Source organism: Micromonospora saelicesensis (assembly GCF_900091575.1).
GTDB classification, from domain to species: domain Bacteria; phylum Actinomycetota; class Actinomycetes; order Mycobacteriales; family Micromonosporaceae; genus Micromonospora; species Micromonospora saelicesensis.
Genome location: NZ_FMCR01000005.1, coordinates 170354 through 226903 on the forward strand (window position 1 = coordinate 170354; position 56550 = coordinate 226903).

Genomic DNA, 56550 nt, shown 5'->3' on the forward strand with positions numbered 1-56550 from the left:
ACGGTACGGCCTGGGACTACTTCCCGCATGACCACGCGCGGTCCAGAGCCTACCGGTGGAATGAAGACGGGATGGCCGGCGTCTGCGACGAACGACAGACCTTCGCGTTCGCCCTGGCCCTCTGGAACGGCAAGGACCCGATCCTCAAGGAGCGGATGTTCGGCCTCGGCGGCGACGGCGGCAACCACGGCGAGGACGTCAAGGAGTACTGGTGGTACGAGGACTCCACACCCACCCACTCCTGGATGCGCTGGCGCTACCACTACCCGCAGGCCGCCTTCCCGTACGACGAACTCGTCGCGGTGAACGCGTTGCGCGGCCGCGACGACACCGAGTACGAGCTGGTGGACACCGGGATCTTCGACGACGACCGGTACTGGGCGGTGACCGTCGACTACGCCAAGGCGTCCCCGACCGACCTCTGCATGGTGGTGACCGTCGCCAACCGGGGCGACCAGGCGGCCACCCTGCACGTCCTGCCCACCCTGTGGTTCCGTAACACCTGGTCCTGGGGCCTGCCCGGCGGCGACCGGATCCCCCGGCTGACCGGCCAGGGCACCCGGCTCGTCGGCGAGCACCGGGTGCTCGGCCAACTGCTGCTGGAGGGCGACGGCGGCCCGGTGCCGCTGCTCTGCGACAACGACACCAACGCCGAACGGCTCTGGGGCCTGCCCGGCCGCTCCCCGTACCCGAAGGACGGCATCAACGACCACGTCGTCAACGGCGCGGCCACCGTCAACCCGGCCCGGGAGGGCACCAAGGGCGCGCTGCACTACGTGCTCGACGTGCCGGCCGGCGGGCAGCGCCAGATCCGGCTGCGGCTGACCCGCACCGCGTCGCCGCCGGCCGCCGCGCCGCCGCCCCCGGCCGACCTCAGCGACGGCTTCGAGGCCGTGGTGTGGGCGCGGCGGGCCGAGGCGAACCGGTTCTTCGCCGGAGTGATCCCGCCGGCCGCCACACCCGACGAGGCGCTGGTCGCCCGGCAGGCCATCGCCGGACTGATGTGGGGCAAGCAGTTCTACCACTTCGACGTCAAACGCTGGCTCGAAGGCGACCCGGGTTCGACCCCGCCGCCGGCCGGACGTCGACACGGGCGCAACAGCGCCTGGTGGCACATGACCAGCTTCGACGTCATCTCCATGCCTGACCCGTGGGAATACCCCTGGTACGCGGCCTGGGACCTGGCCTTCCACTGCGTGAGCATCGCCCGGGTCGACCCGGGCTTCGCCAAGGAGCAGATCCTGCTCCTGCTCCGCGAGTGGTACCTGCACCCCAACGGGCAGATCCCGGCGTACGAGTGGGCGTTCGGCGACGTGAACCCGCCGGTGCACGCGTGGGCGGCGCTGAAGGTGTTCGAGATCGACGGCGGCCGGGACTACGAGTTCCTGGCCCGGGTGATGCACAAGCTGCTGCTCAACTTCACCTGGTGGGTCAACCGCAAGGACACCGGCGGCAACAACGTCTTCGAGGGCGGCTTCCTCGGGCTGGACAACGTCGGGCCGTTCGACCGCTCGGCGGCGCTGCCGGTCGCCGGGGTGCTGGAGCAGTCCGATGGCACCGGCTGGATGGGCATGTACGCGCTCAACCTGCTGGACATGGCGATCGTGCTCGCCGAACACGACCGGACCTGGGTGGACACCGCCACCAAGTTCTTCGAGCACTTCGCCTACATCGCCGCCGCCGCGTACGAGCAGGGGTTGTGGGACGAGGAGGACGCCTTCTTCTACGACGTGCTGCGCCTCGCCGACGGCACGAAGGTGCCGCTGAAGGTCCGCTCCGTCGTCGGGCTGCTGCCGTTGGCCGCCACCACCCGGCTCACCGCCCGGACCCTGCACCACCTACCGGAGTTGGGCGCCCGGCTGCGCTGGTTCCTCACCAACCGCCCGGAGTACGCCCAGGTGATCGGCACCCGCCGACTGGGCCCCGACGGCCGGCAGCAGCGACTGCTGTCCATGGTCGGCCCGGAGCAGGTGGTCCGCCTGCTCGCCCGGATGCTCGACCCGGACGAGTTCCTCTCCGACTTCGGCCTCCGTACGCTGTCCCGCGCGCACCTGGACAAGCCGTTCTCGGTCACCCTCGGCGGGCAGGAGTTCTCCGTCGGCTACGAACCGGCCGAATCGACCAGTGGACTGTTCGGGGGCAACTCGAACTGGCGCGGTCCGATCTGGATGCCGACGAACTTCCTGCTGATCAGCGCGCTGCGCGACTATGCGGCGTTCTTCGGCGACGACCTCCAGGTGGAGTACCCGACCCGCTCCGGGGTGAAGCACACCCTGGACGAGATCGCCGACGACCTCTCCGCCCGGCTGATCTCGCTGTTCACCCAGGACGACTGGGGTCGGCGGCCGATCTACGGTGCCGCTCAGATGTTCCAGACCCACCCGGACTGGCGCGACCTGATCGCCTTCCCCGAGTACTTCCACGGCGACAACGGGGCCGGCCTTGGCGCCTGGCACCAGACCGGCTGGACGGCCCTGGTAGCCGACCTGATCCTCACCCTGCGCCGCTGACCCCGCCCGCCCTCGCCCCGCCCTTGCGGGCGGGCCCGAGTCCGCCCGCCTCTGCGCCTCGTCGGCATGATCGCGCTCGATCCAGGTTGTAGTGGCATCGCCGGCGTCGGGAGGCCACTCGATCCTGGATCGAGCACGATCATGTCGGTCGACGGAGGCAGCACCACCCTCGGTGCTCGCCGACAACTAGCTAGCGCCCTGCGAGACACTTCCTCGGTTGAACCGACAGAGCGGACCAAGCGCCCCATGGATACCTCGACAGCATTACAGCTGCTCGAACTATTCGGTGAGCACCTTCACGGTGTCTGCTAGTCCGTCGTTCCGGTTGATGCCGACGAAGAATTCGCTCCCCACGTGGGTGACATCTTCGATCTCATCGACCAAGTTGTTGCCCGGAATTCCGATGTCACTCTCCACATCGCCTCCAGACCAGTTGTACTGGTACACCCAATTCCACCCGGTAGCGGGCGTTGAGGTGTTGATCGACTTGGTGTTCCAGATATAGTTCTCTGAGCAGTCAATGCCTTGGTCGGAACGATTATCGTGACTCGTCAGATTGCTCTTCACCAGCGTCCATCCGCTCGTAAGCGCGCCGGCGCCGGGATGGGTCCACAGGCTACCCAACCGTCGGGCAGCATATTTGCCGGCTCCGCCGGCGGCCGTAGCGCTGTAGCAGAGACCGCTGATGTTGCCTATCGGTAGACGCACTTCCCCGGCTGTGCCAATAGATCCGTCGGCGTTCAGGCGCACGATTGTCACCTTGTCGCTCAGAAACGCGGATTGGCTCCCCTGGGTAGCAATCAGGGCCGGGCCCTGGCCCAGATAGTTCGCGTTGTAGGCGAGGTCGTTACCGTGGCCGAGTGTGGGTATGGGCGTTGGTGCCCCGGCGCAGACCCAGCTGGTGCCGTCCCAGGTTGAGCCGTCGCGCAACCACCTGGACAGGACGGGTTCCGCGCCGGCCGCCTTGGTGAAAATGATGTAAAGCTGGCCGCCTGGCCCTGCCACCATGCCTTGCATGACCGTGCGACCGTCCTTGCACGCACTGCTGTTCGGGATGTTCAGCCGTTCCGCCCCGCTCCTGTCCGTAGCAGCGTAGGCAGATGCCGCTGGGGCGATAGCGATTCCAGCTGAGAGTGCGAGCACGGTCGCGACGCTCGATAGTTTCTTCAATTCGGTGTCTCTCCTCTACGGGTAAGGCGAGGGGAGAGTATCAGTTGATGTCGACGTGTCTATGCCACCTGTGTCGTGGTGGCGAACCGGGCCTCGCCTGCTGCTTGGCCTCGATGATTCGCGCTGGGGGTGGGCCCCTTCGCCCGGCAGCCGCTGTGGTGTGTTGCCGCCGCACGTGCCCGCTACCGGCGTACCGGTAGCTGCGGCGTCGAGCCTTGGTGCGATCCTCCGTAACCAGCCCGAGCACGCTGCTGATGTGCCGGTGGTGCTGGCCCGACGTACCCGGCGGCGCTGAAGGTCGCCGCAGCGCACGGGTATCGAACGATCGTGTTTGGCACGCATGGTCGCGCTCGATCAATGTTGTAGCGGTCAGGTGGTGACCACGCCGAGCTTGATCAGGCTGACGCGGGGCACCATTCAGCGGTTCGCCCGTTCGATACCTCGTCGGACGAGGCCGCTGATGCCGGGCACTGTGATCGCCCGGATGGTCAGATCGCTCATCCAGACGTGGAATCGGCTGGGTGGCGCGTACTGGGCCATTCCCCGGCGGGCGAGTGCCTGTCGTTTGCCGACCTCCGGGCGTAGTCCGGCCTCCCACTCGGCGAGTGCTGCCGGGAGGTCGTCGGCGTGCCGCCGTAGGGCGGCGCCGAGGTGGTCGGCGCCGGCCAGGGCGAGAGCCGCGCCGTGTCCGGCGAAGAGCGTCACGCACCACGCCGCGTCTCCGAGCAGGACGACGCGACCGGTGCTCCAGCGTGGCATGACCACCTGGCTGACGGCGTCGAAGTAGGCGCTGGCCGGGTCCTTCGCAAGGTGGTCGATCGCGTCGGGCACGCCACCCGACAGATCTCCGAACGCGGCCCGCAACGCGTCGACCGGCCCGCGCCTCAGGTCGGCGGCGGGCTCCGGGCTGCGATAGGTGAAGAACGCCGACGACCGTTCCGGGCCCAGGTTGACCATCGCCGCGGTGCGCCCGGGGCCGATGTACGTGGTGGCGGACGACTCGGGCACGCCAGGCACCGGGTGGGTCAGGGGGAAGGCGGCCACGAGGTACGGGAGGTCCACCCGGAAGTCGGGGCCGAACACGGTGGTGCGGGTGGCCGAGTGCACCCCGTCGGCACCGACCAGCAGGTCGGCCTGCTCGATGGTGCCGTCGCTCAACTCCACGCGTACGTGATCGGTGTGCTGGTCGACGGAGTTCACGGTGGTGCCGAAGCGGATGTCGACACGGTCTCGCACCGCTTCGAAGAGGCTGGATTCCAGGTCGCCGCGGAACACCGAGAGGGCCCGCTTGCCGAGTGCGGCCTCGGCGATGACGGACGGCACTGTGAACTTGGGCCGTCCGTCGGCGTGGACCAGCACGGTGGTGAACAGCCCCAGGTCGGCGGCGGACAGCGCGGGCAGCAGGCCGAGGCGTTCGGCGGCGTCGTACCCCGGCCCGAGCAGGTTCACCATGTAGCCGCTGCTGCGCCGGGCTGGGGCCCGTTCGGCCACGAGGACCTGCCACCCGTCCTGGTGGAGTCGCAGGGCTGTGGCCAGCCCGGCTATGCCCGCACCCACGATCACCGCACGTTTCATCCAGCACCTCGCCACCTAGAATGAGCATTTGCTCAAACTAGTATGAGCGACTGTTCATACCGTCGCAAACGGCGGCGTCGCAACCGCCTAGACTTCAGCCATGCCGCGCGGAGTCGCCATCCCAGCGCTCAGACAGCAGCTCTTCGCTGCCGTCGAGCGGTTGATCGTGGAAGAGGGGCCGAGTCGGCTCACCGGCCGGGCCGTCACGCGCGAGGCCGGCGTCGCGACCGGCCTGCTCTACGCGCACTTCGCGAACTTCGACGACTTCCTGACCGGGTTCGCGGTCGACCGCGTCTTCCAGATCTCCGGCGAGGTGGCCGGCCTGCCGGAGCGCGCCGGGTCCGGCACGGTTGCCGACAATCTGCGTCAGGCCGTCCTGGCCACCCCGTTGGGCACGCTGACGGCGTTGGCCCGGCTGACCGCGTTCCGTCCGGAGTTGTCGGCGAACGTCGAGGCGGTCCTGGGTAGCGGTATGTCGGGGCTACGCGGGATCGAACGCGCGGTCGCCGACTACCTGGCCGCCGAGCAGAGCCGCGGGCGCGTGCCGGCCGGCGTCGACACCGACGCACTGGCCCTGGCGGTGGTCAGCGTGCTGCACCACGTCGCGTTGACCGGCCCCATCGACCCGACGGCGAACCATCGGATCCAGCGGGTGATCGGCGTGCTCACCGATGGTTTCCCCGCCGCCGCACCCTCCTGAGCGCCGCGCCGCGCCGGGTGGGCCGAGTCGCCACTCTGCGGCGCTACCCAGGCCCGGAAGGGCTCACTGATAACCGACGTGGACGATCAACTCGCCATCCTTGGGGCGGGCCCCCACGTAGACAGTCGCCGGGTCGAGCAGCGTCGGCGGCAGGCGCAGGCCCTCGGAGAGACCCATCTCGTGTGCCAGGTCCTCCGGAGACTGCCCCGCCGCCGGCACCAGTGTGATCGTCCGCCAGCATCCACCGGAGGCGCACTCCATGCTCTCGTCGGCGACCGTCGCGCCGGACGGTACCCGCGGTGTCCGTGACTCCGGTGGCAACGCGCCCTCGGTCTTGGACATCTGCAACCACAGGAACGACAGGCCCCACAGGCACGACAGCAGGCCCAGCGTGACGGACGCGGCCACGAGGATGCGCTTGGTGCGCCTCCGCAGCGCGGTCCGCGACGTCATCGCGCGAGGATAGCGGGCGCCATCGGCCAGCCGGGGCGGGAGTGGTTCAGGTCAGCCGGTGAAGGGCTCGGGTCCGAGGCGGCCCCAGGCCACGAACGCGGCCATCGCGAGGTAGGCCAGATTCAGCACGATGAACCGTGCCTCGCCGTAGCGCAGGTGGGTGATCATCGCGCCGACCATCAGCAGGATCCAGCAGACGGCGGTCACCGGCACCAGCACCGGTGCGATGTCGAGCACGCCGGGCAGGATCAGGCCGACCGCGGCCAGGAGTTCGAGGACCCCGAGGGTCTTGACGAAGCCCACGCTGGCGTCGCCGGTCCACCCGCCGCCGTTGGCAGCGGACAACTTCTGCTTGGGTACGAACATCTTGGTGATGCCGCCGGCCAGGGCAATTGCGGCCAACAGACCGGCCACGATCCACAGTGCCAGGTTCATGAGTTTCCCTCCGTATCGGGTCGCACAGGAGACACCGCCGACCGGTGCGCTGTGACAGCTCGTGAAGTGACGCGGAGCACGGACGCCCGGTGTCACAGAAGTCGAGAGGCCGGTGTCTGGTGGGCGACGCGGTCGAGTTCGGCGAGACTGGAGGACGCATGGATGCGGGAGGCGGAATCATGAGTGCGGACGGCCGGGGGGACCGCGCCGTCGACGCGTTCGTCGGTCACCGGAACCTGCTCTTCACAGTGGCCTACGAGATGCTCGGCTCGGCCGCCGACGCGGAGGACGTACTCCAGGAGACCTGGCTGCGGTGGGCGGACGCGGACCTCGCGACGGTGCGGGACCAGCGCGCCTACCTGGTCCGGATCACCACCCGGCTGTCGCTCAACCGGCTGCGTGCCGTCGGTCGGCGTAGGGAGTCCTACGTCGGCTCCTGGTTGCCCGAGCCGCTGTTGACGGCACCCGACGTCGCCGACGACGTCGAACTCGCCGAGAGCGTCTCGATGGCGATGCTGCTGGTGCTGGAGACGCTGGCGCCGACCGAGCGGGCGGTGTTCGTCCTCCGAGAGGTATTTGACCTGGCGTACGACGAGATCGCCGAGGCGGTCGACAAGAGTTCGGCCGCGGTCCGTCAGATCGCCCACCGTGCGCGGGCGCATGTCGCCGCGCGCCGGCCGCGCGGGATGGTCTCCTCGGCGGACACCCGGCGGGCGTTGGACGCGTTCCGGCGGGCCGTCGAGACCGGCGACGTGCAGGGCCTGCTCGACGTCCTCGCGCCGGATGTCGTGCTCCTCGGCGACGGCGGCGGGATCAAGCAGGCCGTGCTGCGGCCTGTCGCCGGGGCCGACAAGGTGGCCCGTCTGCTGTGCAGCACACACGCCAGGACCGAGACAATGTCGCTGCACCTCGCCCAGGTCAACGGTCACCCGGCGCTGGTTCTGCGGCTCGACGGCGCGGTCGACACGGTCCTCGCGCTGCGTATCGACGACGGTCTTATCAGCGGGGTCTACGCCGTGCGAAACCCCGAGAAGCTGTCGCACATGCGGAGCGAAACGGCCCTACGCCGCTGATCGACCGCCTGGGTCTGCGCCTCCTCGCCGACTTTAGTCTGCAACGACCGACCATGGACGCCGTCGACAGACGCAACCCTCGGCAAGGGCTTCGACACAGCGCTAGTACGGGGGCGTTGGCGTCTCCGGCGACCGGTGGCGGGATCGTCGCGCGTCCGCTCCGGCGACGCCGAGCAGCACCACGGCGGCGACCGCCCCGGCGGTGAGCGGCTGGAGGTGCAGTGCTGCCGGGGTCAGCAGGCCGAAGGCCAGCAGGCTGGCCAGCCGGGACCGGGAGACCCGACCGAAGACCTGGTATTCGAGCGCCGATCGTCCGGCGAGGAAGAGCACCGGGCCGCCGAAGATGGCGATGAGCCAGGTCGCCGGGAGGTGCCCGAGGGGCTCGGCGATGAACAGCTCGAAGCCGACGCCGGTGAGCACGATCCCCGCGATCATGACCATGTGGGCGAACGCCATGTCAGTCGCGAGCCGGGCCGGGTTACGGGAACGGTCGACGGCCGTGCCCAGCATTCCTCCCGCCACGTGGAAGTAGATCCGCCAGAGCAGGACGGTGCTCGCCAGCGCCAGGACGAACCCACCCGTCTGGTCGGTGTGGAACTCGCTGCCGCTGAAGGCGAGGCCGATGACGAAGATCGCCTCGCCGAGAGCGATGAGGAGGAACTGTTGGTACCGCTCGGCCAGGTGCTCGGCCGCGATCATCTGGACGCCGAGCCGTTGCGCGCCGAGTCGGGGGGTCGGCCAGCCGAGGAACAGCCCGGTGTAGTCGACCAGCACGGCGAGGGTCCAGAGTGCCCCGCGGACCGTGCCGTCGTTGACCAGCCCGCCGACGACCCAGAGCGGTGCGCTCAGGCCGAACCAGAACAGGATCCGGATCGACTGTCGGGGGTCAGGCCGGCCGTGCCCGGCAACGTGGAAGAACACCACTCGGCCGATCTGGAGGGTCACCAGGGTGATGGCGAAGAGGGAGGCCCGCGCGCCGAACCCGTGCGGCACGGCGACGGCCATCGTCATGGCACCGACCAACGTCATGATGATGACGGTCTGGACGATCGGGGCGTCCGGGTCCAGCCAACTTGTCGACCAGACCGTCACCGACCAGACCGCCCACAGCGCCAGGAACAGCAGCAGAGCCTGGCCGAGACCCGCGTACACGCCGCGCTGGCCGTCGGTGAAGTCGGCGATCAGCCGCGCGGAGATCCGGGTGAGGGCGAAGACGAAGACCAAGTCGAGGAAGAGCTCCAGAAAGGTGGCCCGCTGGCGGGTGGCTTCGCTGCGCAACAGTCTGTCGGGGGTGTTCCTCATCGGCTCGCCACGCGCCGGTGTCGCCGAACGACCACGTGCCCTCCCGTCGCGGTGATCTCCTCGCCTAACGAGTCAGGGGCGGCTGTGGCACGTGGAGCGAAGGGCCCGGCCCACCACAACAGTCACCAATCCGTCACCCGACCGCTACGGCAGGTGTACGCCTCTACGCTCGTGGGCGTGCCCGGACCTGCCGAGAAGGCCACCGAACAGGACCGGCGTGACCTCATCGTCACTGTCGCGCGGGAGTTGGCTGAGACGGAGGGCTGGGCGGGTGTGACCACCCGACGGCTCGCCGAACGAACCGAGATCGACATGGGCGACATCTATCGGCACTTCGCCGATCTGGAGGCGCTGATCGCCGCCGTCGCGGTGTGTGCCTTCGCCGATCTGGCCGCCGACCTCGCCGAGGCGCACGCGGAAACCGCCGGGAGCCCCGAGGGGGTCTGGCCGGCGGTCGCGACCGCGTACCTCGACTTCGCGTACACGAATCCCGAGGTCTATGACGCGATGCTCGCGCTGACCCCCGACCTGGCCCTCGGCGTGGATGGCGTGCCAGCCGCGCCACGGGCGGTCTTCGCCGAGCTGCGGGCGGCCCTGACCCCGCTGGCCGAGGGGCGGGACCCGGACACCCTGGCCGAGGTGGGTTGGAGCCTGCTGCACGGCGTGGTGATGCTCACCCGCGGTGGCCGGCTGCGACCCGAGGGGCAGGAGGACCGCGAAGCGTTGATCGCGCAACGGTTGCTGCGGTGGCCCTGACCAGGCCGCCACCGACGCCCCCTGATCGTGGTCAGGTCAGCGACCGGTTCACGAAAATCCGGAAGATCTCAAATGGATCTCCCGCCTATCCTGTCTCTCGGCCTTCGGGGCGGTGGCACGGGAAGGGGATGGCATGACGGTCGGCTTGGCGGCGCGACGGCAGGCACAGGTGTTGATCTTTGATGCGGACGACACGTTGTGGGAGAACAACGTCGTCTTCGAGCGGGTGATCGACGACTTCCTGGGCTGGCTGGACCACCCCACCCTGGACCGGGCCGAGCTGCGGGCCGTGCTCGACGACATCGAGCGGGCCAACGCGGTGGCCCACGGGTACGGCAGCAAGGTCTTCCTGCGCAGCCTGGCGGACTGCCTGGAGCGGCTGCGCGAGCGGCCGGCCACCGACTCCGAACGTCAGGAGATCGACCGGCTGGCGTTGGCCCTCGTCGAGCACCAGGTGGAGCTGATGCCCGGGGTGGCCGACGCGCTCGACGAGCTGGCCGGCCGGCACGAGTTGCTGCTGCTCACCAAGGGCGATCGGGAGGAGCAGCAGCGCAAGCTGGACGCCTGCGGTCTGCTGCACCACTTCGGCGCCGCGCACATCGTCGCCGAGAAGAACGTCGACACGTACCGGTGGCTCACTCGGGAGCACGGCTTCGCGCCGGACGGCGCGTGGATGATCGGCAACTCCCCGAAGTCCGACATCCTGCCGGCGCGGGCCGCCGGATTGAACGCCGTGTTCATTCCGAACGCGAACACCTGGGTGCTGGAGGACGACGAGCTGGACCCGACCGACGGCGGGGTGCTGCGGCTCGCCGCGTTCCGGGATCTGCTGCGCCACTTCTGACCGTACCGAAGCCGAACAGCGTCGGCGATCATGGTCGTGTTACGCCAACCTGCCCGATTTTCATCATGGGACAAGTCCAGCCGCCGGTCGTCCGACGCGGCTTGTCCGGTCGGTCGGAGCGCGCCTAGCCTGGTCCGGCGCTCACGGCCCTTCGGGGTGTGTCGGGGGCGCGTCGGCGTTTGGCGGGTGAGCACCGTGGAGCTGAGTGCGAAGTGGCCGGCTCACCCCGTTCTGGCGCGTGGCGTCGTGCCACGCCCGCGCGGCGGGGTGCCGGAGCTGTCCGCTTCCCTGCCGAACGGCCGAGGGTCAGGGCCGGGTAGTTGCGGACCCGGTCCTGACCCGACCAGCGAATCGTTCGACCGTTACGGGCGGGACAGACCGCGCGCCGGTCCGACTGTCAGGATGGCGGCATGAAGCGAAGATCTCTCCTACTCGGCGCGGCGGCGGGTCTGGCCGCTCCGGCCGTGCTCACCCCGGCCGCGCCCGCACTCGCGACGGACCGGCCGCTGCGGCCGGGCTGGGGCACGGCCCCGGCGCAGCGGCCCTGGCCGGGGATGCAGCTACCGACCCGGGCCAGCACATTGACCACGCTGCCGGTGGAGACGAAGCAGGTGATCATCGTCGGCGCCAGCAGTTACACCACCACGTACGCCACGCTGGAGGCGTACGTGCGGGTCCGGAACGGCTGGCAGCCGGCCTCGCCGTCGTTGCCCGCTCGGATCGGCTCGAAGGGCTTCAGCGACAACCACGTGGAGGGTGTGGCGACCACGCCGACCGGCGTCTACTCGATCGGCCCCACCATGTACGGCATCGCCGCCAACCCGGGCGTGCGATTCCCCTACCACCGGCTGGTCAGTGGCGACTGGTGGAACGAGAACCCGTCGTCCGCGCGCTACAACACCTTCCAGCAGAGTGCGACCAACCCGGGCGGGGCCAGCGAGGCACTGTGGACGGAGGTGCCCGCGTACACGCACTTCGCGGTGATCACCTACAACATGCCGCCGAACGTGCCGAAGCCGGTGCCGAACGCGGGCAGCGGGATCTTCCTGCACCAGTTCAGCACCAGCGCCGGCAACGCCACCGCCGGTTGCGTCTCCCTCGCCCACGATCACCTGGTCGACGTGCTCAACTGGCTGGACCCGGCGCTGTCGCCACGCATCGTGCTCAGCCCGTACGCCCAGCTCAGCCGATACTGAGAGTTGCTGCGGCTCAGCCGGCCTCGCGCCGGACGATCGCCACCGCCACCCGACAGAACTCGTCCATGTCCGGGTTGAACCCGGCAGCGATGTCGGGATGCAACCCGGAGCGGGTCTCCTCCAACAGTCGCTGGCAGACCTGCTCGACAGGTTCGCCGGCGTAGTCGGCGCGGATCCGCTCGGTGGCCGCCTGAAGCGCCGAGGTCAGCTGCTCCTCCAGCGGGCCGCGCAGCTTCTGCTGCACAGGATCGAGCCCGCGGGGGTCGAGCGTGACATGTGGCTCCGACATCGGTGCTCCCTTCGTCGGCGTCCGCGATACCCCACCGCGAACGTCGGTCAAACCCCGGCCGGTACGGCGGCGACCCGCACCTGGTACGAGAACTCCTCCGCCGGCTCCTCGTGGTACGACAGCCGGCGGATCTGCCGGTCGTCGTCGTACAGGGCGACGTCCACCAGCACGCCGAGGTGGGCGAGGCCGATGCTCGACACCCGCTTCTTGTCCTGCAACACCGCGCAGACGCCACCGAGAAGGGTGCTGGCGTCGGACGTACGGTGCCCGGGCGGGCAGCGCAACACCAGGTCCACCTCGATCGGCCCGGGCAACGGCGTCCAGCCGGTGCGCTGGGCCGCGGCGAGGGCGGCCTGGAGCAGGGTGCGGACCCTCGTCGCCTGCCGGTGCCCGGCGGCGAAGATGGACAACGCTTCGGTCTTGACCGGTGGCAGGCCGCTCACCTCGAACGTCAGGGCGAGAGCGCGGGTGTCCTGCACGACGGCACCTCCTCGTTGGGACGATCCTGCCGAACCGGGGGAGCGGCGGTGGGGGGTTCCCGCGATTACCAACCGATCGGGCAGGCATGGGTCGGCCGGAGGCGTGTCGACGGCGGCGGCGAACGCGCCGGCTACGGCGCTAGGAAAACGCTAGCCGACGACGCCCGCTCTCGGTAGTCGGTCGTTCACCCGGTGGGGCGTGGTGCGAAGGCGCAGAACTCGTTGCCCTCCGGGTCGGCCAGCACCCACCACCAGTGCGCCTCGTCGAGCGGCTCCCGCAGCAGGGTCGCGCCCGCCGCGATCAGCGCCATCGGCTCCGGGTCGACCAGGTCGACGTCCCAGTGCAGCCGGTTCTTGACCGTCTTGGGCTCGGGCACTGCGACGAACACCCAGTACTCCCACGGGAACCCGGCCGCGCCGGCCACCGACGAGGTGCTCGGCTCGTGCTCGACGGTGCCGCCGACCACCCCGGCCCACCAGGTAGCCTGCGCCGCCGGGTCGGTCGAGTCCACCACCAGTTCGAACGGGCCCGGTCGGGTGCCGTCGCGGGCCGGGAACGCGCAGAACTCGTTGCCCTCCGGGTCGTCGAGCACCCACCAGGTCGCCTCGCCTCCCGGTTCGCGGACCAGCCGGGCGCCGTCCGCGAGCAACGCCGCCGGGTCCGCGTCGGCCAACCGCAGATCCAGGTGTACGCGGGTCTTGCCGACCCGAGGCTCCGGCACCTTGTTCACCCAGATCGACTCGGCGTTCGAGCGCGCCGAGCGGGGGTCCACCCGGGTGTCGTCGTCACCGGCATCGGCCACGTCACCGTCGAGCATCCGGGCCCAGAAGGCACCCAGTGCGAGCGGGTCGGCGGCGTCCAGACAGAGGTCCTTGAAGCGCGCGATCATCGTTCCAGCATGCCTGGTCCGGTCCGGGCGAACATGTCCGGGCAGAAGGTTCGGGGCTGGAGCGATTCTGAATAGAATCCTTGCCGTTATATAACGCCCCGCGTACTATGCGCTCATGCATGAATCTACCTTCCTGATCCTCACCGCTCTGGCCGCGCAGCCGTTGCATGGCTATGGGGTCGTACAGGCGGTGGAGGAGTTGTCGGCGGGTGACGTCAAGCTGCGGCCTGGCACCCTCTACGGCGCACTCGACCGCCTGGTCGAGCAAGACCTGATCGAGGTTGACCGGGAGGAGGCCGTCGACGGGAGGCTGCGTCGCTACTACCGGCTCAACGAGGCGGGAGCGGCCGCCCTGCAAACCCAGGCCGAGCGGTTGCGTCGGCATGCCACGGCGGCCGACACCCAGCTGAGCAAGCGCCTCGGTGGCGCCCCGGGCGTCGGGACGGTGATCGCATGACCGCCGCCACCGGGTCGACCGACGACCACAGTCTCGAACGCCACTACCGGAAGCTGCTGCTGGCCTACCCAGGCCGGTACCGGCAGCGGTACGCCACCGAGATGATCACGACGCTTCTTGAGATGGCGGCCCCCGGGCAGCGCCGCCCCCGGCCCGGGGAGGCACTGCACCTGCTCGCCAGCGGTGTGCGCCACCGGCTCCGGCTCCCCGCACGCCGGCCGCTCGCGGTGATCGCGGCGGTCCTCCTCGCCCTGACAATGGGCGCGTTCGGTGGGGCCGCCGGGTCGTGGGCAGGTTCTCAGACGTTCGCGGACCTGCCCGACGACGCCACGATCGCCAGCCTGGCCCAGCGGGCCAGCGGTGCCGCCAGCGATTCCATCCAGCTGCGTGTCGCGTCACCGTGGCTGGAGGAGTCGATCTCGACGGCTACCGAGGTCGATGGCGCCTGGGACGCTGAGAAGGCCCGGCAGCGGTTCGCAGCTGACGGCTGGTCGGTCTCCGACATCACGCCGCTCGGCGGCAAAGCGGTCGCTTTCAACAGTGACAGCAGATCCTTCGTCGACCTTCCGATGCGCAACTCCACGTTCAGCGCCAAGTCGAACGGGCTGACACTCCAGGTGCGGGGCTACCTCACCGCCGACCACGGCTCTGTCCACCTCGACGGCTGGGCGCAGAGCAGGCCCATGTTCCTACCCCTGATCGTGACGGGCATCCTGATCGGACTTGTCGTCGGGTGGCTGTTCGCAGCGGCTCTCGCCTACCGGATCGTGGAGGCGTCGGCCGAACGGCGACGCGCCTCCGCCGGGCTCTGGGCCGTCGCGCTGGTCGCGCTCGCTCTGCCGGCAGTAGCCCTGTACGGCAACGTGCTGCGGGCATTTCGAGATCACGGCGACGTCGGTCCGGTTTTCACCGTGCACAGCGCATTCACACCCGGCTCCTATTACCCGTTGGGGCCGGCCTGGCAGATTCTCGCCCTGACCATCGCCGGTGCCGTGCTCGCGGGTGCCGCGATCTGGCTTGCCCGTCCGGACAGCCAGCCGGAGACGCAGGAAGCGGCGATAGCTAGCTGACTGCTGTCCGATGGCCGGGACGGTAGGTCGTCATCGAACTGACTGACGGCGGTCGGAGACCTTTCAGGGTAGATCGTGGACAGTTTCCGTTCTGGCAGAACGGAAACTGTCCACGATCTCCAGATCCGCCGGAGCGTGCCTCAGGCAGGAGGGATCTCTTCCGAGTTCACGTTCAGTGCTGCTTGGCGTACGCGACGAATGCCTTCCAGGCCGTCGGGTCGACGTGCAGGGTGCCGCCGTCGCGGTCCTTGGTGTCGCGCACCAGCACCACGCTCGGGAGGTTGTCGGCGACCTCGACGCAGGCTCCGCCGTTGCCGCCGGACCGGGTCGACTTCCGCCACTGTGGGGTCAGCATGCCCATGACTTCGCCACTTCCTTGATCAGCTCGGTTGACTGCCGGCGGGGGAGCGCCTCGTTTCGCACGATCTCCCACGTCTTCGCCAGCTTAGCGACGTCGGCCGGTGCATCGACGATCTGCGCGGTGAGCTGGTTGTCGGCATAGGTCACGCGCTCACCGTCCGGCATCTCGGCGATGATGAACTGACCGCCCATCCCCAGATACATCCCAGCATCCACCGGCACGATGTGCACCTGGATATGCTCCGCCGTCGCCAACTGGACCAGGTGCTCGCACTGCTCGACCATGAGGCCCGGCTGGTCGAGCACCGGCCGGCGCAGCACCGCCTCGTCCAGCACGGCGATGAGCTGCGGCGGGCGCGGGCGTTGCAGGATCGCCTGGCGCTCCAGCCGGGAGGCGACGATCCGGTCCACGTCCTCGGCAGCGAACCGGCCACCGGCCAGCGTCGCGCGGGCGTACCGCTCGGTCTGGAGCAGGCCCGGCACGTAGGCCAACTCGAACCAGCGCAGCGTGGTCGCCTCCCGCTCGAACTCGATCCACTCGCGCAGCCAGGCCGGCTCGGCGTCGAGCCGGGCCAACCCGTCCAGCATGCGGAGGAAGCGTCCGCCGGTCTGGTGGTGGGTGTCGACCGCCCTCATGTACTCCTTCGTGGGCGGTCGCCCGCCGGTCTCTACCGAGCTGACGTGCGAACCCGAATAACCGATGCCCCTGCCGAAGTCGTCCTGACTGAGCCCGAACCCCGTCCGGAACAGACGCAGTTCCTCCAGTACGTAGTCGGTGACAGTCCCCATCGATTCCCCAACCTTCGCTCGGTCTGGCTCGGCGTGTCCCTCATGGGTGCTCACCTGGACCGCTGAGCTGCACAAATGGCGCGAGCACGTATCGACGGTAGTCGCCTCATCACCACACTGTCACCAGTGGCGGGTCCGCTGGTGGCCGCAATGGCGGCGGCGGGCCCTGCCCTGCGGGGTCGCTCCCGTTTCCCCCTTGCGGGAGCGGCCCCTTCCCCGTCCCGAGGAGGTCGATGTGCTCGCCCCGACAACCCAGCAGCCCTCGGCGCGGTGGCGGTGATGGTGGTCCGGCCGCCCGTCCCGCACGTCGCCATGCGCCCGCTGTGGCGGTGCCGGAACTGTGGCACCGAGTGGCCCTGCCAGCCGGCCAAGCTCGCCCTGCTGACGGAGTACCGGACCAGCCGAACCGCACTGCTGATCTACCTCGGCACTCTGATGCACGAGGCGACGAACCAGCTCACCCAACTTCACCCGGCTCATCCACCGACCAGGATGACCGAGCGCTTCCTCTCCTGGGCCAGGGCCCGGAGTTGACGCTCGGCCCGCCGTCGTTCATCCCGGAAAGTGGATCAGTGGCACCCCGTCGGAGTATCCAGGCCCCTCACTGGTCAGCACCGCGGCGTCGTGGGTCAGGCCCGCCACGGCGGCTGCGGCCAGGTCGAAACGGCGGGTCCTGCGCTGCCAGAAGGTCAGCTCCGGTAGATCCTCCGCCTGCTCGGGCAGCAGCGCGCAGGAAGTCAAGGCCAGCAGCTTGTGCAGCAGGGCCAGGTCCTTGCCGGTCGCCATGGTCAACGCTTCGGTCGCTGCCACCACCGGCACCCCGAACCGCACCCCGTCCTCAATCACCTCGTGGACGGGCTCGCCCACGTGCACCGTCCGGAGGACGGCGTATCCCAGCAGGGCCGACCGGTCCAGGATGAGCCGAACTGGTGGTGTTGTCTCCGAGTTCATGCGGCGTCGGCGCGGGGCGCGGTGTCGTCACCGTTCATCTCGGCCTCCATGGCGGCGCGGATTTTGGCGCGTTCCGCCTCGAACCGCTCCGCAGACCACTCAGCCTCCACGCCCAGGCGGCGGGCCCGAGCCTCGGCCACACCCTGCTCGCTGACGTGAATGCCGGCGGCGAGCAACAACTCCTTGTGCTGCTCCACCCGCTTGCGCCGACGCACCGACTCGGTGACGTAGGCACTGGCCATGCGATTGCCCTGGCTCTCCAGGATCTGACTCACGTCCGGGGGAACGGAGATCGTGAAGCGGCGTTGAGGCTCTGTCATACGCGCAGCCTACACCTGTCATACTGTTGCGCCTCCACGCGCGGCCGCCGTCTGGCTCAAGGGCCGCGGTCCCAGCCCATGATCGACTCCGCTTCCTGAAAGGCGGGGACTTCCTGGCGCGGTGATGGCGCGACTTCCAGGAAGCCGAGTCGATCATCCGCGTTTTGGGCGGCCGGTTCAGGAAGTCGAGTTGATCAGGCGCGCGGCGTCGGGGCGCGGGGCGCAGAGGGCCGGTCGCTGTGCGCACGCTTGCTGTGACAGCCAGGTTTCGCGACTTCACGGGTGGGGCAGAGTAGCCGCTACAGAGCATCCGAGCCGGAGTTTCCGCAGCTTGCCGACTCGGAGTCGGCTCGCCGTGCGCCGGGGCACGGATGCCCTCCCCGGTCTTTCGCCGAGGAGAGGGGGAGGGCGATGACGGACCCCGAAACGGCTCGACACCGACGCCGGCCGGTTGTTCGGCTGGGCGCGGCGGCTGCCGCGCTGGCACTCGTGGCGCCGCTGGCCGCGTGCGGCGCGGACGACGCTGGTGGCCCACCGACGATCAACCTGTACTACCCGCCCGAGCAGAACCTGCAGAAGGTCGTCGACGACTGCAACGCGCAGGCCCAGGGACGGTACGAGATCGCCTACCGGGTGCTGCCCCGGCAGGCTGACGACCAGCGGGTGCAGATGGTGCGCCGGCTGGCCGCCGAGGACAGCGGGATGGATCTGCTCGGGCTGGACGTCACCTGGACCCAGGAGTTCGCCAGCGCCGACTGGATCCGCGAGTGGACCGGCCAGGACAAGGCCGAGGTCGAGCAGGGCACCCTCGCCGGGCCGTTGGACACCGCCCGGTACGAGGACAAGTTGTACGCGGCGCCGAAGAACACCAACGTCCAGTTGCTCTGGTACCGCAAGGACCTGGTGCCGCAGCCGCCGACCACCTGGGACCAGATGATCAGCGCGGCCCAGCAGCTCAAGGACCAGGGCAAGCCGTACCAGGTGCTCACCATGGGCGCGCAGTACGAGGGTCTGGTCGTCCTCTACAACACCCTGGCCGAGAGCGCCGGCGGGAAGATCCTCAACGACGACGGTACGAAGGCCGTGATGGACGAGGGCACGGTCCGGGCGTTGGAGCAGCTGAAGAAGTTCGCCACGTCGGGCGTGACCTCGCCGTCGTTCAGCAACGCCACCGAGGACCCGGTTCGGCTGGAGTTCCAGTCCGGCGCGGGCGCGTTCCAGGTGAACTGGCCGTTCGTCTACCCGGCTCTTCAGGAGGCGAACCCGGAGCTGGCCAAGCAGGTCGGCTGGGCTCGGATTCCGGGCATCGACGAGGGCACCCCCAGCAAGGTCACCATCGGTGGGGTCAACCTGGCGGTCAGCTCCTACTCCAAGCACCCGGAGCAGTCCTTCGAGGCGGCCCGGTGCATCCGCAGCGCCGAGCACCAGAAGTTCTCCGCCATCAACGACGGTGTGCCGCCGACCATCGAGGCGGTCTTCGACGACCCGGAGATGACCGAGGCGTACCCGATGAAGGACACCATCCTGGAGGAGCTGAAGGAACCTGCGACGCGTCCCCTGACCCCCGCCTACCAGAGCATCTCCACAGTGATGTCGGCGATCCTGTCGCCGCCGTCCGGGATCCGCCCGCAGCAGACCGCCGACGACCTGCGCGGCGCCATCGCTGACGCCCTCCAGTCCAAGGGGGTCCTGCCGTGAGTATCAACGCCACGCCGACCGGCGCCGATGTCGCCGCCGACGAGACCAGCGAATCCACCGGCCGGCACGCCACAGTGCCCACCCAGCGTGGTGGCCGTCGCAAGCCCCCGTTGAGCGAGAACAAGAAGGCCGAACGCCGGCTGGGTCTGCTGCTCTGCGCGCCGGCCGCGCTGGTCATGATCGCGGTGACCGCGTACCCGATCATCTACTCGGTCTGGCTGTCGTTGCAGCGCTTCGACCTGCGCTTCCCCGACCAGCGTGAGTTCATCGGGCTGGAGAACTACGTCACCGTGCTCACCAACGAGTTCTGGTGGACCGCGTTCGGCGTGACCATGCTGATCACGGTGGTCACCGTCGCCGTCGAGCTGGTGCTCGGCATGGGCCTGGCGATCATCATGCACCGCACCCTGGTCGGGCGCGGCCTGGTCCGGACCTCGGCGCTGATCCCGTACGGGATCGTCACAGTGGTCGCCGCGTTCTCCTGGCGGTACGCCTGGACGCCCGGCACCGGCTACCTGGCCGACCTGTTCAGCGACGGCGCGCCGCTCACCGAACGGGCCAGCTCCCTGGCGATCATCATGTTGGCGGAGATCTGGAAGACCACCCCGTTCATGGCGCTGCTGCTGATGGCCGGCCTGGCGCTGGTCCCGGAGGACCTGCTCAAGGCGGCCTCCACCGACGGCGCGACCGCCTGGCAGAAGTTCACCAAGGTGATGCTGCCGGTGATGAAGCCGGCGATCCTGGTCGCGTTGCTGTTCCGCACCCTTGACGCGTTCCGGGTGTTCGACAACATCTTCGTGTTGACCGCCGGAGGCAACGAGACGTCGTCGGTGTCGATGCTGGCCTACAACAACCTGATCCGGGGCCTCAACCTCGGCATCGGTTCGACGATGTCGGTGCTGATCTTCATCACCGTGGCGATCATCGCCTTCGTCTTCGTGAAGCTGTTCGGCACCGCTGCTCCGGGCAGCGACGACGGGGAGAGGCGCTGACATGGCTGTCGAAACCACTACCAGGGCAAAGCTGCGCTGGGGTCTGCTCGACGTCCTCGTGGTCGTCTTCGCGCTGGTCCCAGTGCTGTGGATCGCGTCGCTGTCGTTCAAGACGCCGGCCACCCTCACCGACGGGAACTTCATCCCCCGGGAGTGGACGCTGGACAACTACCGGACCATCTTCGACACCGACCAGTTCGTCCGGGCGCTGGTCAACTCGATCGGCATCGCGCTGATCGCCACGCTGATCGCTGTGGTGCTCGGCGCGATGGCCGCGTACGCGATCAGCCGACTGGACTTCCCCGGCAAGAAGCTGCTGGTCGGCGTCTCCCTGCTGATCGCGATGTTCCCGCAGGTGTCACTGGTGTCGCCGCTGTTCGAGATCGAGCGTCAGCTCAAGATCTTCGACACCTGGTTGGGGCTGATCCTGCCGTACATCACCTTCGCGTTGCCGCTGGCGATCTACACGCTGTCGGCGTTCTTCAAGCAGATCCCGTGGGATCTGGAGAAGGCCGCGAAGATGGACGGCGCCACCCAGGGGCAGGCGTTCCGGCGCGTGATCGCGCCACTGGCCGCGCCCGGGCTGTTCACCACGGCGATCCTGGTCTTCATCTTCTGCTGGAACGACTTCCTGTTCGCCATCTCGCTGACCTCGACCGAGCGGTCCCGCACGGTGCCGGCCGCGTTGTCGTTCTTCACCGGCGCGTCGCAGTTCGAGGACCCCACCGGGGCGATCTGTGCCGCCGCTGTGGTGATCACTGTTCCGATCATCCTGTTCGTTCTCTTCTTCCAGCGTCGCATCGTGTCCGGTCTGACCTCCGGCGCGGTAAAGGGATAGGTGGGTAGTCATGGCTGACATCGTGCTGGACAAGGTGAGCAAGAGCTTCCCGGACGGGACCGTCGCCGTGCAGGACGTCGACCTGGAGATCGCCGACGGCGAGTTCGTGATCCTGGTTGGGCCCTCGGGCTGCGGCAAGTCCACCACCCTCAACATGATCGCCGGGCTGGAGGACATCAGCTCCGGTGAGCTGCGCATCGCCGGGCAGCGGGTCAACGACAAGGCTCCCCGGGACCGGGACATCGCCATGGTGTTCCAGTCGTACGCGCTGTACCCGAACATGACAGTGCGGGAGAACATGGCGTTCCCGCTGCGGCTGGCGAAGCTCGACAAGGAGACCATCGACCGTAAGGTCGACGAGGCGGCGAAGGTGCTGGAGCTGACCTCGCTGCTGGACCGCAAGCCGGCCAACCTCTCCGGTGGCCAGCGTCAGCGGGTGGCGATGGGCCGGGCGATCGTCCGCCAGCCGAAGGCGTTCCTGATGGACGAGCCGTTGTCCAACCTCGACGCCAAGCTGCGGGTGCAGATGCGCACCGTGGTGTCCCGCCTGCAGAAGCAGCTCGGCACCACCACCGTCTACGTCACCCACGACCAGACCGAGGCGATGACCCTCGGCGACCGCGTGGTGATCATGCGCGGGGGCGCGGTGCAGCAGGTCGGACCGCCGCAGGAGCTGTACGACCACCCGAAGAACCTCTTCGTGGCCGGCTTCATCGGCTCGCCGTCGATGAACTTCCTGCACGCCGCCGTGCAGGACGGCGAGCTGCACACCGCGCTGGGCAAGGTGCCGATCGGTGACCGGGTCCGCCGGGAGTTGGAGTCGGCCGACGCGCCCCGCGAGCTGATCCTCGGCATCCGCCCCGAGCACTTCGAGGACGCCGAACTGGTCGACGACGACACCCGTCGGCGGGGCATGGAGTTCGAGGCGCCGGTGGACATCGTCGAGTCGATGGGCTCGGACAAGTACGTCTACTTCACCGTCGAGGGTGAGAAGGCCAGCGCCGCCGAGCTGGAGGAGCTGGCCGCCGATGCGGGCGCCGCCGACTTCGCCGGTGCCGGCGGCAACCTGGTGACCCGGTTGTCCGCCGAGTCCCCGGTCGCCGAGGGGCAGACGCGACGGGTCTGGTTCAACCTGGAGAAGATCCACCTGTTCGACCCGGCCAACGGCCGCAACCTGACCCTGCACGAGGGTCGAGCCGCCGGCGCGCTCGCCGACTGACGGCCCGATCGCGCCGATCTTGCACTTTCGGTTGCCGATACAGGTGGAATGCCCCTTGTGTCGGGACAGGAAGTGCAAGATCGGCGCGGCGGGGGTCGCGGCGCGCGTGTTCTGCGGCGCGGGGGCGGGCGTGGCAGGGTGGTTGCAGGTTTCGTCGTGAAGCGGGGGACGGACGGGATGAACCGACGATTGGCCGCGCTGGCCAACGCGCACGGTGTTTCCACCTGGTACGAGGATTGGCGGCACCGCCGCGTCGAGGTCGCACCGGAGACCGTGGTGGGGGTGCTGGGGCTGCTCGGCGTGGACGCCACCAGCCCGTCGGCGATCGCCGATGCGCTCGCCGCCGCCCGTGCGGTCGACCGGAGCGCCCTGCCGGAGACGGTCGTGCTCGCCCAGGGTCGCAGCCGGGCGCTGCCCGGCCCGGGGGTGGTGATCCTGGAGGACGGTGGCCGTCGCGTGGTCGACGGTGAGCTGCCGGCGGACCTGCCGCTGGGTTGGCACCGGCTGGCCTGCGCCGACCGGGAGGTGACACTGGTGGTGGTGCCGCGCCGACTGCCGGTGCCGCCGTCGAGCTGGGGGTGGATGCTCCAGCTCTACGCGCTGACCTCGGAGCGCTCCTGGGGCATGGGAGACCTCGGTGACCTCGCCGAGTTCACCGGGTGGGCCGGTGACACCGGGGCCGGGCTGGTGCTGCTCAACCCGCTGCACGCGGTCGGGCCGGCGCACCCGGTGGCCACCTCACCGTATTCGCCCGCCAGTCGACGCTTCGTCAATCCGCTCTACCTGCGGGTCAGCGACACCGCTGCGTACCGGGCGGCCGACCCGGCGACCCGTGCGGTGGTCGACGCGTTGCGTCCCGACCGGGGGCCCCTGATCGACTACGACGAGGTGTGGGCCGCCAAGCGGCGTGCGCTGGAGTTGCTGCACCCGTACGCCCAGCCGGTGGATCTTGCCGCGGACCCGGCGCTGACCAGCTTCGCCACCTGGTGCGCGCTCGCCGAGCGGCACGGCAACGACTGGCGGGCCTGGCCGGCGGACCTGCACCACCCGGACGCCCCGGCGGTCGCCGAGCAACGTCGGCGCCTCGCCGACCGGGTCGCCTTCCACGCCTGGTTGCAACACCTCTGCGACGAGCAGCTCGACGCCGTCACGGCGGCGGCCCGCTCGGCGGGGATGCCGGTCGGTGTCGTGCACGATCTGGCAGTCGGCATCGACCCGGGCGGCGCGGACGGGTGGCAGCTCGCCGACGTGCTGGCCCAGGGCGTGCGGGTCGGCGCGCCACCGGACGACTTCAACCAGCTCGGCCAGGACTGGGGGCTCGCCGCGTGGCGCCCGGACCGGCTCGCCGCCACCGGTTACGCCGCCTACCGGGACATGCTGCGCCGCGTCCTGCGGCACGCGGGTGGCCTGCGGGTCGACCACGTCGCCGGCCTGTGGCGACTGTGGTGGGTGCCGCCGGGCGGCGGCGCCGCCGAGGGCACCTACGTGCGCTACGACGCCGAGGCGATGCTCGGCATCCTCGCGTTGGAGGCGCACCGGGCCGGCGCGGTGGTGGTCGGTGAGGATCTTGGCACGGTCCAACCGGCGGTGACCCGAGGGTTGCGGGGGCGCAACATGCTCGGTTCGACAGTGCTGTGGTTCGCACGCGACGAGGCCGGTGACTTCGTCCCGCCGGCCCGGTGGCCGCGCAACGCCCTCGCCACCATCTCCACCCACGACCTGCCCACCGCGCCGGGCTTCCTGACCGGTGAGCACGTGCGGGTGCGTGACGAGTTGAAGCTGCTCGGCACCGACGTGGCGGTGGAGCGGGCCCGCGCCGCCGCCGATCGGGACCGGCTGCTCACCATGTTGGCTGCCGAGAACCTGCTGCCCGAGCCGACGCCGGGGTCTGGGTCGGCTGAACCGGCGAAGACGCCCGACGACGGCGAGGTGGTGGTGGCGATGCACGCCGCGCTCGCGGCCAGCCCGACCCGTCTGGTCGGCGTCTCCCTCTACGACGTGTTGGGTGAGGTGCGCCAACCCAACATGCCGGGCACTGTGGACGAGTACCCGAACTGGCGACTGCCGTTGCCGGCCAGCGTGGCGCAGATCCGCGCCGACCCCCGGGTGACCCGGATCGTCGACCTGCTCAGCGCCGCCCGCCCACGACCGGCCGACCCCAGCACCGCCGAAGCGGTGACGCCGCCGGGTCAGGTCAGCCAGTCCAAGCGGGCCGGCAGCCCGAGGAAGTCGGCGTAGCGCCCGAGCGCCTGCTCCACCCGGGCCCGCGCGGCGACGTCGAGCGTGGTGAGCGGCTGGATCGTCACGGTGACCGCGGTGCGGCCGACCTTGCGCTTCCACACACCCACCACCCGACCGGCGCGGACCACTGTGGCCTGGAAGATGCCGTTGTTGCCCGGCACCACGGCCGCCTGGTGGGCCGGGTCGAGCATCAACGTGCGGTCCCGGAAGCCGAGCAGGTACTCGTCGAAGCCGGGCAGCGCCAACACGTCGTCCGGCGCGGTGCGTGGCGCGTCGGCCACTGCCGCGTCGACGTACATCGGAGTGCCGTCGACGCGTACCGTGCTCAGCGCGTCGTCGGCGGCGGCCAGGCCGCGCCGGGCGTCGGTCAGGGTGAGCCCGCTCCACCCGGCGAACTCGCGGTCGGTGACCGGGCCGTGCCCGCGAACGTAGCGGTGGGCGAGCAGGGCCAGCGCCTCGTCCCGCTCCAGCCGGTGGGAGGTGGGTGCCCACTCGTCGAGCAGGGCGAAGGTCTGCTCGGTGCCGACGTTCGGCGCCACGCAGGTCACGCCGCGAACGCTCGCATACCACAGCAGGTGGTAGCCACGCTGCCCGTCGGTGCCCAGGCCGGCCGCCCGCAGGGTGGCCAGGCACTGCGCGCGGGTGAGCCGACCGCCGCCGGCCAACGCGGTGCCGAGCACCTCCACCGCGCGGTCCGCGTCGGCCTCGGTGAGCCCGAGCTGCGCCCGCCGGGTCGCCGCGCCGGCCAGGGATCGTACGCCGGTCAGCTCCAGCATCCAGCGGGCGTCGGCGGACGGGACGAGGTGCACGGTGCCCCGCATCGGCCAGGTGCGCAGCGCCTCACGCCGCTCCAACGCCGCCTGCACGTCGGCCACGCTACGACCGGGTAGCCGGGCGCCCAGCGACCACAGCCCGCTGGCCAGATCCTGTGCCTGCATCGCGCCGAACCACTCGACCACCTCGGCGACGGTGCCGGGTCGGGTGCTCGGGTGTGGGGGCAGCAGCAGGCTGGTCATCCGCAGCGCCAGCGCGTCGGCCGCGCTGAGGTCGACAGGCATCGGCAGCCCTTCCCGAGGAAAAGACCCAGTTTAGGGAGCCGTCCGCATCGCCAGGGCACCCCGGCCGGTACGCGGGCCGACAGCCGCACGCGGCAGCACCTTCGCGCGTCGGGCAGGTACGCGAGAGCTCAGTCGATGAGGTCGAGGCCGGTCAGGTCCGCCGACAGAGCCCAGAGGCGGGCTGCCGCGCTGCCGTCGGTGGGGCTGGCGTCGGTGCGGCGGCAGTCCACGCAGTAGTCGCCGCCGTTCGCGTCGAGGTGAGGTGACGTGGCGGCCCAGACCTGGGTGGCCGCGCCCTGCTCGACGGTCTTGAACAGACCCGGCGCGGAATTCCCGTCCGCGTCGATCCAGCCCGCGCCGACCATCTCCTCGACTGCGAGGTGTCGTTGCAGAGGGGTGCGGATCCAGCCAGGGTTCACGGAGAAGGCCCGGACGCCGTGCGGTCTGCCGAGCAGGTCGAGGTGACGGGCGAACAGGATGTTCGCGAGCTTGGACTGGGTGTAGGCCTCCCACTTGTCGTAGCCGCGCTCGAAGTGCACGTCGTCCCACCGGATCCGCCACGCCGGGTCGCGGCCGGAGGCGACCGCGACGACACGAGCCGTTCCGGCGGCGGTGAGCGCAGGCCACAGCAGGTTCGCCAGCGCGTAGTGACCGAGGTGGTTGATCGCGAACTGCGCTTCCCAGCCGGGTCCCACCCGCGTCTGGGCGCACGCCATGACGCCGGCACTCGCGATCAGGATGTCGAGGGCTGGATGGCTGCTGAGGAATCGTTCGGTGAACGCGCGGACGGAGGCGAGGTCGGCGAGATCGAACTGGTCGACCTCGATCTCGACTCCGGCCGCGTCGGCGAGCGCCCGCTGCGCCACGTCCGGCCGGAGAGCTGGAACGACGACCCGAGCCCCGGCCTGCGTGAGCGCGAGGGTGGTGGCGAGACCGAGGCCGGAGTAGCCGCCCGTGACGACTGCGGTCTTGCCGGTGAGGTCGATTCCGGTGAGGACGTCTGCGGTCGTGCTGTGGGCACCGAACGTGGTGTGGGCCGTGTCGCTGGTCATGCCGCGGACGCTAGATGCTAGACCGAGGTCTAGGTCAACGCGTTACCGTCGACGCCATGGCGGACGGGGGCCTGAGCATCGGGCAGGTGGCGCAGCGCACCGGATTGAGTGTGCACACCCTGCGGCTCTACGAGCGTGAGGGTCTGCTGGCCAGCGAGGTGCGGCGGGACGGGTCGGGCAGGCGCGTCTACAGCGCCTGGGACGTCGAGTGGCTGGCGAACTGCGTCAAGTTCCGGGCCTCCGGAATGCCGCTCACGACGATCAGCCGCCTGGCTCAGCTCGTTCGCGCGGGCAGCGGTAACGAGGCCGAACGGCTCGAACTGCTCCGCGCACACCAGCGCCACATCACCGAGCAGGTCGCGCAGCTGCGCGACTGCCTCGACCTCATAAACGTCAAGGTGGCCAGCTACGAACGACACCTCACCGCCGGCGCCTCCGGAGATCCCTGGCACCAGCAACGCCCGCCCGCACCGCAAGAGCACCGGATCGACGGGGCATAACGGGCCGCGCACGGGGGATGCGGCGGCCGGAAGTGCGCGCGTCGCGCGTGCGGAAGGGAGCGTCATGACTGCCGCAAGTGAGCCGGCGCGGGGCGCCGGCGTAACGGCCGGATCCCGCGGCCATCGTGGGGACACCCGCGCGAAGACGAGCGCCGCGGCCACCTTCGCCCTGGTGTTCGGAGTGGCCGGTCTGTTCAGCGTGTTGACGGCGATCCTCGCCTGGCTGGGGTTGGTGCTCGGCATCATCGGGATCATCCTCGGCATCGTCGGCCTCAAGATGGCGCGGCGACCCGGGGTCACCGGTCGTGGCGTGTCGATCGGCGGCCTGGTGCTCAGCATCCTGGCCGTGCTGATCGGGCTCGGTCTGGCCGCGGGCATCACCACGTTCGTCAACAACGAGAACGCGGTGGACCGCCTGCAGACCCAGGTCGACAAGCTGCGCGACAAGCTCGACTGACCCGGGCGTGCCGGTCTGGGCCGGCCCGCCACCCGTCCCGGCCGGCCCCAGTAGGGTGGGCGGCGTGCTCCGCCAGGTCACCGCGATCCGTTACGTCACCCCGCTGCGCGAGGGTGGGTCGCTGCCGGGCGTGGTGGAGGCCGACGACCTCGGCACCTACGTGGCGAAGTTCCGAGGCGCCGGGCAGGGGCCCAAGGCGCTGATCGCCGAGGTGATCTGCGGTGAGCTGGCGCGCCGGCTGGGGTTGCGGGTGCCGCCGCTGGTGGTCCTCGACATCGACCCGGTGATCGGGCGGGCCGAGCCCGACCAGGAGGTGCAGGAGCTGCTGCGCAGCAGCGGCGGCGCCAACCTCGGGATGGACTTCCTGCCCGGGGCGCTGGGCTTCGACCCGGTGGCGCACCCCGTCGACCCGGCGCTGGCCTCCCGGGTGCTCTGGTTCGACGCGTACGTGGAGAACGTCGACCGGAGTTGGCGCAATCCGAACCTGCTCGTCTGGCACCGGGAGCTGTGGCTGATCGACCACGGCGCCTCGCTGTACTTCCACCACAACTGGCCGCGCGCCGAGGCCGCTGTGCACCGGGCCTACCGCGCGGAGGACCACGTGCTGGCCCCGTACGCGTCGCGGCTGGCCGAGGCCGACGCCGAACTGGCCCCCCAAGTCACCCCGGAACTGCTCACCGAGGTGCTGGCCCTGGTGCCGGGGGAGTGGCTGACCGCCGCCGACTTCGAGACGGCCGACGCGGCGCGCGACGCGTACCTGGATCACCTGTCCCGCCGGGTCGCCCGCACGGCCGACTGGCTGCCATCGGGGAGCGGGGCATGAGGCAACCCTTCGAGTACGCGCTGATCCGGCTCGTGCCCCGCATCGAGCGCGGTGAGCAGATCAACGTCGGGGTGTTGCTCTACTGCCAGCAGCGCGACTTCCTGGCCGCGCGGACGCACCTGGACGCCGACCGGGTTCGCGCCCTGGCGCCCGACGTCGACCTGCCGGCGGTGGCCGCGGTGCTCGACTCCTGGGACCGGACCTGCTCGGGTGACGGGCCGGCGACCCGGATGCGGCTCGGTGAGCGCTTCCACTGGCTGGCCGCGCCGCGCAGCACGATGATCCAGACCGGGCCGGTGCACACCGGTCTCACCGTCGACCCGGCGGCCGAGCTGGACCGGCTGATGGCGACCCTGGTCCGCTGAGCCGGAGCGGGGCGCGGGAGCGGTGATCGTCCCCTGATCGCGCTACGCCAGCGCCGTTGCCGGCGGAGCGCGATCCCCCGTTCAGGTGCCCGGTGCGGGGCGGCGGCTCGATCCCGCCGGCACCGATGGCACCAGGATCGCGGTCCGCGCGCGACGTCGGGCCGGAACGACCAGGAAGTTGCGGAAAACTTGAGCCGGCGGACCGGTAGCCGGCAGCGCGGAGGCTGTCGTTAGAGCACGTCCGCAGCGGGTAGTCGCGGGAGCTGATCCGAGACGAGAAGGGGACACTCTGATGGCTGCCCAGACCAAGGTAGCGGTGATCTACTACAGCGCCACCGGCATCACGTACCAGATGGCGCAGGCCGTGTGTGAGGCCGCCGGGGACGCCGGTGCCGACGTGCGCCTGCGCAAGGTGCGCGAGTTGGCGCCGGACGAGGCGATCCGCTCCAACTCCGGCTGGCAGGCGCACCGCCTGGAGACCCAGGACGTGCCCGAGGCGATGGTCGACGACCTGGCCTGGGCCGACGTGGTGATTCTCGGCGCGCCGACCCGGTACGGCATGGTCGCGGCGCAGCTGAAGCAGTTCATCGACACCACCGGCCCGCTGTGGGCCCAGGGCGCGCTGGCCAACAAGGTCTACTCCGCCTTCACCTCGACGGCGACCTCGCACGGGGGCCAGGAGACCACGCTGACCTCGCTCTTCAACGTCTTCTACCACTGGGGCGGTGTGGTGGTCACCCCCGGTTACACCGACACCAGTCAGTTCATCGCCGGCAACCCGTACGGCCCCTCGCACACCAGCAACAACGGGGAGATCGCCCCGGACGCCGTGGCACTCGGGGCCTGCGCGCTGACCGCCCGGCGCGCCGTGCAGATGGGTGCCGCGCTGAAGGCGGGTCTGGCTGCGTGACGGACGTGGGCGACCGGCGGCGCGGGCGGGGGCTCTCGACCCGTCCGCGCCGCCGGTCCATCCAGCCCTACCCCCGGGCCGGGGCGACTATGCGCCTCCGCGCGTCGCGGACAGCTCGTCCGGGCGCGGCGCGGGCAGCAGCTCGGTCAACAGCTCGCTGAGCACGGCGAGCCCGTCCGGGCTGAGCACCGACTCCGCGTGGAACTGCACCCCGGCGAAGCCGCGCCCCCGCAGGGCGTGCACGGCGCCGTCGTCCGGGTCCCGGGCCAGCTCCACCGGCCCGTACGCGGTGGTCAGCCGGTCGGCCTCGCAGCGGGCGGTGAACGTCGAGTAGAACCCGACCCGGCGGGTCCGGCCGAACAGCTGCACCTCCCGCTGCAATCCCTGGTAGGGCGCGTCCCGGCGGTGCAGCGTCAGCCCCAGCAGCCCGGCCAGCACCTGGTGGCCGAGGCAGACCGCGAGGGTGGGACGGCCGGTGGTCAGCAGCCCGGTCAGCAGCTTCCGAAGCGCCAGCATCTTCGGCTCGTCCGCGCTGCCCGGGTCGCCCGGTCCGGGACCGGCGACTACCAGGTCGTAGTCGTCGACCGGGCCGCCCGCGTGCCAGGGGCGGGTGGTCACCGCGAGACCCAACGCGCTCAGTTGGTGGGCCAGCATTCCGGTGAAGGTGTCCTCGGCGTCCACGATCAACACCCGGCGGCCGACCAGTCCGGGCAGTCCGGGCGCGTCCGGTGACCGCTGATCGAGCCAGAACCGCGCCAGCGGTGCGTTGCGGGCGGCCAGCGCGTCGCGTACCGCCGGGTCGTCGGCCAGGCGAGCGACCGGCCCGCGGTCGCCGACGGACGCCGCCGGCCCGAGGCCGAGCGCGGCCAGCACACCGGCGGCCTTGGCGTGCGTCTCGGCCACCTCGCCGGCCGCCGTCGAGTGCCGGACCAGGGTCGCGCCGACCGGCACCCGCAGTCGGCCGGTGGGGGAGATCTCGGCGGTCCGGATCAGGATCGGGGCGTCGAGCGTCTGCCGGCCGGCGTCGTCGTGGCCGAGCAGTGCCAGCACGCCCCCGTAGTAGCCCCGGCCCCGGCGTTCGTGGCGGGCGATCACCCGGCAGGCGTTCTCGATCGGGCTGCCGGTGACGGTGGGGGCGAACATCGTCTCGCGCAGCACCTCCCGCACGTCACGGGTGCCCCGGCCGGCGAGCAGGTACTCGGTGTGCGCCAGGTGCGACATCTCCTTCAGGTACGGGCCGATCACCTGCCCACCGTGCTCGGCGACGGTGGCCATCATCTTCAGCTCCTCGTCGAGCACCATGTACAGCTCCTCGGTCTCCTTCTCATCGGCGAGGAAGCGCAGCAGGGCCGCCCGGTCCGCGACGCCACCGGGGCAGCGGAAGGTGCCGCTGATCGGGTTCATCATCACCAGTCCGTCGTCGACGCTGACGTGGCGCTCCGGGCTGGCACCGACCAGCGTCCGGGTGCCGGTGTGCACCACGAACGTCCAGTACGCGCCGCGTTCGGCGACCAGCAGCCGGCGCAGTGCGGCCAGCGCGGCCCCCAGCGGTGGGCCCTGCACCGTGGCGTGCAGGGCGCGGTGGATGACGAAGTTCGCGCCCTCGCCACGGCCGATCTCCTCGGACAGCACCCGCTGCACGGTCCGCGCGTACTCCTCGTCGCTGACGTCGAAGCCGGCGTCGGTGGTGTGTACCGGTTCGTCGGGCAGCGCGGCGAGGGCGTCGGTGAGCGTGATCCGCTGGTGCTCGCGGACCTGGAGGAACTCCAGCGGGGCGCCGTCGTCGACGCAGGCGAAGCCGCGCTCGGTGATCTGCCGGTACGGCACCAGGGCCAGCGTCCGTGCCCCGGGCGGGCCCGTCGGCAGCGGGAGGTCGGTGAGCTCTTCGACGGTGTCGACCGGGCCGGTGAACAGGTCCAGTTCGTCCGCGCCCTCGCGGCGCAGCAGCGCGAAGGGGCCGGGGTCGACGCCGTGCGCGACGGCGGCGAGCAGGTCGGTCAGGTGGGTCATCGGGAGTCTCCGTCGGGCCGGGTGCCGCCGTCGGGCGGCCCTCCGGCCGGGAGATCCGGCGACCGCCTCGATGGCGGCCGCGTGGATGGAGCTACGCGCGGGAGATGGCCGCCGGGTCGGCGGGCCACCAACTGGTCAACTGCGCGAGCATGTGATCCACCCTACGCGCCCGTCGCCCCGCTGGCACGGGGTAACTTGACCGGCGATGAACATTCTCGCGCTCGACCTGGGCACCTCCTCGGTACGTGGGCTGGTGCTGGACGCGGACACCCAGCCGCTGCCCGGCGCTCTGGCCCGCCGCAAGGTCGACCTTGCCATCGGCGACGACGGCACCGGCACGCTGTCCGGTCCGGACTATCTGGCGAGCCTGGTCGAGTGCCTGGACGAGCTGGCCGACTCGGGTCACCTGCACGACGTCGGCCTGGTGGCGGTCTCCGCCCAGTGGCACTCGGTGCTCCCGCTGGACCGCGACGGCGCCCCCATGGGGCCGGTGGTCACCTGGCTGGACACCCGGCCCGCCCCGGTCGGGCGCACCGCCGGCCCTGCCGACCCGGACGGCTTCCACCAGCGCACCGGCTGCTGGTGGCACCGTTCGTACTGGTCGATGCGGTTGCCCTGGGTGCGCGAGCAGTCCGGCACCCCGATCGCCCGGTTCGTCGGTCTGCCCGAGTACGTGCTGGGCGAGCTGCTCGACACGGCGCCCATGTCGATCTCCCAGGCCTCCGGGACCGGTCTGCTCGACCTGCGCACCCTGCGCTGGGACGAGGAGGCGCTGACGCTGGCCGAGGCGCGACCGGAGGAGCTGCCACCGCTGGGCGAACTGGACTGGCACGGCCGGCTCCGGGTCGACCTGGCCCGTCGGTGGCCGCAGTTGGCGCAGGCCCGGTGGACGCCGCCGGTGGGCGACGGTGGGGCGTCGAACGTCGGCTCGGGCTGCGTCGACCCGAGCCGGGCCGCCGTCACCGTGGGCACCTCAGCGGCCGTACGGTTGATGCAGCGGGTCCCAGCCGGCGAGCCGATGCCGCGCCTGCCCGAACGGTTGTGGCGGTACCGGGTCGACCACGACCACGTGGTGACCGGGGCCGCGTACGCCAACGGGGGCAACCTGTTCGCCTGGGCGAACAGGGAGCTGCGGTTGCCGCGGGGTGCCGAGCTGGACGCGGCGCTGGCGCTGGTGCCGGCGGGTGGTGGCCGACCGGCGGACCCCCGCTTCGGTGGCGACCGGCCGCCCGGGTTGGCACCGGCGGGCAGCGGTGAGTTGCGCGGTCTGAGTTTCAGCACCACCTCGGTCGACATCCTGGCCGGGCTGATGCAGGGGTTGTGTGAGCTGGTCGCCGAGGATCTCGGGGTGCTGGAGTCCACCATCGACAAACCGGTCGGTGTGGTGCTGGGCGGCGGCGCGGTGGCCGCCTCGGTGTGGTGGCGGCAGGCCTTCGCGACCGCCCTCGCACCGCGACCGGTGTCGCATCAGCGCAACCCGGAGATCGGCGCCACCGGTGCCGCGTTGGTGGCGCTGGGGCGCTTCGGTGACGCGATCCAGCTCGCCGACATCGGCCGGACGGACGAGCTGGTTTTACCGACCACGGCAGGACGTTCCCACCCGCAGTATCCTTCCTGAACCTCGGCCTCGCCCGGGCCGTTGACAGCGGTACCGAGCCTGGTTGGATGGACTGCGCTCCCCCGACCGCGGTGGACGCGGTAGGACGGAGGAGGCAGGGTGGCGGCAGGTCCCGACCCGGCGAACGGCGCGGTGTCGAACCATCGCCGACGCCGCTTCGATGTCCGAGTCGTTCCGCATCGACGGCGGTCGCCGTTTCGGCTGCGCGACTGGCGGATGAGCACGAAGCTCGCCACCGTGCTGCTGGTGCCGTCGATGGCGTTCCTCCTGCTCGCCGGGGTGCAGACCAGCACCCTGGTGGGGCGGACGACGGCGTTGAACGACTTCTCCAGTCAGGTCGGCATCGGCCGGCAGATCACCGCGGCGGTGCACCAGCTCCAGCAGGAGCGGGACCGCTCGGCGGGGGAGCTGGGCGAGCTGCGTAAGGGCGGTGACCGGCAGGCCGCCGCGAACGACCTGAAGCCGTTGCAGGCTGCCACCGACAAGGCCATCGTGGACCTCAGCCGGGCCGCCGAGCCGTTGGCGGACGCGGACGCGTCCTGGCGGGTGGCCTTCTCCGAGGCGTTGGAGGCGTACGACCAGGTGGTCGACATCCGTGCGGCGATTCCGCCGGCGGTGCTCAGCAGCGAGACCATCCTGAGCAACTACCACCGGGCCGTCGGGGCGTTGCTGGACCTGCTCGCCGAACCGACGCCGGGGCAGAACCAGCCGGCGTTGAACGACGCGGTGCTGCGCTACGTCCAGTTGGCCCGGGTCAAGGAGCTTTCCTCCCGGGTGCGGGCCCAGCTCTACGCCGCCGCCCGCGTCGGTGCGTACGGCACCGAGGACCGGGTGATCCTCGCCGACCTGCGCGGTCAGCAACTCACCGCGCTCGGCGCGTTCCGGGTGGCCGCGACCAGTGAGCAGATCCGCCGCTACGACGAGACCTCGGTGTCGCCGAGTTTCCTGGTCGCCACCGGGTTGGAGGAGCGCAGCCTGTCCTCCGGCGGCGCGTCGCCGCAGGTGCTGCCGTCGGAGCAGTGGTGGTCGGCCAGCCAGCAGCGTCAGGAGCTGCTGCGTCAGCTCGAGGCGGGTGTGCTCGACGACGCCGTACGGCAGGCCGAGGAGGCCAGCGACGCTCAGCTGCGGACGACCCTGCTGGTCGTCGGCGGGGTGGTCACGGTCCTGCTGGCCGCCCTGCTGATCTCGTTGCTCATCGGGCGGTCGGTCGCCCGGTCGATGCGGATGCTGCGCAGCCAGGCGCTGCGGATCGCCCAGGTCGAGTTGCCCGACGCCCTGGACCGACTGAAGACCGTCACCGGTGGGGTGCCGCGCATCGATGTCGCGCCGGCGGTGGTCCGCTCACTCGACGAGATCGGCGAGCTGGCCGAGGCGTTCGTGGCGGTGCACCGCAGCGCGGTCACGGTCGCCGTCGAGCAGGCGCTGATGCGGCGCAACGTCAACGCGATGTTCGTCAATCTGGCCCGCCGTAGCCAGGTGCTGGTGGAGCGTCAGCTGGAGCTGCTGGACGACCTGGAGCGCGAGGAGAGCGACCCGGACCAGCTGGAGAACCTGTTCAAGCTCGATCACCTGGCCGCGCGGATGCGCCGTAACGACGAGAGCCTGCTGGTGCTCGCCGGCACCGACTCGACCCGCCGGTGGAACCGGCCGGTCGGGCTCGGTGCGGTGCTGCTGGCCGCCGCTGCGGAAATCGAGCAGTACCAGCGGGTCCGGATCGAGTCGGTGGCCGACGTGCACGTGGTCGGGCACGCGGTCGGCGAGTTGGTGCACCTGCTGGCCGAACTGCTGGAGAACGCCACGGCCTTCTCCCGTCCGGACACCGTCGTGGTGGTGACCGCCCGGGTCGAGGCGGGGGGTGCGCTGATCGAGATCGTCGACCGAGGTCTGGGTATGAGCCCGACCGCGTTGGTGCAGGCGAACGAGGTGCTGGCCAGCCCTCCGGCCGCGGACGTCGCGGCGGTGGAGCGGATGGGACTCTTCGTGGTCAGCCACCTCGCGGCCCGGTTGGGCGTCCGCGTGCGGTTGGAGGGCGGCGAGGACGGCCTGGTCGCCCGGCTCGCCCTGCCCGCGGTGCTGCTGGCGCCGGCGGGCAGTGTGGAGCTGGATGCGCCCCCGTCGGCGCGGATGCTGGCGGCGAGCGCGGCGCGGGGGCTGGTTCCGCAGTCCGGGGCCGCCCGGCAGGCCGCTGCCCCGATGCGGAACGGCGCGGTGCGGGACCTGCCGGTGGCCGGCCGCCCGCCGGGCGTCGGCGTGCCGCGTCAGGGTCGCCCGGTGCCGGTACGCGCCGAGGACGTGTTGACCCCCGCCGCGGATCGCGGTGACGGCGGGGGCTGGTATTCGCGGCAGGGCCCGACCGCGCCGGTGGTGCCCGCTGCGGCGGCGCCACCGACGATCCCGGTGACCGCCGGCACCAATGAGCGGGGATTGCCGGTGCGGGTGCCCATGGCGCAGTTGAGCGCGGTCACCCGTTCGGCACAACCGATGACGGCACCGACCCGCACCGACCCGGACCCGGAGGCGGTCGGCGGCATGCTCTCGCGGCTCTACAGCGGAGTACGGCGCGCCGAGGCTGAGGACACCACCGAGATACCCGTGCCACCGTCCGGGGGGCACGACGAAGGGGGACGACGACAGTGACGACGTTGAGCCAGGAGGCGCGTGACCTGAGCTGGCTGGTGAGCGCGTTCGCGGAGCGGGTGCCGGGTGTGGCGCACGCGGTGGTGGTCTCCTCTGACGGGCTGCTGGTGGCGATCTCCGATCACCTGCCGCGTGACAACGCGGACAAGCTCGCCGCGGTGACCTCCGGGTTGATGAGTATCACCGCGGGCGCGGCCTCGATGTTCGACGGCGATGTCGTCAAGCAGACGGTGGTCGAGATGGGCCGTGGCTACTTCCTGGTGATGCAGATCCGCGACGGTTCGATTCTGGCCACGTTGGCCGCCGGTGACGCGGACATCGGCGTGGTGGGCTACGAGATGGCCCGGCTGGCCAAGCAGGCGGGGGAGATGCTCACCCCGGCTTTGCGGGCGGAGTTGCAGCAGGCGCTGCCCCGCGAGTGAGCCGGCCGAGGCCCGGACGGTCGCGGCTCACCCGAGCCGAGCCGTCCGGGCCCGGCCGTCCGGGTGGCGGCGCGGTCAGAAGCCGCCGTCGGCGATGACGGAGCGGTACCAGGTGGCGGAGTTCTTGAGCACCCGACGCTGGGTGGCGTAGTCGACGTAGACCAGGCCCCAGCGCTGGTCGTAGCCCTGGTCCCACTCGAAGTTGTCCAGCAGCGACCAGACGTGGAAGCTCTCCAGCGGCACTCCGTCGGCGATGGCCCGGTGCGCGGCGGTGAGGTGGTCGCGCAGGAAGCTGATCCGCCCGGCGTCCTGGACGGTGTCGTCCGCGCCCAGGGTGTCCGGTGTGGGCAGCCCGTTCTCGGTGATGGTGAGCGGGATCGGCCCGTATTCGCGGGTGATCCGGGTCAGCAGGTCGTACATCCCCTCGGGGTAGATCTGCTGCCATTCGGCCTCGGAGGTCGCCCAGCGGTGCGCGGTGCCGCCGTCGCCGGTGACGTAGATCGGGGTGTAGTACTGCACGGCCAGCAGGTCGACCGGCGCGGAGATGGTCTTCAGGTCGCCGTCGCGGATGCCCTGGACCATCCGGCTCTGCGGGCCCAGGTCGGCCAGCAGGTCCTCCGGGTAGCTGCCCTTGAGCAGGGAGTCGAGGTAGAGGCGGTTCTCGTAGGCGTCGTAGAGGTGGGCGGCCGCGGCAGCCTGCGGGGAGTCGTCGGCGGGGTAGCAGGGGTGCAGGTTGAGCGCGGGGCCGATGCGGCTGTCGCTGCCGGTGGCCCGCAGCGCGGCGACGGCGAACCCGTGGGCGAGTTGCAGGTGGTGGGCGACCAGGTAGGCGGCGTCCGGGTCCTGCCGCCCGGGGGCGTGGTGGCCGGTGAGGTAGCCGTTCTGGACCACGGTCTTGGGTTCGTTGATGGTGAGCCAGGCCGGTACCCGGTCGCCGAGGGCGCGGAAGACCACGTCGGCGTAGTCGGCGAAGCGGTGGGCGGTGTCGCGTGACTCCCAGCCGCCGGCGTCCTGGAGCGCCTGCGGGAGGTCCCAGTGGAACAGGGTGGCCATCGGGGTGATTCCGCGCTCGTGCAGGCCGTCGAGGAGGCGGCGGTAGAAGTCGAGGCCGCGCTGGTTGGGCGTGCCGGTGCCGTCGGGCTGGATCCGGGGCCAGGAGATGGAGAAGCGGTAGCTGCGCAACCCGAGGTCGCGCATGAGGTCGAGGTCCTCGGCGTAGCGGTGGTAGTGGTCGATGGCCACGTCGCCGGTGTCGCCGTTGCGGGTGCGCCCTGGGACGCGGCTGAAGGTGTCCCAGACCGACTCGCCGCGCCCGTCCTCCTTGGCGGCGCCCTCGATCTGGTAGGCGGAGGTGGCCGCGCCCCAGCCGAAGTTTTCCGGGAAGCGCAGCGGGCCGGCGGGCCCGATAGGTATCGACATGGATTCTCCTCATGGATACGGGGCCACCGCCGAAAGATTCGGGAGCGCTCCCATGATAGGGCAGACGCTGCCGGCCGGTCAGCCGGCCGTCAGGACGGCCGGCGCTGGCGGGTGAGAGGCGGGTGTGTGGCCCCGGGCAGCGAACGAGGCCGTCCGGGCGGCGCGGCGCGCCTGTCCCGTCGGCCTCTTTTCCTATCGTGTACGGGGGTTTAGTGTGGGGACGGGGGAGGGCAACCCCCGTCCCCACCGTAACTGCACACACACGGGCGGAATTTGGGTCCTGCCGTGCGTGTCGCGCGGGAGCCGGGCCACGCGAGTGGCTCTGGTTCCACCTCCCTCCCTGTGGCGGGACGATGGCTGACGACGGCGTCCGGGCTGGCCCGTCGTCGGCCCTCGGTCTGGTTCCCTGGGCTCGTCAGGACGACCCCAGCGATCTTCTTGTTGGAACCTTGTCGATGGAAGCGCTCCCATCGACCGATGTTGCGACTGTAACGCCCGTCACGCCTTTGTGAAAGACCCAAAACGAGATCGAAACAAGGAGCTGATCCAGCGCTCCCTGCGCTTGTTGTGGGAGCGCTTCCATGGCACACTGTCGATTCGACGCGACAGGAGCCACATCGCGTAGTGCGGGTCCACCGAGGGCAACCGGCAGCACCAGCTCCGGTCACGGTCACCCGAACGCAGCCGGCGGGACCCCCTCCCGTGCGGGCCGCACGCCCTACCCCGGCCGGGCCCGGGGAAGACCACCTTCCCGGCGCCTCGACATCCCCGCGGACCACCACCACCCTCGCGGGCAGGCGCCTCGCCGGGGACCATCCCGGCCTGGTCCGAGGAGACACCGCGCACATGAGACAACTGGCAATACGCCGGCGCGTGGCGCTCGCCGCCGCCGCGCTGCTCGCCATCGGCGGGGTGACCCTGCCTGCCGGCGCCGCACAGGCCGCACCCGCCTGCGACGTGGTCTACGCGACCAACGACTGGAACACCGGCTTCACCGCGAACGTCACCATCAAGAACCTGGGTGACCCGGTGAGCAACTGGACGCTCAAGTGGACCTTCCCGACCAGCGGTCAGCGGGTCACCCAGGGCTGGTCGGCCAGGTTCAGCCAGACCGGCAGCGAGGTCACCGCGACCAACGAGTCGTACAACGGCAACCTTGCCACCGGGGCCTCCACCACCATCGGCTTCAACGGCGCCCACTCGGGCAGCAACCCGAAGCCCACCTCGTTCACGCTCAACGGCACTCCCTGCAACGGCACCCCGGCCAACCAGCCGCCGACGGTCTCCCTCGGCCTGCCGGCCGGGCCGTTCACCGCGCCGGCCGACGTGCCGCTGACGGCCACCGCCAGCGACCCGGACGGGACGATCAGCAAGGTCGAGTTCTACCGCAACGGCCTGCTGATCAACACCGACACCTCCGCCCCGTACGCGTACACCCAGGAGGACCTGCCGGCCGGCAGCTACACCGTCCAGGCCAAGGCGTACGACAACGCCAACGGCATCGGGGTCGACGAGAAGGCGTTCACCGTCGGGGCCGCCAACGGCCCGACGCTGGTCGCCACCCCGTCCGCGGTGAGCGTCACCGAGGGTGGCACCGCCACCTTCAACCTGAAGCTCAGCGCCGCCCCGACCGCCAACGTGCCGGTCACTCTCACCCGCACCGGTGACACCGACGTCACGGTCTCGCCGGCCACCGCCACGCTGACCCCGAGCAACTGGAACACCGGGGTCACCGTCACGGTCGCTGCGGCGGAGGACGCCGACACCGTCGGCGGCGCTGCCACCATCACCGCCTCCGCCACCGGTCTGGCTTCGCTGGCGGTCAGCGCCACCGAGATCGACAACGACACCCCCGGCGGCGACAACGCCTACACCGCGAAGTTCCTCGAGCAGTACGGCAAGATCAAGAACTCGGGCTACTTCAGCCCCGAGGGCGTGCCGTACCACTCGGTGGAGACGCTGATCGTCGAGGCGCCCGACCACGGCCACGAAACGACCTCGGAGGCGTTCAGCTTCTGGCTCTGGCTGGAGGCCTACTACGGCAAGGTCACCCAGAACTGGGCCCCGTTCAACAACGCCTGGACGGTGATGGAGAAGTACATCATCCCCACGCACGCCGACCAGCCGACCGCCGGCTCCGCGGGCACCCCGCAGTACGCCGCGGAGTACAACCTGCCCAGCCAGTACCCCTCGGCGCTGAACCCGAACGTCCCGGTCGGTCAGGACCCGCTGCGCTCGGAGCTGCAGTCCACCTACGGCACCGGCGACATCTACGGCATGCACTGGCTGATGGACGTCGACAACACCTACGGCTTCGGCCGCTGCGGTGACGGCACCACCAAGCCGGCCTACATCAACACCTTCCAGCGGGGCACCCAGGAGTCGGTGTGGGAGACCGTTCCGCAGCCCTCCTGCGACACCTTCAAGCACGGCGGTCAGTACGGCTACCTCGACCTGTTCGTCAAGGACACCGGCGCCCCCGCCAAGCAGTGGAAGTACACCAACGCCCCGGACGCCGACGCCCGCGCCGTGCAGGCCGCGTACTGGGCGCTGACCTGGTCCAAGGCGCAGAACAAGCAGGCCGACGTCGCGGCCACCATCGCCAAGGCCGCCAAGATGGGCGACTACCTGCGGTACGCGATGTTCGACAAGTACTTCAAGAAGATCGGCAACTGCGTCGGGGCGAGCACCTGCCCCGCCGGCAGCGGCAAGGACTCGGCGCACTACCTGCTGTCCTGGTACTACGCCTGGGGCGGCGCGTACGACGCCAGCCAGAACTGGTCCTGGCGGATCGGCTCCAGCCACAACCACTTCGGCTACCAGAACCCGTTCGCGGCCTGGGCGCTGACCAACACCCCGGAACTCAAGCCGCAGTCGTCGACCGCGGTCGCCGACTGGACCAAGAGCTTCGAGCGGCAGCTGGAGTTCTACACCTGGTTGCAGTCCGCCGAGGGCGGCATCGCCGGTGGCGCCACCAACAGCTGGGACGGTAGCTACGCCCAGCCGCCGGCCGGCACCAGCACCTTCTACGGCATGTTCTACGACGTCGACCCGGTCTACAACGACCCGCCGTCGAACCAGTGGTTCGGTATGCAGGCCTGGTCGATGCAGCGCATCGCCGAGCTGTACCAGCAGACCGGCAACGCGAAGGCCAAGGCGCTGCTGGACAAGTGGGTGCCCTGGGCGATCGCCAACACCACCCTCGGCACCAACTGGTCGATCCCGTCGGACATGGCGTGGACCGGTCAGCCGACCACCTGGAACCCGTCCAACCCGCAGCCCAACACCGGCCTGCACGTCGAGGTCATCAGCAAGGGTCAGGACGTCGGTGTCACCGCCGCCTACGCCCGGATCCTGATCGCGTACGCGGCCAAGTCGGGCAACGTGGCGGCGAAGAACACCGCCAAGGGGCTGCTCGACGCGCTGTCGGCCGCCAGCGACGCCAAGGGTGTCTCCACCACCGAGAAGCGTGGCGACTACCGGCGCTTCGACGACGTCTACAACGCGTCCACCGGACAGGGCCTCTACGTCCCGTCGGGTTGGACCGGGAAGATGCCGAACGGCGACACCATCGCCGCCGGCAAGAGCTTCCTCGACATCCGGTCCTTCTACAAGAACGACCCGGACTGGCCCAAGGTGCAGGCGTACCTGGACGGTGGTGCGGAGCCGAGCTTCAACTACCACCGGTTCTGGGCGCAGGCTGACGTCGCCATGGCGTACGCCGACTACGGCAGCATGTTCCCGAACGGCTGAGACGACCCGGGGTGGGTGGCGTGGACCGCCCACCCCGGGGTCCGGCCCGGGTCCGGGGAACGACGGACCGGGGCTGGCGGGACGGCCTGACACCCACGGTCAGGCCGGGGTGGGCCGGCCATCTGGCCGACGCAGCGGATCGGCTGGCCCACCCCACCGCCCGGACTGGAGCCAGCCGCGAAAAAGCCCAGAAATTCGGGCCGTCGCGGGATCACACCGAGGTCCGTGACGGAGTAACGTACGTCACCGGAGAGGCCGCTCCCCCCGTGGCGGCCTCTCCACTTTTTTGCCCCAAATCCAGCCGCTTCTCTGCCCCGAGCCGGCCGCGTGGGGCCGGCTCAGCGAGGCGGCGCGACCGGGTGGCGCAGCCCCGGGTGCCCGGCCGGCAGCGAGCGCCGCAGCACCACCCAGCTCAGCGCCAGCGCCGCGGCGACCAGCGGCCAGGTCAGCGCCACCCGGGCCACCACCAGCGCGAGCACCTGCCCACCCAGGTAGAGCGGCACGAACACGGCGAGCCGCAGCAGGTAGGTCGCCGTCCACACCCAACTGGCCCGGCCGTACCCGCGCAGCAGCGCCGGGTCGCGCCGCCACCCGGCCCGTTGGCCCAGCACCGCGCCGACCAGCACACCGAGCAGTGGCCACCGCACCACGATGCTGACCGTCCACGCCAGAGCGCTCGCGGCGTTGGACAGCACCTGGATCAGGAAAAAGTTCTCGGCCCGACCGGTGCGCACCGCGATCAACGCCGCGACGCAGACGGCCAGCAGCCCGATCAGCACCGAGCGCGGCCGGTCACCCCGGCGCAGCCGTACGCCGGCCACCACCGCGCCCACGGCCAGCGCCGCGCCGACCCCGCCCCACAGCGACTCGCCGCCCAGCAGCCAGCCCGCCGCGAACGCCAGCGGCGGCAGGGTGGCGTCGATGGCACCGCGTCGCCCGCCCAGCAGATCCGTCAGCGACTCGGCGCGCGCCGGCCCACCCGGACCGGTGTCGGCGCCGGCCCGCACCGGCCCTGCCGACCCCGGGTTATCGCCTTCACGCTGCTCCGGGCCGGGTTCGGCCGGGCCGCTGTCGCGCTCCGGTGTTCCGCTCACCACCGCCTCCTCGCCTCCGGCACAACCTAACCGGCGATTGGCGGCGGGCCACCGCTCGGACCGCCGACACCTGCCGCTACGGTGTGCGGATGCGCGCGACGGCACGGGGTTGGACCGCGGTCTGGTTGGTCGTACTGGCCCTCGTCCAGGCGGCCGCCTTCCTCGCCGTGTGGCGGGTGGCCGTGCACCTTGAGATCGGTCAGTGGGTGGACACGGTCGCCCTCACCGGCAACCGGATCGGGCAGGACACCATCGACGGTCCGGTCGACCGGATCCTCAACGCCATGTCGGTGGTCTCGCTGGTGGCCGCCACCGCGACGATCGGGTTCATCGCGCTGATCCGGGGGCGGATCGCCCTGGCGATCACCGCGACCCTGCTGATCGCCGGAGCGAACGTCACCACCCAGCTGCTCAAGTACGGGCTGAGCCGGCCCGACTACGGTGTGGACCCGGAACGCGCCGCGGTGGGCAACAGCCTCCCGAGCGGGCACGCCACGGTGGCCGCCTCGGTGGCGGTCGCGCTGATGCTCGTGCTGCCACGCAAGGTGCGCGCCGTCGGTGCCTTCATCGGTGCCGGCTACGCCGCCGCCGCCGGAGTCGCCACCCTCTCCGCCGGCTGGCACCGGCCCAGCGACGCGGTCGCCGCGTACCTGGTGGTGGGTGTGTGGGCGGCCTTGGCCGGGTTGCTGCTGCTGGTCACCCAGCGGGAGCAGGCCGAGATCGCTCCCGGCGACGCGCACCGGGTCGCGGCGCTGGTGCTCGGGCTCGGTGGTGTGCTCGCCCTGGTGGTCTGCGGGCTCTCCCTGTCCTGGCTGCTCGACCTGCGCGGCACCGGGCCGGAGGAACTGGCCCGCCGCCCCCTGTTCGTCGGGTACGCGGGCAGCGCCGCCGGGATCGCCGGCACGATGGCCGTGGTGATGGCGTTGGCGCTCACCGTCGTGCACCGACTGGTGCCCAGGGTCAAGGGCTGAGCCGGCATCAGGAGGATCCGCGGATGATCGGGAACCTGGATGCCCGCAGCCTGAGGGACCCCGTCCGCGTGGCGTTCTCCGCCGAGTGCGCGCAGCTCACCGAGATCCTGGCCGAGCTGGTCGACGCCGACCTCGACCGACCCACCGACTGCCCGCCGTGGACCGTCCGGGAGTTGATCGCCCACATCCGCACCGGAGTGGGCCGGCTGGCCGACATGCTCGCTGCGCCGGCCCCGCCACGCCCCGAGGTGGACGCCGCGGGCTACTTCGGCAGGGCGAAGTTCACCCCGCAGGTGGACGCCGACCGGATCGCCGGTGGCCGGCAGGACGCGCGACAAGTGGACCGAGCAGCGCTGGCGACCGAGTTGGACCGGGCCTGGCGCACCACCGACGTGGCGGTCGCCGCCGCGCCAACCGATCGGGTGGTACGCACCCGGCACGGCGACGCAATGCTCCTCACCGAGTTCCTGCGGACCCGGGTCGTCGAGGTGGGTGTGCACGGTCTGGACCTGGCCGCCGCGCTGGGCCGGCCGCCATGGCTCACCCCGCAGGCGTCTGCGGTGATCGCCGACCTGCTCACCGGCGGGAAACCGACACCGGCCGTGCTGCGCTGGGACGAGCTGACCCTGATCCGCAAGACCACCGGCCGAGCGGCGTTGACCGACCCGGAACAGGCCGCGATCGGCGCCGCCGGCTTCCGCTGGCTAGCCTTCGGCCGCTGACCCTGGTCGCGGCCGGCACCGGCCGTGGCCTGTCAGCTCGCGGCGCGGGGTGCGGGAACGTGCGGGGCGACACCGCGCAGGTGCGTCAGCACCACCGGGTCGATCCGCCCCGGCACGAGCCGCTCCTCCAGGTTCTCCAACCCGGCCCAGGACACCAACGCCGCCTCCGTGCCGTCGTCCGCCACCGGATGACCCAGCGCGCCGAGCAACGCCGCCACCTCGTCGGCGACCGCGCCGCTCAGGTCGAGCAGGGTGGCCGGGTCGGGTCGGCCGAACAGCATGGTGTGCACAGTGAGCAGTCGACCCAGCTCGGCGACCGGGTCCGGGTGGTCGTCCACGCGCAGGTCCACCACCACGTCGCTGGTGCCGCCGTACCCGCCGCCGCGCTCGACCACGAGCAGGCCGGCGCTCTGCCGGCCACGCCGGTCGCCGCCGGCCTCGTCGCCGGCCCGCAGCGCGGCGACCAGCCGCTCGGCGAAGGGCAGCGCCGTTCCCGCCAGCCAGGCTTCGCCGAGGGCGTCGACGACCTCCGGGCCGGTGAGCACGTTGCCCTGCGCCGCCCAGCCGTCGCCGGTCCGCCCGCCGGCCCACGGGTGGCAGGCCGGCCCGGTCCAGCTGGCGCCCGAGCCGGTGGCCCCCACGACGCCGAGCTGGCGGTGCTCCCGCTCGGGGTCGGCGGCGATCAGCCCGGCCACCACGTCGGCGGCGGCCACCCCGGTGCGCAGCAGGGTGAGGCCCTGCGGGCGGTAGGCGAGGTTGACGTGCGCCTGGGTGGCCAGCGCGCCCACCTCGGCGGCGGCGGCCGGCACCAACGCCCCGGCGGCGAGGAACTTGCTGGCGACGGCCACGCCGTGCAGGCGGCCGTCGGCGGAGCGGGCGACGAGCGAGAAGGTCACCGGCCGAGAGTAGCCGTCCGCGCCGGCGCGACGTCGGCTCGCGAGGCTCAGAACGGTGGGGCGGCGGCCTCCGGTGGGGCACCGTGGGCGCGACGGGCGTCGACCACCGCGACAGCGGCCAGCACCAGCACCCCGACCGTGGTCGCGATCACACCGGGCAGGTACAGCAGCGGCACCGACGACGCCCCCAGCACCGTGAGGGCGATCCACCGGGACGGGGAGATCCGGCCGAACACCTCGTACTCCAGGCGGGCCCGGCCGGCCAGGAACAGGACCGGTCCACCGAGCACCATGGCCAGCCAGGGCCCCGGGATCCGCTCCAGCGGATGATTGATGATCAGCTCTTGACGCCCTCTCCGCCCTGAAGGGCGGAGATTCCGGTCTGCTACGCCCCCGAAGGGGCAAGCTCCCGGTGGGTTACCGCTTCCCTGCGCGGTGCCGGCACGGGTGCCGGTCTTACCTGCGCTCCACGGTCGTTGAGGTCCGCCCGTCCGGCGGCCCTGATGTTCTTGGCGGCGTTCACGTCTCGGTCGTGCAGGCTGCCGCATGGGCAGCCCCACGTCCGGACGTTGAGCGCCATCTTGTCGTTGATCCGGCCGCAGTCCGAGCACATGCGGGTCGACGGGAAGAACCGATCTACCCGGGCGAAGGTGCGCCCATGCCGGGTGGCCTTGTACTGCAGCATGGCCGCGAACTGCGACCACCCGGCGTCGTGCACCGACTTCGCCAACCGTGTCCGGGCGAGACCGGTCACGCACAGGTCCTCGACGAACACCGCTTGGTTGTCGCGGATGATCTGCGTCGAAAGCTTGTGCTGCCAGTCCCGCCGGGTGTCGGCCACCTTCGCGTGGGCGCGGGCGACCTTCCGGACGGCCTTCTTGCGGTTGTTGCTGCCCCGCTGCTTGCGGGACAAGTCCTGCTGCAACCGGCGCAGCTTGCGGGCTGCACGGCGCAGGAACTTCGGCGCGGCCACCTTCGTCCCGTCGGACATCACTGCGAAGTGCGTCAACCCCAGGTCGATGCCGACCTCCGAGTCCAGCTCGGGCAACGGCTGGTCGGCGGTCTGCACGACGAACGAGGCGAAGTGCCGACCGGCGGCGTCTCGGACCACCGTCACCGACGTCGGCGCAGCCGGCAACTCCCGCGACCAACGGACTTCCAGGTCGCCGATCTTCGGCAGCCGCAGTCGACCGTTGTCGAGGATCTTGAACCGGGCGTTGGCGGTGAACCGGACGGCCTGCCGGCTGTCCTTACGGGACCGGAACCGGGGAGCGGCGACCTTGCGACCCTTGCGCTTGCCCGACAGCGAGGCGAAGAAGGTGCGGTAGGCCTTGTTCAAGTCCGCGAGGGCCTGCTGCAACACCACCGATGACACCTCGCCCAGCCACGCCCGCTCCGGGGTCAACTTGGCCACGGTAACCCGCTTGGACAGCTCGGCGTCCGTCGGATACGGCAGGCCAGCCTCGTGTGCTTCCTGTCGCACGCGCAGCCCGTCGTTGAACACCACCCGCGCGCACCCGAACGCCTTCGCCAGCGCCTCGCGCTGGGCGGCATCCGGGTAGAGCCGGTAGTTGTACCGAAGCTGCACGCCTCGAGTCTGCCATTGGTCTATGTCTGATCTCGGAGACGTCCGCACTGGTAGTCCTGCAGCAGTACATCGAGCAACAAAACCGTCCGGTCTAGGGCACGATCGGGCCTTGACGGCCCTCCCGCGCGGGCTTTCACCACCGCCCTGAAGGGCGGTGCACTAGCCCGCATTTCGGTAGCACTACCCGCCGGACCGCACGGCTGGAAACCGGTGATTCTGCCCAACCCGGGGATCTTGCTCGGAACCCGCGTCAACGGGCACGATCGACCGGTGACGAATCGATGGGGCATGACGGTGCCGCTGGGCGGAATCGCGCTGGCGCAGCACGACGCGGCCTATGCGGCCCTCGACCGGGCCGGGTTCACCGACGTCTGGTCGTCCGAGGTCGCCGGGACCGACGCGTTCACCCCGCTGGCGCTCGCCGCGGCCTGGCAGCCGGGGCTGCGGCTCGGCACCGCGATCACACCGGTCTTCACCCGGGGCCCCGGGTTGCTGGCAATGAGCGCGGCGGCGCTGGCGGAGGCCGCGCCGGGCCGGTTCTCGCTCGGCATCGGCGCGTCCTCACCCGTGCTGGTACGGGACTGGAACGCGGTGCCGTTCGACGAGCCGTTCCGCCGCACCCGCGACGTGCTGCGTTTCCTGCGCGCCGCGCTGGCCGGCGAGACCGTCGACGAGGCATACGACACGTTCACCGTCCGCCGGTTCACGCTGGAACGACCGCCAGCGGTGCCGCCACCGATCCTGCTCGCCGCGCTGCGCCCGGGGATGCTCCGGCTGGCCGGCGCGGAAGCCGACGGAGTCATCCTCAACTGGCTCAGCGCCGACGACGTGCCGCGCGCCCTCGCCGAACTGGGCGAGCGCCGCACCGGCTTCGAGGTCGCCGCCCGGATCTTCGTCTGCCCCACCGAGGACGCCGCGTACGCCCGGGCGCTGGGCCGTCGGCTCATCACCAGCTACCTCACCGTCCCGGCGTACGCCGAGTTCCACCGCTGGCTCGGCCGCGACGAGGCGCTCGCGCCCATGTGGGCGGCCTGGGCCGCCGGTGACCGGCGCGGGGCCAGCGCGGCGGTGCCCGACGAGGTGGTCGACGCGCTGGTGCTGCACGGCTCACCGGAGCGGTGCCGCGCCGAGGTGCGCCGCTACGCCGACAACGGGGTGGACGTGCCGATCGTCGCGCTGCTGCCCACCCCCGAGGTCACCGCCGGCGGCGCGACCGCGCTGCTCAGCCTCATCGCCCAACTGGGCACCAACTCCGTGGAGGCGTCCGCGTGAACCTCACCGACCGGATCGTGGTGGTCACCGGCGGAGCCGGCGGCATCGGCGCGGCGCTGTCGCGCCGGTTCGCCGCCGAGGGGGCCGCCGCCGTGGTGGTCGCCGACCTGGACGCCGACGCGGCCGACGCGGTGGCCGAGGGCATCGGCCCGGTCGCGCACGCCATCGCCCTCGACGTCACCGACGAGGAGCAGGTCCGCGACCTGGTCGCCGACACCGAGGAGCGGTACGGCCGGATCGACCTGTTCTGCGCCAACGCCGGGGTGACCACCGGCGGGGGAGTGGAGGTCGACGACGCCGGCTGGGACCGCTCCTGGCGGGTGAACGTGCTGGCCCACGTCTACTCGGCTCGCGCGGTGCTGCCCGGAATGCTGGCCCGGGGCGGCGGGCACCTGCTGCACACCTGCTCCGCGGCCGGTGTGCTGACCGCGGTGGGCGACGCCGCGTACACCGCGACGAAGCACGCGTCGGTGGGGTTCGCGGAGTGGCTGGCCATCACCTACCGGGACCGGGGCATCCGGGTCAGCGCGCTCTGTCCGCAGGGGGTGGACACCCCGATGCTCGCCGACGGGCTCGCCGAGGGTCACCTCGGTGCCCGGGTGGTCGCCGCGTCCGGTGCGGTGCTCACCCCGGACCAGGTCGCCGACGCGGCCATCGCCGGGCTGGCCGAGGAACGGTTCCTGATCCTGCCGCACCCCGAGGTCGCCGACTACGCGCGCCGCCGCGCCGAGGACCCGGACGGCTGGCAGGCCGGCATGCGCAAACTCATCCGCCGGCTGACCGCCTGACCCGCTACCGCGCCGGAACGCGTCCGACGGCCAGGAGGTGAGCACTGGAGCTGATCAGCGCCGGCTCGCTGCTGTAGAGCCGGGCGAGGTCCAACGCGGCGGCGAAGACCACGTCCTGCGCCGGCCCGTTCGCCGCCGCCTCCGCCGCCGTCCAGGCCGGGCCCTCCACCCCGTGTACGACGACATCGGTCAGCCCCACGGCCGCGCACTCGTCGGTGATCTCCTCGACGCGGTGGAAGTAGGCGTGGGTGAAACCGATCCGCGGATCGTTGACGCCGTCGCTCAGCAGCGCCCTGGCCTCGTCGAGCAGCCTCTCGTCGAGTCGTCCGGTGGCCGCGAAGTCCAACGGGCCGGCGAAGCGGGAGATGACGGCGGCCACGACGAGACCGCCGGGGCGGGTGACCCGGACCGCCTCGCGGAGGGCCTGTAGCCGGTCGGCGCGGCGGACCAGGTGGTAGAGCGGGCCCAGCAGCAGCGCGGCGTCATACCCACCGTCGGCGTCGGGAAGCGCACGCGCGTCGCCCACCTGTGCCTCGACCGGAGGGTGCCCATCGCGGGCCTGCGCGACGTGGCTCGGCACCAGGTCGACGAGACGGACCTGGTAGCCGGCGGCGACGAGGGCCCGCGCGTACTCGCCGGTGCCCCCACCGATGTCCAGCACCCGGGCGCCCGGACCGGGCAGGAGATCCCGCAGGAGCTGCGTCGTGCGGATCCACTCCAGTCGCGCCTGCGGGCGGGCGGTGAGCCGCTGGTCCTCGCGGTAGCGCTGCGTGTAGTAGTCGACGATCTCGCTCGAATGCTGATCCACGCTCTGATGGTCACCGGTGTGCGGCGCGCGGGCCAACGGATTTCACCCGGGCCCTGCCGCCGCTCACCCTGCCGCCGGTGATCAAGAAGTTTGCGTCAGAAGTGGACCCGCGGTCGACGCAAAGCTCTTGATCAGCGCGGGGAGCGGCGGGCGCGGCGCAGGGGAGTGGGGTGCACGGACCAGAGCAGGCGGCGCCACCAGGGGCGGGCCGAGCGCAGGGTGGTCACGTAGGCGGTGGCCACCTCGGCGGCGCGAGCCGCCTGGTCGGGCGTCGCGGCGCCGGGGGCGAAGCCCACCTGATTGAGCAGGGCCGCCAACTCGTCGACCGCCAGGTTGGACGCGCCCACCGCCGCTGTGCCGCCGATGGAGGCGTCGACGGTCGTGTCGTGGCCGGTCGTGCCCGCTCGGGCGTCGGCGAGGGTCTGGCGGGCGTGTCCGGCGATCTCGGTGGCGGCCAGGTCGTCCCCGACCGGTCTCCCGGCCAGCCGGAGCGCGTCGGTGACCTCCCGCCAGGCGCCGGCGATGCGCTGGCCGGGGTCGCCCCGCACGAGCCGGCTGCGGGTGAGGGAGCGGCGCATCGCCAGCAGGGTGAGCAGGAGTGCGCCCACCACCAGCAGCAGACCGCCGCTGCCGCCGGCGACCAGCACCGGGGTGGAGACCCCGTCCGGGCCGGGCGGGGCGTCGGCGGCGTCCGCCGGCTCCGGTGAGGCGCTGGGCTCGACGGTCGGTGCTGGCGCCTCCGAGGGCGGCGGGTCCTCCGGCGTCGGGCGGAAATCCTCCTCCACCGGTCTCGGTTCGTCGTTGGGGCGGGGCAGCGGGTCGAACGGCACCCAACCCAGCCCGTCGAAGAGCACCTCCGGCCAGGCGTACGCGTCACCGGCCAGCACCGGCCCCTGCCCGCTGGTCCGGAAGCCCACCACCACCCGCGTGGGCAGCCCGGAGAGCCGGCCGAGGACCGCGAAGGCCGCCGCGAACTGCTCCGAGGTGCCCTCCTGCCCGCCGCCGTTGCGGGGCCCGAACAGGAAGAAACCCAGATTCGGGTACGCGTGCCCGCTCGGCGCGTCCGCCACCACCCGGTAGTGCTCGGCCAGGAACTGCTCGATCGCCAACGCCCGTGCGAACGGCGCGCCGTTCTCCTCGGCGAGTTGGGTGGCCAGCCGGCGCATCGGCTCGGGCACCCCGTCCGCGACCCGCAGCACCCGGGCCACCTCATCGCCGGCGGGCACGTTCGCGCTGGCCAACAGGTTCGAGTCGGGGCGTTCCTCGGCCGAGGTCACCGTGTACCGCAGCCCCGGCGTCAGCCCTTCCGGTCGGATCAGCGTCCCGCTCGCCGGGTCGTACGCCACCCGCGCCCCACTGACCTCCCGGGGTGTCGCCACGGCGGGTAGCAGCCGGCCGCTCAACTCGGCCACGCTGATCTGCTGCCGGACCGTCTGTACGGTGCTGTCCCGGGCCGCGGTCGCGGCCGGCAGGATCCGCCCGGCGTTGCGGTACGTCGCGCCGACGCGCCAGGTCACCCCGTCGTAGTCGCTGAGCACCGCCAACCGGATCCGCACACTGCGCGCGGTGTCCGCCGCCGGGTCCGCCTCGGGCGGTGCGTCGGCGGGCGGTGCGTCGGGGCGTTGCGTGCTCACGTCGAGGAGCTTCTGCTCCGGGTGCAGCGCCCAGCCGGAGATTCGGATCAACGGGTTCTCGTCGAGCGTCTGCACCTGCGGCGGCTCCACGTACCGGCGCGGGTCCACCGGCCGGCCGTCGACCTGCTCCGCGACGACCGGGCCGAGCAACGCCACCAGCCCGACCACCACTGCCACCCCGAGCGCCGCGCTGGTGGCCAGGCGCAGTCGCACCGCCGCGCGTACCCGGGGGGTCAGCTCGGCGGTCGGATCGCCGCCGCCGGGCGTGGTCCGGGTGGGGGTCGCCAGGCCGAGGGCCGCGACCGCGACAAACGCCACTGTCGACCCCAGCGCCGGTTCGGCGTTCGGGCCGACCACGTAGAGGGCGGCGGCGTAGAGCCCCGCCGCCGGCAGGTAACCCAGCAGCACCCGGCCGGTGCGCAGCGCCACCTCCGCGCCGGTCAGCCCGGCCAGCCAGGCCGCGACGACCGGCACCAGTACCGTGTCCGGGGTGGGCTCCACCGGGATCATCGCGGTGAGCAGCCGGGGGATGCCGTTGCGGGCGGCGTCCGCGGTGACCTCCAGCAGGCCGCCGGGCAACTCCGCGCGGGTGGCGGCCAGCCGCAGCGACCACAGTGTCCAGCCGGCCATCGCGGCGACCGACACCGGTGCCACCAGCCAGGACGGCAGCCGCCGGGCGGCCACGCTGACCAGCACCGAACCCGCCGCCGCGCCGACGACCAGCCAGGTCAGCAGGCCACCGGCGTACACCCGGCCGAGCACCACCCCGGCGAGCGCCGTCAGCCCGATCAGCGCCAGCGGCAGGACCGCCGCCCGCAGCACCCGTACGGCGCCCGTCACCACCGGCGTACCCCGTCCCACTCGGCGGCGAACTGCGCGCCGTCGGCCGCGTCGACGACAACCAGGCCGGCGGCACCCGGCGGCGTCGGCTCGGCCGCGCCGAACACCCCGACCACCACCGACGGGTACGCCCCGCGCAGCGCCCCGACGTGGCCCAGCTCGTCGCGGCCACCCGGCCCGGTCAGGAAGATCAACGTGTCGCCGAGCCGGCCCTGCCGCAGCCGGGTGGTGGCCGCGCGCACCGCGTCACCGTCGGCGGACAGGTCGGCGGCGGCGAGCCGGTCCAGTGGCCCGAGCGGGCCGTCGGCCTCGCCGTCGGGCCCCGTGGCCTCGGCCGGCTCCGCGGCGGCCAACAGCAACAGCACCGGCAGGTCGGCGCGGTGCGCGGCGGTGACGATCGACGCCGCCGCCTCACAGGCCGACTCGAACGACTCCGCCACCCCGCCGACCCGCTGCGGGTGCGCGGCGGCGCGGTTGTCCAGCAGGACGACCAGGCGCGGCAGGCTGGTGTCCACGTTCTCCCGCACCATCAGCTCACCCACCCGGGCGCTGGTGCGCCAGTGCACCCGGCGCAGCTCGTCGCCGACCACGTACTCCCGCAGCGAGTCGAACGTGATCGACCCGTGCGGGACCCCGTCCACCCGGCCGTCGAGGCTGCGCCCCGCGCCTCTGGGCACCGCCGTCAGCGGATGGATCCGGGGGTGCACCCAGACCGGCACCGCCGCGCCGTACGGGCGGGCCAGCGCCACCAACCCCAGCGGGTCGCGTCGGATCACCCGCAGCGGACCGACCGGCACCACCCCACGACGGTCAGTCGGCACGTCGTAGCGGACCTCGGTGTCCCGGCCGGGTCGCAGGCGCAGCACCGGCACCGGCACGGTCCGCTCCCCGCACCGGTCCTCGGCCAGCAGGTTCGCCGAGCGCAGCCGCCCGGTGTTGCGCACGGTCAGGGTCATGCTCGCCGGCTCGCCGCGCGCCACCCGGTCCGGGTCTGCGCGGCGGGTCACCGTCAGCCGGGGTCGCCAGGCCGCGACCAGCGCGGCGTAGCCGACGGCCGCGCCGGCCGCAGCGCCGAGCAGCGTCAACTCGGGGTACGCGAACCGGAAACCCACCCCCAGCAGCACCACGGCGGCGACGAGCAGCCCGACCCCACGGGCGGTGATCCCCATCGCGCTGCTGCCGGTCAGCCCTGCACCGGAGCGGGTTGCCCCGAGGGCAGCGGCACCGGCACCGAGGCGACGGCCTGGCGCAGCACCTCCGCGGGGGTCATCCCGCGCACCTGGGCATCCGGGGTGAGCAGCAGCCGATGTGCGAACACCGCCTCGACCAGCGCCTTCAGATCCTCCGGCATGATCCAGCCCCGCCCGTCGATCAGTGCGTACGCGCACGCCGCGCGGGTCAACGCGATCACGCCCCGGGGGCTGACCCCGACGCGTACCTGCGGGTGGGTGCGGGTGGCCGCGGCCAGCCGGACCGCGTACGCGTAGAGCGGCTCGGCGATGTGCACCCGGCGGGCCATCCGGACCATCTCGCCGACGGTGGCGGTGTCGGTGACCGGGGCGAGCGCCTCGGGGGACCGCACTGTCGCGCCGCGCAGCACCTCGACCTCGACGGCCTCGTCCGGGTACCCGACGGAGAGCTTCACCAGGAAACGGTCCAACTGCGCCTCGGGCAGCCGGTAGGTGCCGTCCATCTCCACCGGGTTCTGGGTCGCGACCACCAGGAACGGCGACGGCACCGGGTGCCGGACCCCGTCCACTGTGACAGTGCGCTCCTCCATCACCTCCAGCAGCGCCGACTGGGTCTTCGGCGACGCCCGGTTGATCTCGTCGGCGATGACGATGTTGGCGAAGACCGGCCCCGGGTGGAACTCGAAGTCCCGGGTCGCCTGGTTGAAGATCGTCACGCCGGACACGTCCGAGGGGAGCAGGTCGGGCGTGAACTGGATGCGCCGCCACTCGCCCTTCACCGTGGCGGCGACGGCCCGCGCCAGGGTCGTCTTACCGACCCCGGGCACGTCCTCCAGCAGCACGTGACCCTGGGCGAAGAGCGCGGTCAGTGCCAGCCGCACCACCTGCGGCTTGCCGAGCACCACCGCGTTGACGTTCTCGGCCAGCCGGGCGGCCAGGGCGGCGAAGCCCTGCACCTCCGGCTGGGTGAGCGGCTCGTGGGTGTTCACGGTCGGTGGTGCTCCTCGCCTGGTGTCCTCAGCAGGTGGGCAGGACGTTGATGGTGTCGCCGCCCTCCAGGTTGAGCCAGGCCCAGGGGATGTAATTCTTCCCCTCGTAGTTGACCTGCACCCACCAGGTGCTGCGCTTCTCATTGTTGTAGATGTAGGCGTAGACCTCTTCACCCGACTTCTTGCAGTACGCCTGCAGCCGGCTGCCGGGCTTCGCCCAACCCACCTGCTTGTCGTTGTCCTGCCGGGCGACCGAGAAGATCTCGTTGCCGTTGCGGCCTTCCCTGTCCCGGTCACAGTAGGTCGACTCGGGGCCGGACGCCCCGTTGCGGCAGGTCGCGATCCCGTACAGCGGCTGCGTCTTCTGGGCCCGCGTCGCGGTGCCCTTACCGGCGGCGTTGCTCGCCGTCACCGTGAAGGTGTAGTCGGTGCCCGGCGTCAGGCCCGTCATCGTGATGCTGGAGCATGCCCCGGCCTTCGGCGTCTGGCCCGGCCTGCTCAGCGTGCAGGTGGCCTGACCGCCACCGGCGTCCACTGTGAACGTGACAGTCGCCCCGGTGGCCGTCGACGACGAGCCGGTCACCGTGACCCGTGGCTCGGCCACCGTGCGGGCGGTGGCGGTGGCCTCCGGGCCCGGCCCCGCCTCGTTGACCGCCTTCACCTTCACCGTGACGTTCTGGCCGTTGCCCAGCCCGGTGACTGTCGTGCGGGTGTCGGTCACCTCGCTGACCCGCCCACCGACGTCCACCAGGTACTTCGTCACCGGCCGACCGTTGGCTTCGGCCGGTGCCCACTGCACCGTCACCGCGCCCGGCTGGTTGGCGACAGTGCCGGCGCGCAGGTTGAGCGGCCGACCGGGCGCCGCGAAGGGCACCACCGTGTTGCTGACCGGGGAAGCCGCCGACCCGGCGCCCTTGCTGTTGACCGCCACCACTGTGAACGCGTACTGGGTGCCGAACTCCAACTCACCGGCGGGCACCACCAGCTCCGTCTTGGTCGACTCACCGGCCGGCGCGTTCGTCCCCGCCGAACTGGCCGTCACCGCGTACCTCGCGATGGTGTTGCCCTGCCCGTTCGCCGCCGGCCACTTGACCAGCACCGTGCCGTCCGGCCGTTCCTGGGCGGTGACGCTCGCCGGTGGGTCGGGCACCGCGGCGGTCGGCGTCACCGGGTTGCTGTTGCGCGGCGGGCCGTCGCCCTTGGCGTTGACGGCGTGCACCGCGAACCGGTACGTCTCGCCGTTGGTCAGGCCCTTGACCTCCACCGCCCGCTGGTTCGCGCCCACCTCCAGGCGCTGCCCGGCACCCTGCACCACGTACTTGATGATCTCGGCGCCGTTGGCGGCGGCCGGACGCCAACTCACCCGCGCCTCGGCGTTGCCGGCGGCAGCCGTGACGCTGCGCGGCGCGCTCGGCTTGCCCACCCGCGGCTTCTTCGGCGGAGGCGGCGGCGGGGGAACCGGCGGCGGGTCACCGCCGAGCACGTCGTTGGCGTACTTGTTGACCTCGCGCACCTGGTGCTTGTCGTCCACCACCCGCGCGGTCGCCGAGTCGGGGGAGTTGATGAACAGGTGGTTCTCCCGGACCTCCAGCTCCAGCGGCCCGTTGGCCCGCCCGCGGATGGTCTCGACCAGCTGACCCGCCGCGTCGAAGGAGTAGATGGTGCCGGTGGCCTCGTCGGCGCAGTAGAACCGGTTCGCCCAGGCCACCGCCGGGCTGAGCCGGTCCCCCTCACCCGGCACGGTGAACCCGCTCTCCTGCCCACCGTCACCCACCAGCAGCACCCGCCGGTCGGCGGTCACCGTGACCGGCACCCGTGGGCCGCTGGTGCGCGCGGGCAGCGCCGCCGGGCCGGACAGCGTCAGCGCCGTCGGGTGCACCTCACCGCGCTGCACCCGCACCAGCTTCCCGGCCGTCCGGTCGAGCACCGCCACCCCGTCGTCCAGGGTGGAGACGACCAGATCGTGGCTGGCATCGGCGACGTCGTACGACTCGACTTGCTGCGGGCTGAGCCCAGCACCCGCGGGCGCGGCCGACGCCGGCGCGGACGGCAGCTTGGCGGCGGTGATCGCCGAGACGGTGCCCTGGCTGGGCACCGCGATCCAGAGTCGACCCTTACCGTCGAAGG

52 protein-coding genes (2 of these 52 only partly in view) are annotated in these 56550 nt (G+C 71.4%); 27 read left to right on the forward strand and 25 right to left on the reverse strand.

Annotation, left to right across the window (positions count from 1 at the left end):
• Positions 1–2510, forward strand: the 3' portion of a protein-coding gene (locus GA0070561_RS22000; RefSeq protein ID WP_091404031.1) for an MGH1-like glycoside hydrolase domain-containing protein. Its footprint begins 199 nt before the window's first position; 2510 of the gene's 2709 nt are visible here — the last part of the coding sequence; the start codon falls outside the window, past its left edge; its stop codon occupies positions 2508–2510.
• Between the two features lie 279 nt (positions 2511–2789).
• On the opposite strand, the gene GA0070561_RS33130 is transcribed toward GA0070561_RS22000, so the two are convergent.
• Positions 2790–3527 carry a hypothetical protein gene (locus tag GA0070561_RS33130; protein WP_141710418.1) on the reverse strand — a complete coding sequence of 246 codons (738 nt, stop codon included), beginning with the start codon at positions 3525–3527 and terminating at the stop codon, positions 2790–2792.
• Between the two features lie 570 nt (positions 3528–4097).
• On the reverse strand, positions 4098–5255 hold the full coding sequence (locus GA0070561_RS22010) for an FAD-dependent oxidoreductase (RefSeq protein ID WP_091404034.1): 1158 nt from the start codon (positions 5253–5255) through the stop codon (positions 4098–4100).
• A gap of 100 nt (positions 5256–5355) precedes the next feature.
• Between GA0070561_RS22010 and GA0070561_RS22015 the strand changes: the two genes are divergently transcribed.
• Entirely contained in the window at positions 5356–5955 is a 600-nt protein-coding gene (locus GA0070561_RS22015; RefSeq protein WP_091404037.1) for a TetR/AcrR family transcriptional regulator, read from the forward strand.
• A gap of 63 nt (positions 5956–6018) precedes the next feature.
• Here the strand turns inward: GA0070561_RS22015 and GA0070561_RS22020 are convergent, their stop codons facing one another.
• Both GA0070561_RS22020 and GA0070561_RS22025 read right to left on the reverse strand, forming a co-directional pair.
• Positions 6019–6408 (reverse strand): hypothetical protein, encoded by a 390-nt coding sequence (locus tag GA0070561_RS22020; protein WP_091404040.1) that lies wholly within the window; start codon positions 6406–6408, stop codon positions 6019–6021.
• Positions 6409–6459: 51 nt separating this feature from the next.
• Positions 6460–6843, reverse strand: coding sequence for a DoxX family protein (locus GA0070561_RS22025; RefSeq protein ID WP_091404043.1), 384 nt, complete (start codon positions 6841–6843; stop codon positions 6460–6462).
• Between the two features lie 179 nt (positions 6844–7022).
• Between GA0070561_RS22025 and GA0070561_RS22030 the strand changes: the two genes are divergently transcribed.
• Positions 7023–7916: an RNA polymerase sigma-70 factor gene (locus GA0070561_RS22030; protein WP_244166373.1), complete on the forward strand. Its 894-nt coding sequence runs from the start codon at positions 7023–7025 to the stop codon at positions 7914–7916.
• A 102-nt stretch (positions 7917–8018) separates the two neighbouring features.
• Here the strand turns inward: GA0070561_RS22030 and GA0070561_RS22035 are convergent, their stop codons facing one another.
• The gene (locus GA0070561_RS22035; RefSeq protein ID WP_091404045.1) at positions 8019–9218 is read right to left on the reverse strand and encodes a low temperature requirement protein A; all 1200 of its coding nucleotides are present in this window, start codon (positions 9216–9218) and stop codon (positions 8019–8021) included.
• Between the two features lie 177 nt (positions 9219–9395).
• On the opposite strand from GA0070561_RS22035, the gene GA0070561_RS22040 reads away from it, so the two are divergent.
• The 3 genes from GA0070561_RS22040 to GA0070561_RS22050 all read left to right on the forward strand — a co-directional run bounded on the left by GA0070561_RS22040 (position 9396) and on the right by GA0070561_RS22050 (position 12014).
• Positions 9396–9974 (forward strand): TetR/AcrR family transcriptional regulator, encoded by a 579-nt coding sequence (locus GA0070561_RS22040; RefSeq protein WP_112602341.1) that lies wholly within the window; start codon positions 9396–9398, stop codon positions 9972–9974.
• A 133-nt stretch (positions 9975–10107) separates the two neighbouring features.
• The gene (locus GA0070561_RS22045) at positions 10108–10818 is read left to right on the forward strand and encodes an HAD family hydrolase (protein ID WP_091404054.1); all 711 of its coding nucleotides are present in this window, start codon (positions 10108–10110) and stop codon (positions 10816–10818) included.
• Positions 10819–11228: 410 nt separating this feature from the next.
• Entirely contained in the window at positions 11229–12014 is a 786-nt protein-coding gene (locus tag GA0070561_RS22050; RefSeq protein ID WP_091404057.1) for a L,D-transpeptidase family protein, read from the forward strand.
• Between the two features lie 13 nt (positions 12015–12027).
• On the opposite strand, the gene GA0070561_RS22055 is transcribed toward GA0070561_RS22050, so the two are convergent.
• The 3 genes from GA0070561_RS22055 to GA0070561_RS22065 all read right to left on the reverse strand — a co-directional run bounded on the left by GA0070561_RS22055 (position 12028) and on the right by GA0070561_RS22065 (position 13672).
• Positions 12028–12303 carry a hypothetical protein gene (locus tag GA0070561_RS22055; RefSeq protein ID WP_091404059.1) on the reverse strand — a complete coding sequence of 92 codons (276 nt, stop codon included), beginning with the start codon at positions 12301–12303 and terminating at the stop codon, positions 12028–12030.
• 47 nt (positions 12304–12350) lie between these two features.
• The gene (locus tag GA0070561_RS22060) at positions 12351–12782 is read right to left on the reverse strand and encodes a RusA family crossover junction endodeoxyribonuclease (RefSeq protein WP_091404061.1); all 432 of its coding nucleotides are present in this window, start codon (positions 12780–12782) and stop codon (positions 12351–12353) included.
• Between the two features lie 185 nt (positions 12783–12967).
• A complete protein-coding gene (locus tag GA0070561_RS22065; RefSeq protein WP_091404067.1) occupies positions 12968–13672 on the reverse strand; it encodes a VOC family protein in 705 nt (234 codons plus the stop codon).
• A 115-nt stretch (positions 13673–13787) separates the two neighbouring features.
• Here GA0070561_RS22065 and GA0070561_RS22070 point away from each other — a divergent pair, with 115 nt between their 5' ends.
• Both GA0070561_RS22070 and GA0070561_RS22075 read left to right on the forward strand, forming a co-directional pair.
• On the forward strand, positions 13788–14129 hold the full coding sequence (locus tag GA0070561_RS22070; RefSeq protein ID WP_091404072.1) for a PadR family transcriptional regulator: 342 nt from the start codon (positions 13788–13790) through the stop codon (positions 14127–14129).
• On the forward strand, positions 14126–15199 hold the full coding sequence (locus GA0070561_RS22075) for a DotU family type IV/VI secretion system protein (RefSeq protein ID WP_091404074.1): 1074 nt from the start codon (positions 14126–14128) through the stop codon (positions 15197–15199). The genes GA0070561_RS22070 and GA0070561_RS22075 overlap by 4 nt, the downstream gene beginning before the upstream one ends.
• Positions 15200–15371: 172 nt before the next feature.
• Here the strand turns inward: GA0070561_RS22075 and GA0070561_RS22080 are convergent, their stop codons facing one another.
• Together GA0070561_RS22080 and GA0070561_RS22085 are read right to left on the reverse strand one after the other, a co-directional pair.
• On the reverse strand, positions 15372–15554 hold the full coding sequence (locus GA0070561_RS22080; protein ID WP_091405267.1) for a DUF397 domain-containing protein: 183 nt from the start codon (positions 15552–15554) through the stop codon (positions 15372–15374).
• Positions 15548–16348, reverse strand: a complete 801-nt coding sequence (locus GA0070561_RS22085; protein ID WP_091404077.1) for a helix-turn-helix domain-containing protein — start codon at positions 16346–16348, stop codon at positions 15548–15550. The genes GA0070561_RS22080 and GA0070561_RS22085 overlap by 7 nt, the downstream gene beginning before the upstream one ends.
• 279 nt (positions 16349–16627) lie before the next feature.
• Here GA0070561_RS22085 and GA0070561_RS22090 point away from each other — a divergent pair, with 279 nt between their 5' ends.
• The gene (locus tag GA0070561_RS22090; RefSeq protein WP_091405270.1) at positions 16628–16882 is read left to right on the forward strand and encodes a flavin reductase; all 255 of its coding nucleotides are present in this window, start codon (positions 16628–16630) and stop codon (positions 16880–16882) included.
• An 18-nt stretch (positions 16883–16900) separates the two neighbouring features.
• Here GA0070561_RS22090 and GA0070561_RS22095 read toward each other — a convergent pair whose 3' ends face one another.
• Positions 16901–17299 carry a hypothetical protein gene (locus GA0070561_RS22095; protein WP_091404081.1) on the reverse strand — a complete coding sequence of 133 codons (399 nt, stop codon included), beginning with the start codon at positions 17297–17299 and terminating at the stop codon, positions 16901–16903.
• On the reverse strand, positions 17296–17619 hold the full coding sequence (locus GA0070561_RS22100) for a hypothetical protein (RefSeq protein ID WP_091404088.1): 324 nt from the start codon (positions 17617–17619) through the stop codon (positions 17296–17298). Before GA0070561_RS22100 ends, GA0070561_RS22095 begins: the two co-directional genes overlap by 4 nt.
• A gap of 411 nt (positions 17620–18030) precedes the next feature.
• Here GA0070561_RS22100 and GA0070561_RS22105 point away from each other — a divergent pair, with 411 nt between their 5' ends.
• The 5 genes from GA0070561_RS22105 (at position 18031) to malQ (ending at position 24604) form a co-directional block, all read left to right on the forward strand.
• Positions 18031–19317: an ABC transporter substrate-binding protein gene (locus tag GA0070561_RS22105; protein ID WP_091404095.1), complete on the forward strand. Its 1287-nt coding sequence runs from the start codon at positions 18031–18033 to the stop codon at positions 19315–19317.
• Positions 19314–20309: a carbohydrate ABC transporter permease gene (locus tag GA0070561_RS22110; RefSeq protein WP_091404097.1), complete on the forward strand. Its 996-nt coding sequence runs from the start codon at positions 19314–19316 to the stop codon at positions 20307–20309. Before GA0070561_RS22105 ends, GA0070561_RS22110 begins: the two co-directional genes overlap by 4 nt.
• 1 nt (position 20310) lies before the next feature.
• Positions 20311–21147, forward strand: a complete 837-nt coding sequence (locus GA0070561_RS22115; RefSeq protein ID WP_091404101.1) for a carbohydrate ABC transporter permease — start codon at positions 20311–20313, stop codon at positions 21145–21147.
• A gap of 10 nt (positions 21148–21157) precedes the next feature.
• On the forward strand, positions 21158–22366 hold the full coding sequence (locus GA0070561_RS22120; RefSeq protein ID WP_091404103.1) for an ABC transporter ATP-binding protein: 1209 nt from the start codon (positions 21158–21160) through the stop codon (positions 22364–22366).
• Positions 22367–22543: 177 nt separating this feature from the next.
• Complete coding sequence (malQ, locus tag GA0070561_RS22125) at positions 22544–24604, forward strand: 4-alpha-glucanotransferase (protein WP_244166374.1); 2061 nt, start codon at positions 22544–22546, stop codon at positions 24602–24604.
• Here malQ and GA0070561_RS22130 read toward each other — a convergent pair.
• Together GA0070561_RS22130 and GA0070561_RS22135 are read right to left on the reverse strand one after the other, a co-directional pair.
• Positions 24556–25665, reverse strand: coding sequence for a winged helix DNA-binding domain-containing protein (locus GA0070561_RS22130; RefSeq protein ID WP_091404108.1), 1110 nt, complete (start codon positions 25663–25665; stop codon positions 24556–24558). The two genes, malQ and GA0070561_RS22130, sit on opposite strands and share 49 nt — an antisense overlap.
• 128 nt (positions 25666–25793) lie before the next feature.
• On the reverse strand, positions 25794–26717 hold the full coding sequence (locus GA0070561_RS22135; protein WP_091404110.1) for an SDR family NAD(P)-dependent oxidoreductase: 924 nt from the start codon (positions 26715–26717) through the stop codon (positions 25794–25796).
• Between the two features lie 56 nt (positions 26718–26773).
• On the opposite strand from GA0070561_RS22135, the gene GA0070561_RS22140 reads away from it, so the two are divergent.
• From GA0070561_RS22140 to wrbA, 5 genes are all read left to right on the forward strand, one after another.
• Positions 26774–27217, forward strand: a complete 444-nt coding sequence (locus tag GA0070561_RS22140; RefSeq protein WP_091404113.1) for a MerR family transcriptional regulator — start codon at positions 26774–26776, stop codon at positions 27215–27217.
• A gap of 64 nt (positions 27218–27281) precedes the next feature.
• Entirely contained in the window at positions 27282–27674 is a 393-nt protein-coding gene (locus tag GA0070561_RS22145; RefSeq protein ID WP_091404114.1) for a hypothetical protein, read from the forward strand.
• Positions 27675–27738: 64 nt separating this feature from the next.
• Positions 27739–28497 carry a HipA family kinase gene (locus tag GA0070561_RS22150; protein ID WP_091405274.1) on the forward strand — a complete coding sequence of 253 codons (759 nt, stop codon included), beginning with the start codon at positions 27739–27741 and terminating at the stop codon, positions 28495–28497.
• On the forward strand, positions 28494–28862 hold the full coding sequence (locus GA0070561_RS22155; protein WP_091404117.1) for a DUF3037 domain-containing protein: 369 nt from the start codon (positions 28494–28496) through the stop codon (positions 28860–28862). The genes GA0070561_RS22150 and GA0070561_RS22155 overlap by 4 nt, the downstream gene beginning before the upstream one ends.
• 292 nt (positions 28863–29154) lie before the next feature.
• On the forward strand, positions 29155–29772 hold the full coding sequence (gene wrbA / locus GA0070561_RS22160) for an NAD(P)H:quinone oxidoreductase (protein ID WP_091404121.1): 618 nt from the start codon (positions 29155–29157) through the stop codon (positions 29770–29772).
• Positions 29773–29859: 87 nt separating this feature from the next.
• Here the strand turns inward: wrbA and GA0070561_RS22165 are convergent, their stop codons facing one another.
• Complete coding sequence (locus GA0070561_RS22165; protein ID WP_091404123.1) at positions 29860–31782, reverse strand: anthranilate synthase family protein; 1923 nt, start codon at positions 31780–31782, stop codon at positions 29860–29862.
• A 205-nt stretch (positions 31783–31987) separates the two neighbouring features.
• Between GA0070561_RS22165 and GA0070561_RS22170 the strand changes: the two genes are divergently transcribed.
• From GA0070561_RS22170 to GA0070561_RS22180, 3 genes are all read left to right on the forward strand, one after another.
• Positions 31988–33400, forward strand: coding sequence for an FGGY family carbohydrate kinase (locus tag GA0070561_RS22170; protein WP_091404126.1), 1413 nt, complete (start codon positions 31988–31990; stop codon positions 33398–33400).
• A 99-nt stretch (positions 33401–33499) separates the two neighbouring features.
• Positions 33500–36037 (forward strand): sensor histidine kinase, encoded by a 2538-nt coding sequence (locus GA0070561_RS22175; protein ID WP_181541022.1) that lies wholly within the window; start codon positions 33500–33502, stop codon positions 36035–36037.
• The gene (locus tag GA0070561_RS22180; protein ID WP_091404132.1) at positions 36034–36459 is read left to right on the forward strand and encodes a roadblock/LC7 domain-containing protein; all 426 of its coding nucleotides are present in this window, start codon (positions 36034–36036) and stop codon (positions 36457–36459) included. The genes GA0070561_RS22175 and GA0070561_RS22180 overlap by 4 nt, the downstream gene beginning before the upstream one ends.
• Positions 36460–36534: 75 nt before the next feature.
• On the opposite strand, the gene GA0070561_RS22185 is transcribed toward GA0070561_RS22180, so the two are convergent.
• Positions 36535–37878, reverse strand: coding sequence for a GH1 family beta-glucosidase (locus GA0070561_RS22185; RefSeq protein WP_091404137.1), 1344 nt, complete (start codon positions 37876–37878; stop codon positions 36535–36537).
• An 846-nt stretch (positions 37879–38724) separates the two neighbouring features.
• Here GA0070561_RS22185 and GA0070561_RS22190 point away from each other — a divergent pair.
• Positions 38725–41631: a glycoside hydrolase family 48 protein gene (locus tag GA0070561_RS22190; protein WP_091404140.1), complete on the forward strand. Its 2907-nt coding sequence runs from the start codon at positions 38725–38727 to the stop codon at positions 41629–41631.
• A gap of 338 nt (positions 41632–41969) precedes the next feature.
• Here GA0070561_RS22190 and GA0070561_RS22195 read toward each other — a convergent pair whose 3' ends face one another.
• A complete protein-coding gene (locus tag GA0070561_RS22195) occupies positions 41970–42638 on the reverse strand; it encodes a DUF3159 domain-containing protein (protein ID WP_091404143.1) in 669 nt (222 codons plus the stop codon).
• Positions 42639–42808: 170 nt separating this feature from the next.
• Here GA0070561_RS22195 and GA0070561_RS22200 point away from each other — a divergent pair, with 170 nt between their 5' ends.
• Positions 42809–43696 (forward strand): phosphatase PAP2 family protein, encoded by an 888-nt coding sequence (locus GA0070561_RS22200; RefSeq protein ID WP_181539442.1) that lies wholly within the window; start codon positions 42809–42811, stop codon positions 43694–43696.
• Between the two features lie 23 nt (positions 43697–43719).
• Positions 43720–44418, forward strand: coding sequence for a maleylpyruvate isomerase N-terminal domain-containing protein (locus tag GA0070561_RS22205; RefSeq protein ID WP_091404148.1), 699 nt, complete (start codon positions 43720–43722; stop codon positions 44416–44418).
• Positions 44419–44450: 32 nt separating this feature from the next.
• On the opposite strand, the gene GA0070561_RS22210 is transcribed toward GA0070561_RS22205, so the two are convergent.
• From GA0070561_RS22210 to GA0070561_RS22220, 3 genes are all read right to left on the reverse strand, one after another.
• Positions 44451–45314 carry a DUF1028 domain-containing protein gene (locus tag GA0070561_RS22210; RefSeq protein ID WP_091404150.1) on the reverse strand — a complete coding sequence of 288 codons (864 nt, stop codon included), beginning with the start codon at positions 45312–45314 and terminating at the stop codon, positions 44451–44453.
• 47 nt (positions 45315–45361) lie between these two features.
• Positions 45362–45607 (reverse strand): hypothetical protein, encoded by a 246-nt coding sequence (locus GA0070561_RS22215; RefSeq protein WP_208603824.1) that lies wholly within the window; start codon positions 45605–45607, stop codon positions 45362–45364.
• A gap of 92 nt (positions 45608–45699) precedes the next feature.
• Positions 45700–46902, reverse strand: a complete 1203-nt coding sequence (locus tag GA0070561_RS22220) for an RNA-guided endonuclease InsQ/TnpB family protein (protein WP_091404152.1) — start codon at positions 46900–46902, stop codon at positions 45700–45702.
• A gap of 288 nt (positions 46903–47190) precedes the next feature.
• On the opposite strand from GA0070561_RS22220, the gene GA0070561_RS22225 reads away from it, so the two are divergent.
• Together GA0070561_RS22225 and GA0070561_RS22230 are read left to right on the forward strand one after the other, a co-directional pair.
• On the forward strand, positions 47191–48174 hold the full coding sequence (locus GA0070561_RS22225) for an LLM class F420-dependent oxidoreductase (RefSeq protein WP_091404154.1): 984 nt from the start codon (positions 47191–47193) through the stop codon (positions 48172–48174).
• Complete coding sequence (locus GA0070561_RS22230) at positions 48171–48962, forward strand: SDR family oxidoreductase (RefSeq protein ID WP_091404158.1); 792 nt, start codon at positions 48171–48173, stop codon at positions 48960–48962. The genes GA0070561_RS22225 and GA0070561_RS22230 overlap by 4 nt, the downstream gene beginning before the upstream one ends.
• 4 nt (positions 48963–48966) lie before the next feature.
• On the opposite strand, the gene GA0070561_RS22235 is transcribed toward GA0070561_RS22230, so the two are convergent.
• From GA0070561_RS22235 to GA0070561_RS22255, 5 genes are all read right to left on the reverse strand, one after another.
• Entirely contained in the window at positions 48967–49770 is an 804-nt protein-coding gene (locus GA0070561_RS22235; protein ID WP_091404164.1) for a class I SAM-dependent methyltransferase, read from the reverse strand.
• Between the two features lie 131 nt (positions 49771–49901).
• Positions 49902–52247 (reverse strand): transglutaminase TgpA family protein, encoded by a 2346-nt coding sequence (locus GA0070561_RS22240; protein ID WP_244166375.1) that lies wholly within the window; start codon positions 52245–52247, stop codon positions 49902–49904.
• Entirely contained in the window at positions 52241–53413 is a 1173-nt protein-coding gene (locus GA0070561_RS22245) for a DUF58 domain-containing protein (RefSeq protein ID WP_091404172.1), read from the reverse strand. The genes GA0070561_RS22240 and GA0070561_RS22245 overlap by 7 nt, the downstream gene beginning before the upstream one ends.
• 14 nt (positions 53414–53427) lie before the next feature.
• Positions 53428–54423 (reverse strand): AAA family ATPase, encoded by a 996-nt coding sequence (locus GA0070561_RS22250; protein WP_091404175.1) that lies wholly within the window; start codon positions 54421–54423, stop codon positions 53428–53430.
• 28 nt (positions 54424–54451) lie between these two features.
• A protein-coding gene (locus GA0070561_RS22255) for a fibronectin type III domain-containing protein (protein ID WP_425255907.1) crosses the window boundary here: on the reverse strand, positions 54452–56550 show its 3' portion. The gene runs 526 nt beyond the window's last position; 2099 of the gene's 2625 nt are visible here — the last part of the coding sequence; its start codon lies beyond the right edge, outside the window; the stop codon is at positions 54452–54454.

Bases quoted from the DNA above. Each gene is read 5' to 3' on its own strand.
- GA0070561_RS33130 (WP_141710418.1), bottom strand. From the start codon at position 3,527: ATGCAAGGCATGGTGGCAGGGCCAGGCGGCCAGCTTTACATCATTTTC.
- GA0070561_RS22010 (WP_091404034.1), bottom strand. From the start codon at position 5,255: ATGAAACGTGCGGTGATCGTGGGTGCGGGCATAGCCGGGCTGGCCACA.
- GA0070561_RS22015 (WP_091404037.1), top strand. From the start codon at position 5,356: ATGCCGCGCGGAGTCGCCATCCCAGCGCTCAGACAGCAGCTCTTCGCT.
- GA0070561_RS22020 (WP_091404040.1), bottom strand. From the start codon at position 6,408: ATGACGTCGCGGACCGCGCTGCGGAGGCGCACCAAGCGCATCCTCGTG.
- GA0070561_RS22025 (WP_091404043.1), bottom strand. From the start codon at position 6,843: ATGAACCTGGCACTGTGGATCGTGGCCGGTCTGTTGGCCGCAATTGCC.
- GA0070561_RS22030 (WP_244166373.1), top strand. From the start codon at position 7,023: ATGAGTGCGGACGGCCGGGGGGACCGCGCCGTCGACGCGTTCGTCGGT.
- GA0070561_RS22035 (WP_091404045.1), bottom strand. From the start codon at position 9,218: ATGAGGAACACCCCCGACAGACTGTTGCGCAGCGAAGCCACCCGCCAG.
- GA0070561_RS22045 (WP_091404054.1), top strand. From the start codon at position 10,108: ATGACGGTCGGCTTGGCGGCGCGACGGCAGGCACAGGTGTTGATCTTT.
- GA0070561_RS22050 (WP_091404057.1), top strand. From the start codon at position 11,229: ATGAAGCGAAGATCTCTCCTACTCGGCGCGGCGGCGGGTCTGGCCGCT.
- GA0070561_RS22055 (WP_091404059.1), bottom strand. From the start codon at position 12,303: ATGTCGGAGCCACATGTCACGCTCGACCCCCGCGGGCTCGATCCTGTG.
- GA0070561_RS22065 (WP_091404067.1), bottom strand. From the start codon at position 13,672: ATGATCGCGCGCTTCAAGGACCTCTGTCTGGACGCCGCCGACCCGCTC.
- GA0070561_RS22070 (WP_091404072.1), top strand. From the start codon at position 13,788: ATGCATGAATCTACCTTCCTGATCCTCACCGCTCTGGCCGCGCAGCCG.
- GA0070561_RS22075 (WP_091404074.1), top strand. From the start codon at position 14,126: ATGACCGCCGCCACCGGGTCGACCGACGACCACAGTCTCGAACGCCAC.
- GA0070561_RS22080 (WP_091405267.1), bottom strand. From the start codon at position 15,554: ATGCTGACCCCACAGTGGCGGAAGTCGACCCGGTCCGGCGGCAACGGC.
- GA0070561_RS22085 (WP_091404077.1), bottom strand. From the start codon at position 16,348: ATGGGGACTGTCACCGACTACGTACTGGAGGAACTGCGTCTGTTCCGG.
- GA0070561_RS22090 (WP_091405270.1), top strand. From the start codon at position 16,628: ATGGTGGTCCGGCCGCCCGTCCCGCACGTCGCCATGCGCCCGCTGTGG.
- GA0070561_RS22095 (WP_091404081.1), bottom strand. From the start codon at position 17,299: ATGAACTCGGAGACAACACCACCAGTTCGGCTCATCCTGGACCGGTCG.
- GA0070561_RS22100 (WP_091404088.1), bottom strand. From the start codon at position 17,619: ATGACAGAGCCTCAACGCCGCTTCACGATCTCCGTTCCCCCGGACGTG.
- GA0070561_RS22105 (WP_091404095.1), top strand. From the start codon at position 18,031: ATGACGGACCCCGAAACGGCTCGACACCGACGCCGGCCGGTTGTTCGG.
- GA0070561_RS22115 (WP_091404101.1), top strand. From the start codon at position 20,311: ATGGCTGTCGAAACCACTACCAGGGCAAAGCTGCGCTGGGGTCTGCTC.
- GA0070561_RS22120 (WP_091404103.1), top strand. From the start codon at position 21,158: ATGGCTGACATCGTGCTGGACAAGGTGAGCAAGAGCTTCCCGGACGGG.
- malQ (WP_244166374.1), top strand. From the start codon at position 22,544: ATGAACCGACGATTGGCCGCGCTGGCCAACGCGCACGGTGTTTCCACC.
- GA0070561_RS22130 (WP_091404108.1), bottom strand. From the start codon at position 25,665: ATGCCTGTCGACCTCAGCGCGGCCGACGCGCTGGCGCTGCGGATGACC.
- GA0070561_RS22135 (WP_091404110.1), bottom strand. From the start codon at position 26,717: ATGACCAGCGACACGGCCCACACCACGTTCGGTGCCCACAGCACGACC.
- GA0070561_RS22140 (WP_091404113.1), top strand. From the start codon at position 26,774: ATGGCGGACGGGGGCCTGAGCATCGGGCAGGTGGCGCAGCGCACCGGA.
- GA0070561_RS22145 (WP_091404114.1), top strand. From the start codon at position 27,282: ATGACTGCCGCAAGTGAGCCGGCGCGGGGCGCCGGCGTAACGGCCGGA.
- GA0070561_RS22155 (WP_091404117.1), top strand. From the start codon at position 28,494: ATGAGGCAACCCTTCGAGTACGCGCTGATCCGGCTCGTGCCCCGCATC.
- wrbA (WP_091404121.1), top strand. From the start codon at position 29,155: ATGGCTGCCCAGACCAAGGTAGCGGTGATCTACTACAGCGCCACCGGC.
- GA0070561_RS22165 (WP_091404123.1), bottom strand. From the start codon at position 31,782: ATGACCCACCTGACCGACCTGCTCGCCGCCGTCGCGCACGGCGTCGAC.
- GA0070561_RS22170 (WP_091404126.1), top strand. From the start codon at position 31,988: ATGAACATTCTCGCGCTCGACCTGGGCACCTCCTCGGTACGTGGGCTG.
- GA0070561_RS22185 (WP_091404137.1), bottom strand. From the start codon at position 37,878: ATGTCGATACCTATCGGGCCCGCCGGCCCGCTGCGCTTCCCGGAAAAC.
- GA0070561_RS22190 (WP_091404140.1), top strand. From the start codon at position 38,725: ATGAGACAACTGGCAATACGCCGGCGCGTGGCGCTCGCCGCCGCCGCG.
- GA0070561_RS22205 (WP_091404148.1), top strand. From the start codon at position 43,720: ATGATCGGGAACCTGGATGCCCGCAGCCTGAGGGACCCCGTCCGCGTG.
- GA0070561_RS22215 (WP_208603824.1), bottom strand. From the start codon at position 45,607: ATGGTGCTCGGTGGACCGGTCCTGTTCCTGGCCGGCCGGGCCCGCCTG.
- GA0070561_RS22225 (WP_091404154.1), top strand. From the start codon at position 47,191: ATGACGGTGCCGCTGGGCGGAATCGCGCTGGCGCAGCACGACGCGGCC.
- GA0070561_RS22245 (WP_091404172.1), bottom strand. From the start codon at position 53,413: ATGGGGATCACCGCCCGTGGGGTCGGGCTGCTCGTCGCCGCCGTGGTG.